This is a genomic window from Pandoraea captiosa, assembly GCF_902459775.1.
GTDB classification, from domain to species: Bacteria; Pseudomonadota; Gammaproteobacteria; order Burkholderiales; family Burkholderiaceae; genus Pandoraea; species Pandoraea captiosa.
Genome location: NZ_CABPSQ010000001.1, coordinates 692,059 through 749,729, shown reverse-complemented (window position 1 = coordinate 749,729; position 57,671 = coordinate 692,059). Strand labels below are relative to the sequence as shown.

Sequence of the window (57,671 nt, the reverse complement as noted above, 5' to 3'; positions counted from 1 at the left end):
CCTGGCACCAGCCAGCCATCACGACGGTGTCACCGTCTTCGATGAACGTACGCTTCGCGCCGCCGGCCAGCGTGATCGGGTTCTTTCCGTTCCACGTCAATTCGAGCAGGCTGCCGAACGAATCCGGCGTCGGACCGCTGATCGTGCCCGAGCCCATCAGATCGCCCACGCGCACGTTGCAACCCGACACGGTGTGGTGAGCAAACTGTTGCGCCATGCTCCAGTACATGTGACGGAAGTTGGTGCGGCAGATGGACGTCGGTTCGGCGTCGCCCTCGGCCTGCAGCAGCACTTCGAGTTCGATGTTGAACGCATGCTTGCCCTGCTGCTGCAAATACGACAGAGGTTCCGGCGTCTGTTCCGGGCCGGCCACGCGGAACGGCTCCAGCGCTTCCATGGTGACCACCCAGGGCGAGATGGAGGTACCGAACGTCTTCGCGTTGAACGGGCCGAGCGGCACGTACTCCCATTGCTGCAAATCGCGGGCGGACCAGTCGTTGAGTACCACCATGCCGAAGATCGCCGCTTCGGCCGCTTCCACGCTCAGCGATTCGCCCAATTCGGTATCGCGGCCAACGATGAAGCCGGTTTCGAGTTCGAAGTCGAGCTTGCGGCAAGCATCGAAAATCGGACGCGCCTGATCCGGCAGTTTGATCTGACCGTTCGGCCGATGCAGCGGCGTGCCGCTCACCACAACCGAGCTGGCACGCCCGTTGTAACCGATCGGGATCTCGAGCCAGTTCGGCAAAAGTGCGTTGGCCGGGTCGCGGAACATGCTGCCGACGTTGGTCGCATGCTCTTTCGACGAATAGAAATCGGTGTAGCCCGGCACATCGACCGGCAGATGCAGCGTAGCCTGCGCGAGCGGCACGAGCGCCTGTGCCTTGAGCGCGGCGTTCTCACGCAGCGATGCGTCGCCATCGGCGGCCAGCAGCGATGTCAGGCGCGCACGCGTGGCGCGCCATGCGGCGCTGCCCAGTGCAACGAAGGCATTGATCGATGCCTGCGCGAACACCGGCACGTCGCCGGCCTTGAGCACGCCCGCTGCTTCGAGCGCCGCCAGGTCGAGCACCTGATCGCCGATCGCAACGCCAACGCGCGGCGTGGGTTGCGCTTGCGTGCTGAAAACACCGTACGGCAGGTTTTGCAGCGGGAAATCCGTCACGCCGGTGTTGGCGGACGCGACCCAGCTTTGCAGGAGAGCAGACATGTGGAATTCCTTGTTCGAGGTAACGCTCAGGCCGACCGGGCGCATAACCTGCGCCCGGTCGGCCGTCTTGGTAATGAGAATGTTATGGCGCGATGCCGCTTACTTCTGGTTCGGGTTGAAGTGCTTCTTCAGACCCTGCCAGCACGTGTAGTAGTTGTCTTGCAACTGTTTGGTCTCCAGTGCAAAACGCGTCGGGCGAATGACCGCGGGCGTCTCGAACATGAAGGCCATCGTCGCGTCGACCTTGTGCGGCTTGCTCGTGTCGGCGGCGGACGCCTTCTCGAACGTGTCCGCATCGGGGCCGTGACCCGACATGCAGTTGTGCAGGCTCGCGCCACCCGGCACGAACCCTTCGGCCTTGGCGTCGTACACGCCGTGGATCAGGCCCATGAACTCGCTGGCGATGTTGCGGTGGAACCAGGGCGGACGGAACGAGTTTTCCATCGCCAGCCAACGCGGCGGGAAAATGACGAAGTCGATGTCGTCCACGCCCGGCGTGTTGCTCTGCGACTGAAGCACCAGGAAGATCGACGGGTCCGGGTGGTCGTAGCTGATCGACCCGATCGTATTGAAGTGACGCAAATCGTACTTGTAAGGCGCGTAGTTGCCATGCCAGGCCACGACGTCGAGCGGCGAGTGACCGATATCGGCGCGCCACAGGGCGCCGCCGAACTTGGCGACCAGTTCGAAGTCCCCTTCCACGTCTTCGTAAGCCGCGACCGGGGTCAGGAAATCGCGCGGATTGGCCAGCCCGTTGGAGCCGATGGGGCCCAGGTCCGGCAGGCGGAACAGCGCACCATAGTTCTCGCACACATAGCCGCGCGCGCGCCCGTCGGGCAGCGTGACCCGAAAGCGCACGCCGCGCGGCAACACGGCGATCTCGTACGGCTCGACCTCGAGGACACCGAATTCGGTGGCGATACGCAGCCGCCCTTCCTGCGGCACGACCAGCAGTTCCCCGTCGGCGTTGTAGAAGAAGCGACCGTCCATCGACTTGTTGGCGGCGTATACGTGAATGCCGCAGCCGTGACCTGCGTCCGGACTACCGTTGCCGGCCATCGTCACCATGCCGTCGACAAAATCGGTCGGCGTGTCGGGCATCGGCAGCGGGTCCCAGCGCATCTGGTTAGGCGGCGTCGGCACGTCGTCGAAACGGCTCAGCCAGCGTGCATTGTCCACCGGGGTGAACGGCTTGTGCATGGCGGCGGGACGAATGCGGTAGACCCACGAGCGGCGGTTATGGCCGCGCGGCGCGGTGAATGCCGTGCCCGAGAGCTGTTCGGCGTAGAGGCCGTAGGGCGCACGCTGCGGCGAGTTCTGCCCGACAGGCAGCGCACCGGGCAAAGCCTCGGTTGCGAACTCATTGGTGAAACCGGACAGGTAACCCAACTCCCCCTGAATTTGGTCTGCTTGACGCATGAATGACCTCGTCTCCTGATGTCGAATGCGAACATTGTCCGCCAAGCGACCACATTTTGCGATATAAATAGAGAAATCCACTCTATTCACATTGCAAATAATGCTCGGGGCATTCGCGGTGTCGGTCACACCATGATTTCGTTACGTGACGTCGATCTGAACCTGCTGGTCGTGTTTCATGCGGTGCTTACCCATCGCAGTATTTCCCAGGCCGCGCGGGAGTTGGGGCTATCCCAGCCTGCCGTGAGCAACGGGCTGGCTCGCCTGCGTCAAACATTCGAGGACGAACTGTTCACGCGAACCAGCACAGGCATGCAGCCCACGCCTTTCGCCGAGGCACTGGCCGAGCCGGTGTCCGCAGCGCTGGCGGGGATTTCCCGCGCGATCAATCACCGTGAGGCCTTCGATCCGGCGAGCAGTCAGCGAGAATTTACGTTGGCAATGACCGACGTGGGCGAGGTGTATTTCATGCCGGCACTCATCGATCTGTGCACGCATCTGGCGCCAGGCGTTCGGATCCGCACGGTTCGAACAACGCTGCCCGACCTCAAGGAAGCGATGGCGGCCGGACGAATCGATCTCGCGGTGGGCGCCTTTGACGATCTGACCGGCCCGTTCTTCCAGCGTCGGCTGTTCCGCCAGCAATACGTGAGCATGTTTCGTGTCGGACACCCGCTCGACACGCCCGACGCCGGTCTGGCGGAGTTCAAGGCGGCGCGGCATCTGTTCGTGGCAACGGGCGACAACCCGTACGCACGCGTCAACCAGTTGCTTGCGCAGGCCGGCTTTGGCAGCGACGCCAACTTCTGGGTCCCCCATTTCATTGCAGTGCCCTATGTGGTGAGCACGAACGACCTGGTGGTCACCGTGCCGCAGAAGTTCGCCGAACGTGCGGCGGCCCCGTTCGGCTTGCGCTTCGTCAAACCGCCGCTGCGTCTGCCTGCCCTGCAAACCAATGTGTTCTGGCACCGGCGCTACCATCAGGACGCCGGCAACCAGTGGTTACGTCAGCTGATTTCGGAACATTTCGTGGAGTAGACACCCCACGCGGCGACGACGCCATCACGTGCCACTCGCGATGGCGTGTCCTTGCGCCCTCAGCCAGTCGTTCCACGCCGCGTCGAGCGCATCGAATGCGGCCTCCATCTGCCCAACGGATGCCTGCGGCGCCAGATGCTCGACCTGCGCGGCGAGCGACGCCAGCGAGTTCAGCCCAAACGCCATGAATCCGCCGCGCAAGCGATGTGCGGAGTGACGAAGCATCTCGCGCGACACTTCGGCCAAGGCCGTTCGACAATTCGCGATGTCCTGATCCGCAATTTTGACGAACGCGTCGAGCATGTCCGATAGCGGCAAGCGCCAATCCTTCGGCGTCGCGCTCTGCGGCGCAGGCTTCGGCGCATTCTCGACGAGCCGTGTAGACGCGGGCAGCGGCGCGATCTCGACGCAAAGTGACGGATAGCGACCCCGTACCAGTTCAATCACGCGCAACAGCGAGCGCGCATCCACCGGTTTGTAGACAACGGCGTCGTACGGAGACTTGGCCTCCCGATCGTTGCGTAGCGTGACGTCGGCCGTCGCCACCACGACCGGCACATGAGGCGCCCGTGCTTTGATTTCCGTAGCCAGCGCATGCCCCGAGATATGCGGCATATTGGCGTCGGTGATCACGAGCATATGGGATTCGGCGTCGAAGGCGTCGAGCGCTTCACGCGGATCGTGATAACAATCGACCATCGCCCCGAGCCCTTCCAGTTGACGCGAGAGCAGCATGCCGCTGATCGGATGATCGTCGGCCACCAGCACATACCAACCCGCCAGCGGTCTCACACGCGCCTGCGCACTCGTCGCGCCTGGCACCGGAAGGTTTCCATTGGCGCTCAGGCCTGGGCGCGGCGCCGAACCCAGCGCGTCCCAAAGCTCGGCTTGCTGGAACAACGCAATATCGCGCGGCCATGTCGGCGCGCTGCCCGCCGGACGATCCACCGGCGTGGCGCGCAGCAGGTAGACTTCCGCACCCGCCATGCCACGCACGGGCCATTCGTCCGCAAACATCAGCAATCCGGAATCGCGATCGCGTCCCGACCCCGTCGACCATGACACCGCATCGTCATAACGTATCGGCTCGAAGCCGGCGCGGCGAATCAGTGCTTCGAGATACCAGTGGCGGCGCGCCATGTCGCTCACGTAGGCGAACGTTTCATGCGACGCCACAATATGCGGCGCTTCGCTCTCGGGCGCCCACGGCAGGTGCAGGGTGAAACGCATGGTCGTGCCCGCACCCTCCTCGCTGTCGACCGTGAGCACCCCGCCGAGCATGCCCACGAACTGATGCGAAATTGCCAGTCCCAAGCCGGTACCGTGTTGCATACCCGGCTCGGTCGTGCTCTTGCCAAACGGCCTGAACAGGTCTGCCAGATCGGACGCGGCAATGCCGACACCGCTATCGCTCACCGTGAAGGCAACGTCACAGCCCTGCATGTCGGCACGCGTGACCATCGCGCTGAACGCGACATGCCCATGCTCGGTGAACTTGATGGCGTTACCGACCAGATTGGTCACCACCTGTCCGAGTCGCAGCGCATCGGTATGCACGGCGCGCGACAGTTGCGGGTCGATCATCCAATCGAGTGTCAGTCCCTGCAGGCGCGCACGCCCCGTGAACGACAGTCCGACCGCCTCGAGCTCCTTGAGCAGCGAGCAATCCCGCGAATTCAGCTCGAAACGACCGACCTGAATGCGCGAATAGTCGAGCAGGTCGTTGATGAGATCGAGCAGGTTTCGCGTCGAACTCTCCATCACGTCGACGTAGTACCGATGATCGTCGCCGAGATTCTGCGCGCTGAGCAGTTCGAGCGACGCCAGCGTGCCGTAGAGCGGCGTACGCATTTCGTGGCTGACCGTCGTGAGGAAGACATCTTTGGCGCGATTGGCACTTTCGGCAGCCAGACGCGCCTTGCGCTGCTCCAACTCGAAACGGCGCTGCTCGGTGACGTCCGACAGCGTACCGATCAACACCGGCTGTTCGCGAAACACGGTATCGACGAAACTCACCGCGTAATGCCGCTCTCCGGCGTCGTCGAGCGCGCTCAACAGACGGCGCACCGGCCGTGCCACCACCCCGCTGTGTAGTTGTCGGTACATGCGTGTCAGTTCGCCATCGCCCAGATGTCGCAACAGATCGACGGTGCCCGCATACGCCGGGTTGCTCATGACCACGGCGGGCTCGAACGGGTCGATGATCGCCATGCCGACAGGCGCGGTCTCGATGAGCGTCTGCGTGAAGGCATCGCGCTCGAGCAGCGCCGTCGTGCGCTGGCGCGCGGGCCCGATGATGCGCTGACGCATGTAACGCATACCGGCGTAGACCCCTGTCGCATACAACAGCAGCAGCAACGTCGCACCGAGCAAGAGCGTTGCGTTTTCCCGCAGCAATTGCGCCGGACGTACCGCATACCGCACAAACCATGGTGTGGATGCCAGTCGCCGCTCGAACACCAGCCGTTGCCCGTCGGAGCGCAACGTCATCTGCGCACCTCCGAATAGCGGCAACGTTACCAGCGTACGTAAATGACCAAGGGACGACAGCGGGAGACCGGCGCTGGCAATCACGAGCCCATCCTCCGAGATCAGTTGAAGGGCCTCGCCCGTGCGTTCGAGGTGGCGCATGCGCGGTGGCACGATCATCTCCGGCGACATGCTGGTGCCCACATAGAGCACGAGGTGTCCGTTCAGATCGCGAATCGGCACGAAGCTCGATACGGTCTTCAGATGTGTGACGGGATGTTTGTAGTTGTAGGTCCAGAACGGACCTTCGCTGTTACCGCGAACGCGTGCGTGATAACGCTCGACCTTATTGATCTCCGCGAGCATGGCCTGCGTGTCGCGGGCGAGATCGGCCGGCGTGAAGGCTTCTCGGCCAATGGCAGGACGATATGTCGCGAACGCGCCATCGGCGTAAATGATGAAGGTTTCGTCCTGCGCGTCTAGCGGGCTCCAGAAATTGGCGTCGAGCACCATGAGCCGCAAGGTCAGGCGTGCGAGCAATGCCGCGCGCTCTTGCGGGATGTCGGCGAGTTTGACGATCTCGAATTCGCTGTCCCAGCCGATCCCGCTAATACGTCGCGCCGTACCGACCGGCATCGACACCAAAGGTTTGAAAATACGGTCGGTCAGCGCCTGCGTCACGCCACTCGGACGCGCCGAGCTCGCCTGTGTCGCCTGCGCCATCGCGCGGGCCTGTTCGTTGAAAATCTCGAGGTCGCGGATTTCCCGCCCGACTGCGGCAAAGAACGACTCGGTCTTCTGCCCGCTTTGCCACAGCGTGCCGAACAGGGCATACGACACCGCCGCCACCCAGACCGACAAACCGAACAGCAGGGCAAGCAGGCCACCAATGCGAAGCAGGCGGCCGGCAATCGCGATGTCGCGCGTCATCGTTCTGGCGGGCATAGACTCCAACGTCGGTGAGCGCGGCGGACTCAGGCGGCACTCGGCGCTTCGGCGTCGCCGTCACGCGAGAACTGGACCGGACTCGATACATGCAGTTTGAACAGTTCCATGTCGGTGCGGCAACCCAGCTTGCACATCGCCATGCGCTTCTGGTTGTTGATCGTCTTGGCCGAGCGCTTGAGCGCGCCCGCAATCTGGGACACGTTCTGGCCGTCCAGGTACATGCGCAGCACCTCCATTTCTTTCGGCGAGAGCGGACGGCGAGCCGTCGGCTTGCGGCGCATCTGCTCTTCGAGAATCTGCTCCGCACGCCCACCGCGGTAGCTCATGCCCCGACGGCAACGCTCCACGCACACCGTGATCTCGCGCAAATCGTCCGATTTCGTCATCACGCCCAGCACGCCGCAACTGTCGAGTGCGTGGATGATTGCGGGCTGCTCGATCGAGGTGAACACGATGATCTTCACATCGGGATATTTGCGGCGCACGCGATTGATCATGACGAGGCCGTCGCCAAACGCACCGCCCGGCATGCAGTAATCGGTGATCAGGACGTCGACGGAATTCGTCTCCAGCGCCTTGAACAACTCCGTCGAGTTGGAGACCGGGGGCAGCACGTGAAATCCCGGGTCCGGGGAAAGCATTTCACGCAGCGTGGAGGCCACGATCGGATGATCGTCGGCAATCAGAATCTTCACCATCATTTGCAGGATCCTTTTAAAAGAAGTCAGCCGTGGGCGCGCGCGATCCTTCGCCGTGTCTACGCGTCATGGCTTCCCAAAAGAGGAATGTGCGTCTTGGCAACGCACGCGTTGGTCACTCAGGCGTGACCGCATTGCTGCTGGGCGACGATGCGGGACCCGACAGTCCGGCGCGCACGGGCCAGGCATGGCCCCCGCCCCGCTGCCGCGCTATCCAGCGCTACCGACGACTTCGGCCGCTCTGGGGCCGTCGACGGTGGTCCACGCCGAGCACGTCTTGTGCCCTGTCAACCGTGATGTGCCCTCGCCGATGACCGGCTTGACACAATATCGAATGCGAACGCCGCGCAGCCCCGCCGACGGCATCATGTCGCGCGTGCGCCCGACAACACGAATGCGCGTGGGTCCGGCGGCGGCTTCCCACAAATGCACGCTGTCGGTTTCGGGCCAGTCGGCCATCCATCGATAGGTGCCGCTCACGACGATACCGACCTGCGGCGTTGCGCTCATCTTCACTGCCGCTGCCACCGGCCGCATTCGCGTTTCGACCTCTCGCGTCAGTTCATCCGGAGGCTCCGCCCGCGCCAGCGACGCACCGTCACTCTCCAATTCGAAACTGGGACCGGTTGCACTCGCTGTCGACGCCTTGTATTCGCTACATCCGGCGAGCAGCGCGACGACCAGCGCGCCGCTCAGCCTTTTCAGTGTCGTCACGGCACGTCGCCCCGTCGTCGGCCTGGCGGCCGGGCAGCGAGACAGACTGGGAAGGAAAGAGTCAACGTGTGTTGGGATCATCTGGTCCATTACCAATCGTTTCGCCGCGTGACAATCGAACGTTACGCGTCGTTTTTACGACCAGCGGAAATATAGGATAAATCTACAAAACCCTACCGTTTTGGAACTCTTTATAGGAAACATCCTAGTCCAAATTAGGAGGATTACTGTTCGCGATTCGCGCAGCGCACGCATCGCACAGGCACACGATGCGGGAATAACTCAAATGACGTAGCGTCAACGCGAATGCCGCGTTCTGATGGACAGATGAGCGAAGAAAAGATTCATTTGAAAAGCGACGGTCGCGTGAACCATCGGAGGTGTACTGGCGTGATGCGCATGGTCGCTCTCATTCCGTCGGCGCGCTGTTGACGCACCACTTCACTCGAAAGACGTTGCGATTTTCGAGAGATATGCACCTCACCCATCGTTGTCAATGAGTGGGTCGCTTTGAAGAAATGAACGCGTCAATCGGTGCCGAGTGAGGCCTCAGGCGCCGAGGGCTTTCACGACCATGCCGAACGCCACCGCCGCCATGAGGGCCGAGAATATCTGCTGGAGCCGCGAGGCCGCCAGACGCGGTGCAAGTGCGCGACCGAGCACCATGCCCAAGACGGCGCCCAGCACGAACGTCCAGCCCTGCAAGCCCGGATGCATGCCGTGCCACCAGGCGTTGGCGACAGTACCGGCAGAAATTAGCGCAATGACGAAGAGCGAAGTCGCAACCACGCCGTGCACCGTGATATCGGTAAAGCGTCGCAGCGCCGGAACGATGACGAAACCACCGCCGACACCCAACAATCCCGAGGCAAATCCTGAGACCGCACCAATCAGGCCGAGCGTGCTCGCGACGCGACGCGTCCAGTGCAGTCGCCCCGTCGAAGGATCCATTCGGCAAGGCGGCAATGGCGACGCACAGCGCGTCGCGCCTTCACTCGCGTCACCGGGTGGCTTGCCAGCATTGGCGCGGGACGCGCGGTACATGCGTGCGGCGACGATCAGCATGGCGAGCGCGAAGAGTCCGACGAGCCAGCGCTCGGGCAAGCGATGCGCAAGCCAGCTACCGACCGGCGCGACGCAAACGCCGATCCCCGCCATCAGCATGGCCGCGCGGTACCGCACGATGCCCGCGCGCAACCCTTGTGCGCTCCCTACGGCAGCGCTTGCGCCGACTGCGAGCAACGCAACCGGCCCCGCCTGCGGCACCCCCCATCCCAGTCCGAAGACCAGTGCCGGAACGGCAAATATCCCGCCACCGGCGCCGGTCAATCCCAGAACGAGGCCTACGGCCGCGCCGAGCAAGGCGGCCGTTGGTGAAAGACTCGATAGGTCGGGAAACATGGGCGAAATCCAGCAGAAAATGACCTGACGCAAAAGCCAAATCACTATTTGTCATATGCTTATGACAGTGGATTATATAGAAATGACAAATGCCCCGCAAAGACTTGGCCGAGTTTGCCCATGCCCCGTGGTGGGCCTTGGGGCAGGGAGTCATGGGCGACCCTGATCAGGCCGTGGCGCCAAAAGAAAAGCGGCGCCACTCGGGCGCCGCCATATCTGAACTGTCGGGAAATGAGGGAATCCTCGAAAGAAGACTACGTCGACGATATCCCCGCCCGCCTGGCCGCCGCCGCTTCACCGGCATCCAGCTCGGCGAGAATATCGCCCGTGTGCGCCCCGGGCGCAGGCGGATCGAGACGCGTGACCGGGCTCTGTCCATTGAGTCGGACGGGCGAGACGATGGTGTGGCTCGTCTCGCCGCTGGGCAGCACCATCGGACGCACCCATCCCATATGCGCCACCTGCGGGTCGGCCAGCACTCGCGAATACGTACTGATTTCGGTACACGGCACGCCCACGGCGACGAGTCGGGCCAGCCAGACCCCGCGATCTTCCGCGACGAACACCGCTTCGAGCACATCGCGCAGCGCCGCCTGATGACGGGCGCGCTCGCGTGCATTGCCAAACCGCGGATCGTCGAGCAGATCCACACGATGCACCAGCGCGCAAATCGCCTGCCAGTGGTCCGATGCGTCGAGGTCCATGCCGAAGTATCCATCCCGGGCGCGGAACGTGGGCCACGGAGCCGACGGCCCACCGAAACGCTGCCCAGAGGTCTCCCCTTCGCCGTCCAGCGGCGTGGCCAGCGGCGACGCTTTCGTCGGTTCCACCGCCTGCGCGAGCCGTTGACGCTGCCACGTCGTTGCCGGTGCATCCCGGTCGCTCTGAGGCATGAGCGCCGAAGGCTGCACCAGCCCCGCGCGCTGCGCGGCTTCGGCGCCTGCGTCACCGGCACGCAACGCCGCGATCGCGAGTGTCGCTCCAAGCATCGGCACGTCGATATGCACACCGCTGCCGTGCTGTTTGGCCGACACGAGCGCCGCCGACACGGAGAACGCGGCATAAAGTCCGGCAGCCAGATCCGCCACCGGCAGATCGCGCGGCGGTTCGGCGCCCTGCGATACGGCACCGAGCATACCTCTTAGCGCTTCGAGCGCGGGCACGCCTGCCGCCTGCGCGGCAGAGCGCGGGCCATCCTGACCGAATGCGGAAATCGACACATAGACCAGATGCGGCTGCACGCTCGCCAGCGTGTCGTAACCGAGCCCGGCGCGCGCCAGAGTGCCCGGCGGCATGCATTCGATAACGACGTCCGCGCCGCGCACGAGCGTATGCGCAAGACTGCGGCCTTCCAGCGTGAGTAAATCGAGGGCAACGGAGCGCTTGTTGCGCCGCAAGCCCAATTGCGCCGACTCGCCGAGCGGGCTTCGACTATCGTTGGCGATGTCGTCGACAGGATCGTCGACCATGATGACGTCCGCGCCCATGTCGGCCAGCAGCATGCCGCAATAGGCGCCTGCCGCGCCGCGACAGAACTCGATGACGCGAATCCCCGTAAGTGGTGCGTTCAATATCTGACCCCTATTTGCCTGACGGTTTATTGTTGTTTTCAACCCTTGGCAACCGTCTGACGCGGCGTTGACGCATTCTAGAACAGTTATTCGGCGCCGGTCACTGCGAAAAAATCGCGGGTCCGGCGCACGTTGCCGCCGGGCAACAGCGCCGTCCATACGGGCGTTCGCGTCATGCGCCTGACATGAGCGTCAGCGCGTTGGCCGGTCGACCGCGCCCGGCTCGCACAGTCCATCCCGCATTACAACCAACCGGCCTTCCGAAATTTCAGGAACAGCAGCGTATCGATGACGACCATCGCGGCCAGACACACCGGATAGCCATACGGAAACTTCAATTCGGGAATGTCGGCAAAGTTCATGCCGTAGATCCCCGCGATCATCGTCGGCACAGCGAACAGCGCGGCGAACGATCCGAGGCGCTTGGTCGTTTCGTTTTCGGACAGCGAAATCATGCCGAGATTGACCGACAGCGCCGTGGTCACCATTTCGCGCAGCAAATCGATGTTTTTCGTAATGCGCTGCAGGTGGTCGAACACGTCGCGGAAGTACTCCTGCATGCCACCGCACAGCTTCGGCGCCATGGCCCCGAAGAGCTTGCTGACTGCCTCCATGAGCGGCACGCAGGCATGTTGGAGCGTGATGAGCCGACGCTTGAGCTGGTACAGATCCTCGATGATCGCCCTGCCCTTGTTGGGCGCATTCGGCGTGAATATCTGCTCTTCGATGGCTTCGAGTTGTGCTTCGAGATCGTCGAATACCGGGAAGTAGCTGTCGACGATCGCGTCCATCAATGCGTAGAGCACGAAGATCGAACCCTGGCGTAGCAGGTGCGGCTCCTTCTCTGCGCGGGCGCGCACCGCCCCGAGGCCCTGCGTGGCGTTCGAGCGCACCGAGAGCACATAGTTGTGCCCGGCGAAAATCGCCACTTCGCCGATGGAAAAGTCCCCGACCTCGTCTTTGTTAAGCACGTGAAGCACGGCGAAGAGCGAGTCGCCGTACTGTTCGATTTTCGGACGCTGGTGACCATGCTGCGCGTCTTCGACGGCCAGGTCGTGCAGGCCGAACTCGTGTTGCATCTGCGCCAGTTCGCCCGGTCCGGGATCCTTGAGCGCCACCCAGACGAAACAGTGCGGACGCTCAAGATAATCCGAGATTTCATCGGGGTGGAGATCGGCAATCTTGCGGCCATCCTCATAGGCCACGCAATTCACTAGCATTCGTCTTCCTGTTCGAGGCGGCTGCCATGCCGCTTGCACGCAACGCAGGCACCGGCAGACACGCGGACATGGCGACGAATGTCGCGACCGTTTCGCGACGGTTACGCGACCGTTACGCGTTGTGTGTCTCCCGCACCTGCGCCGTCGGTTGCAGCGGCAGCCGGATATGAAGAATGCCCGCCTCCATTTCCTTGTCTTCGACAAATCCGAGATGACGGGCGAGTGTCAGCATACGCGTATTTGCCGAGAGCACATAGCCGATGAGTTCCCCAGTGCCCCGCTTGCGGCTGTAGTCCACGATGTGTTCCATGAGCGCGCGGCCCAGCCCGCGCCCCTGCGCCGCCGGACTCACCGTGACCGCGAACTCCGCCACGGTATTGTCAGGATCGGCGAGCGCCTGCACGACGCCCAGCAATCGCGTGTTGCCCGCTTCGTCCTTTTCCGTGGCCACAAACGTCATGGCCCGGTCGTAATCGATCTGTGTGACGCGCGCCATCTGCGAATGCGACAACTCCTTGATCAGTCCGAAGTAGCGAAACTGCACGTCCTCCGGCGTAAGCGTGTGGAAGAACGCGTTGTAGGCAGGCTCGTCCTCCGGGCGGATCGGGCGCACCCGTACCGGCTTGCCGCCTGCATCCACCGTGCTTTCCAGTTCCTGCGGATAAGGGGCGATGGACAGGCGCCCATGCCCCGGCACGGCGGGCGGGCGCGCCACGATGCGGGCGTCGAGCGCGAGAACGCCATGGGCGTCGGCAAACAGCGGGTTGATGTCGAGCTCTGCGATTTCCGGCACGTCGCAGACCAGTTGCGAGAGCTTGACCAACGTCAGATAAATGGCTTCGTGATCGGCGGCCGGCCGGTTGCGGTAGCCGGCCAGCAATTTCGACACGCGCGCCCGGGCGACCATGTCGCGCGCGAGATTCAGGTTCAGCGGCGGCAGCCCGATCGTACGGTCCGCAATGACCTCGACGGCAGTGCCGCCCTGTCCGAACAGCAGGACCGGTCCGAACACATTGTCGGTCGCCACGCCGACGATGAGCTCGAACGCCTCGGCCCCATTCGCCATGCGCTGCACCGAGTAGCCGGTCACACGGGCTTCGGGTTTCGCCGCCAGCGCCCGCTTGCGAATCTGCCGTGCCGACTCGACCGCCTGCTCCGGCGTCTCGATGTTGAGCACGACACCCCCGACATCCGACTTGTGCGTAATGTCGGGGGAAATCAGTTTGACCGCCACAGGAAAGCCGATGCCTTTGGCGAGTTCTCCGGCCAACTCCGGCGTCTCGGCCACGAGCGTCTCGACCACAGGAATGCCGTACGCCGACAACACCCCCTTGGCTTCCGGCTCCGTGAGCAACGCGCGCCCCTCTCGCATGGCGCTGTCGACGATGGCACGCACGCGCGCCACGTCGGGCGCAAAACCCGGCGGAATCGACGGAGGCGTTTCCATCAGCAGCGCCTGGTTACGCCGGTAATTGACGGCTTCGAGAAACGCCCGCGCGGCATTTTCCGGCGTGTCGTAAGTGGGCAGCCCCGCTTCGCGGCAGATGCGTCGCGCGCGCTCTGCGGTGTCCCCGCCGAGCCAGCAAGTGAAGACGTTCTTGGAAGGTCTGGGGAGCGCGGCCAGCGCGTTCGCGACATCCAGACTGGGCATGACGGCCGTGGGTGCCTGAATGAACAGCACCGCAGCCGTCTCCTGGTCTTCGCAAAGCGCGGCCAGCGTAGCCGTATAGCGTTCGAGATCGGCGTCGCCACCGATATCGACCGGATTCACACGGCCGAGCGTCTTCGGCAACACGGCGTCAAGTGCGTCGCGTGTCTTGTCGCCCAGGTGCGCGAGCTTGCCGCCGTCGAGCACGAGCGCGTCGGTCGCCATCACGCCGGCGCCGCCACCGTTGGTCATGATCGAGAGCTTGTCGCCGACGAACGGTCGCAGACGCGCCAGTGTCTCGACCGCCGCGAACAGTTCGTCGGTGGTGTCCACGCGCAGCATGCCGGCGCGCCGGATCGCGGCGTCGTACACATCGTCCGATCCGGCGAGCGCACCCGTATGCGACGCCGCCGCCTGTGCGCCTTCGGGCACACGGCCCGACTTGATGACGACCACCGGCTTGTTGCGCGCTGCTGCGCGCGCTGCGGACATGAACTTGCGCGCGTCGCGAATCGATTCCATGTACATCAGAATCGCATCGGTGCCGGGGTCGCTCGCGAGGTAATCGAGCATGTCGCCGAAGTCCACGTCGGCACTGTCGCCCATCGAAACGAAATGGGAAAAGCCGATCTCACGCGCATCGGCCCAGTCGAGCACGGCCGTGGTCAGCGCCCCCGACTGCGAAACGAAAGCGAGCTTGCCCGCCCGTGCGCCCATGTGCGCAAAACTGGCATTCAACCCAATGCCGGGACTTAGCAGCCCGATACAGTTCGGCCCGAGAATACGGAGCACGTGCGGCTTCGCGTTCCGCAGCATGCGTTCCTGCAATGTCACGCCATGCCGGTCCTTTTCACGGGCCAGGCCGGAGGTCAGCACCACCACCGCGCGCGTGCCGCGCTCGCCCAACTCCCGGACGAGCCCGGGCACGGTCGCGGGCGGCGTACAGATCACGGCGAGGTCGGGGGCCTGCGGCAGATCGCTGACGTCGCGGTAACACGTCAGGCCAGCGAGCGTCGAGTACTTAGGGTTGATGGGATAGATGTCCCCTTTGAAGCCCCCGTCGATCACATTCTGGAGCACGGTCGTCCCCACGCGCCGCTCGCGATTGGACGCACCGATCACGGCGACCGATTTCGGCTGGAACATCTGGCTCAGATTACGGGTGGTCATGGTGACTCCGGGGGATGTGGGGAGGACAGGCAGCGCAGGACACACAGGGGGAAGACGTGCAAGCGCACGCAAGCGCATGCAAGCGCGCGCCCCGCATCGTGCCGGGGCGCGCGCTCGTCAATGCAGCATGGGCTCCCGCACGGGAAGCCCGACAACCGGATTACTCGCCGCGCAAGTGCGCCTCGACTTTCCACAGGTGATCGTCGACACCGCGCGAGATTTCGGTGAAGACGTCGGACGTGGTGGCGTCGCCGATCTGCGCAGACGCATCGATCAGCCCGCGAACGATCTCGCCGTATGCGGCGAGCGCTTCGGCAAGCGCGGCTGCGTGATCGAGCCCGCGCTTGAATTCGTTCTTGTACGTCGGCAACTCCGTCTTCTGGGCGACGGTCTGCACACGCCCGTCCGCCACGCCGCCCAGTGCCACGAGACGCTCGGCGCACAGATCGGCCCACTCGATTGCCGCGTTGTAGACCTCGTCGAACAGCAAATGCAGCTCGATAAAGCCCGGGCCATGCACGTTCCAGTGCGCCTGCTTCGCCTGACGCTGCACATCGATGCCGTTGATCAGCCCGCGGTTGAGTTGATTGACTGATTCGATACGGATCTTTTCACCGAGGGTGTTACGCGTATGATTCAAAGCCATTTGACACTCCTGACGTCTGGCGACCGGCAGGTCGCCGGGGGGAAGCCGTCGGCACCGGGCGCCGGCATGACACGCTCATTGCGCCATGAGAGGGGTCCGGGCGGACGAAGGGAATCGAATGCGTTTCACGAAAACAACAACAGATGACACTATCCGGCATGCCCCGACGGCGCCTGCGACAGCCCGTGTGTCGCGCCTCGCAGCCTGAAGCCCGCCACCACCAGCAACACGCCCCATACGATGGCCCAGGATCCGATGGCCCAGATCAGCGCAAGCGCGCCCGCGCCCGGCTGCCACATGATGAAGATGGCGAACAGAATGCTGAAAACACCGGAGAGAATGACCCACAGCTCGCCCTTGACCTCGCGCCGCAACGCGATGCCGGCGGCCACCTGCAACACGCCGGTGACGAAACTCCAGGCCACGATATAGATAAGCAACGCAACGGCGGTCAACGCCGGGTTGAGATAAGTCAGGACTCCGATGACAATGCCTGCGATGCCCTGCAATAACGGCAGCCACCAGTCGGCATGCTCCTGACGCGCGCTCCATGCGCCACCGAGCGAAAAGACGCCGTCGACGAACGAAAACGCGCCGAAACACAGCACCAGCACCGCAATCGTGACGCCGGGCAACGCAAAGGCCGCGATGCCGAAGATCACGGCCAACACACCGCGCAGCACAAGCAACCACCAGTATTTCGACAGAAGTCTGAGCATGGCATCCCTCTCGTGAAATAACCGCAGGCAGCGACTACGGGCGACTGACGGCCTACCACACGTTTGATGTGAGCAGGCGCCCGATGCGCGTAAGAGGTCATTCTAGAGAGGCCTTCGACGTCAGATCAAGTGAAATATGTGCGAAAGCTTGTGCAACCTGCACCCGCTTTGACGCGCGTCATTTCTTTCCGCTTCGTTCCGCCTGCCGCCGGCTCCCTCCGCTTCCCCCCGCGCGCCCCTACTCCCGCCACCGGACCCTGCACGGCCGTCTCGGACACGCCGCCCGACATTGTCCCGCCGCTCCCCACGATTGCCCGCCATCGCACGCCATCGCACGCCATTCCCCCGCCGCTATTGCGACATACCGTCGCATCCCTCGACGTCACCGCACCATCGTTGCCTTCGCGCCGCGTTTGCGTGCGCACTGCGTGATGTTGAACCATGCGCGTTGCGCGTATACGGACGGCACGCGTGGAGCGGCAGTCGCACCATCGATTGGGACGATTCCGAAAGCTTTCTGAGCGCGCATATTTCGGGCAAATGCCTTCATAAACTACGTAAAAAGCGCCCCAAAAGCGTCCAAATCATGTCTGAAAAGTGTCCCAAAGGCGCCCGAAATACGACGCGTAAACAGGCGTAACGCCAACGCGATGATCAACGTCGATATCGTAGTCCCCGCAATACAACTTCGAATTTTCACATAGGACTCCTAAGGAGAAACATCATGAATGGACCGCAACGCTGCCTGGCCTTCGCCGCAGTGGTCGCCGTGCTGGGGCATCACGCCCTATCGCATGCAGCCGTCTACTCCAATGGTTCGGCAACCGCACAAATGCGCGTGCAGTTGACGATTCTTCCCGGCTGCACGATCGCCGCCACGCCGATGACGTTCAACGCGGTGCAAGGCTCGGCGACGGGACCGGTGGCGAGCACCTCGTCGCTTACGGTCGTCTGTACAGCGTCGACGGGATACAACATCGGCCTGAACGCCGGCACGGTGCCGAACTCGACGGAGACGAACCGGTTGCTCGCGGGGACCCTCACCGGGAATACCACCACCATTCCGTTCGGGCTGTTTCAGGACGCCAGCTACGCCACTCCCTGGGGCAACACGCAAGGCTCGAACACGCTGGGCGACTCCGGCACCGGCGTAGTCAAGACGTACACGGTCTACGGGCAAGCCACGCTGTCGGCCACCATGCCCGCGCCCGACGTCTACTCGTCGACGGTCACGGCCACCGTCTACTTTTGACATGCCGGGGTCACCATGACGGTCACGAGTCCCAAGAGACGATGCGTTGTCCGGCGGCCCACGGCCTACGCCTGCGGGGGTGCGTTCGTCGCCATGCTGATGCTGTGCGTGACCGACAGCAACGGCGCCACGCTACAGGTCTCGCCGGTCATCGTCAATATTCTGCCGACGCAACCGGCCACCACGTTGACGCTGGGCAATTCGGGCGACCTGCCGATCCACGGTCAGTTGCGGTTGTACGCCTGGACGCAGCGCAACGGCGACAACGTGCTCACGCCCACGCAAGCCCTGATCGCCAGCCCGCCGATCGTGCGCATCGAACCCGGCGAGCGGCAGATCGTGCGGCTCGTACACGTGGCGCGCAAGCCCGATGGCAACGAGCAGAGCTATCGGCTACTGGTCGACGAACTGCCCTCGGTCGACGCGCCCGCCTCGGACGGCGTATCCATTCGCCTGCGTTACTCGCTGCCTGTGTTCGTCCAGACGAACCGTTCGCGTTCGCCATCGCTGCGCTTCGACATGCGCATGGCGCGCGGTGAACTGGAGGTCCGCAACGACGGGGAACGGCACGCGCAACTGGGCGCCACGCGCGTGCTCGACGCTTCGGGGCGAAGTGTCGAACTCGCGCGCGGCCTGCTCGGTTACGTGCTTGCGGGCCAAACGCGCCGCTTCGCGGTGCGCTGGCCCGCCGGTGCACCGCCCGTCGCCCCGTTCACGGTGGAGTCGCGCGTCGACGCCGTCCCGATGCGCTTTGACGCCGATGTCTCGCCGGATGGCGAACGCTAACCGTGTGCGCGTGCGCCGCAAGCGAGCGGATCGTCAGGCACGCCATTACCCGGTGCACGCCCAGTGCGCCACGACAGGCGTCGCGGCAACGACGTCGATGACTGTCGCGCTTGCCGTCTGGACGACGTTTGCATGGGCGACGTTCGCGTGCGCGCCGGCCTGTGGCAAACCGGCCCGGGAGCCTGCCCCCGACATGGCGTCTGCGGCGAAGGTCGCCGACACATCGCCACGCCCGGCATCACCGGCATCACTGGTAACGCCGCGCGGCACGACGTTGTTCGACGACGCGACGCTGACGGCGGCAAGCCCTTCGGCCCCCGTGCGCAACGGCGGCATTTCCCGGCTCGACGGCCCCTACATGCTCGAAGTGCTCATCAACGGCGAATCGACCGGGCGCCTGGCCCCCTTCACCCGACGGCAGGGGCGCTGGTACGCCAAGGCGGGCGACTTGCGCGCGCTGGGTCTGGCCGCTCGCGGGCTTCCCGACGCACGCGCTGCCGAGGTTGCCCTCGACTCGCTCGACGGCATTCGCACCGCCTACGACGCCTCGCAACAAACGCTCGCGCTCACAGTGAGCGACACCTGGCTCACGCCCTATCGATTGGGCAGCCCGCCACCGCCCGTCATCCACGCGTCGGCAGACCCGGGGCTGATCGTCAACTACGACGGCTACGTGCAGCGCGACCGGTTCACGCGGACCTCGCTCTGGAGTGAAGTGCGCGGGTTCTGGTCCGACGGCACCGTGCAGCAAACCGGCCTCGCGGAATACTCCCGCTGGCGGCGTGGCTATCGACGATACGACACGTGGTGGCAGCACGACGACCCCACGCGCCTGAGCACATGGATTGCGGGCGACCTCATTACCGGCTCGCTGTCCTGGACCCGTTCGCTACGCATCGCAGGCCTGCAATGGCGGCGCAACTTCGCGCTTCGCCCCGATCTCGTCACGTTTCCGATTCCTGCCTTGCATGGCAGCGCCGTCGTCCCCTCCTCCGTCGACCTATACCTGGACGGCGTGCGGCGCATGAGCGAACGCGTCCCGCCCGGCCCATTCGTCATTCAGGAGACGCCGGGACTCACGGGAGACCTGCAAGCAAGCGTGGTCACGCGAGACGCGCTCGGGCGCGAGCAGATCACGACCATTCCGCTCTACATCGACCCTCGTCTGCTTGCCCCCGGTCTGTCGAGCTTTTCCGTAGAAGCCGGTTTGCCGCGAGACGATTACGGCGTACGGTCGTGGTCATATCGCCACGCGCCGGTCGCCTCAGTCGCCGCACGTTACGGTGCGACGGACACCGTGACGGTCGAAGCGCAGGCCCAGGCAGGGCGACGCCTCGCGATGAGCGGCGCCGGCATGCTCGTGGCGCTGGGTCAGGCCGGTGTTCTGAGCGCGTCTGTCGCCGTCTCGGCTGGGCACGGGGCGGGCAGCCAATGGAGTACGGGCTATCAATATCTGTCGCGACGCCTGAGCGTCGACGCGCAAATGATCCGCACGGCGGGACGCTACCGCGACATCGCCACCCTCGACGGCCTGCCCGTGCCGCGTGCCAGCGATCGCGTGAGTGTGTCCGTGCCCATTGCGCGCGGCAGCACGGCGTCGTTGGCATGGTTCGCGCAGCGCACCCCGCGCCAACGTCCCACCCGTGTGCTTTCTGCAAGTCTGACGCTGCCCGCGGGCACGCGAGGCATGCTGTCGGTCGGCGGCTTTCGCGACTTTGCACGCCGCAGCGCGCACGGCATTTTCGCGATGCTCAGCGTGCTGCTTGGGGGTGGCGTGCAAGGCGCAGGCGACGGGAATGCCGCGCTAGGCACCGCGTCGTTCAGCCAGCAGGACGGACAAACGCAGGCATGGGCAGGCGCCAGCCACCCCCCCGACTACCGCGGCGGCTGGGGGTGGCAGGTGCTGGGCGGGCGGGCATTCTCGCAGCGAACGATGCAAGGCGAAGTCCGGTACCTCGGGCGCCACGGGGAGGTGTCCGCGCTCGCGCAACAGGTGGGGCGACGCTCAAGTGCGGCCTTCGGCATGACGGGCGCGCTCGTCGTCATGGACAACAGCGTGCATGCCACGCGACGCACGTACGACGCCTTCGCACTGGTGAGCACCGACGCGCAAGCCCACGTACCGGTGCTGCGCGAATCGATCCCTGTCGGGCATACCGATTCGCGCGGTTATTTCCTCGTGCCGGACCTGAACGGCTTCGAAGCGTCGCGCATCGGCATCGATCCCATGCATCTGCCTGCCGATCTGGAAGTCGTGACGACCGAGCGACGTGTGGCGCCACAGGCACGCAGCGGCGTGCTCGTGCACTTTCCCGTGCGACGCTACCGGGCCGCGCTCGTCACGCTCCTCGACGCTGCGGGACAGCCGCTGCGCCCGGGCACGGCGGTGCGCCACCTGCAAAGCGGCGTAGTGACGGTCGTGGGTTACGACGGGGACGTGTTCATCGACGCGCTCGTGGCACGCAACACGCTGGAGTCGCGCGACGCGGGGCAACGCTGTCGCGTGTCGTTCGACTGGACGTCACCTCGGCACGGCCGTATCGCGCGCGTGGGCCCCCTGACGTGCGTGGCCTTCGGCGCGCTGGCGACGGACAAGGCGCCGCCTTGGGCTGGCGCGGCGACGACGGAATCGAACGCGACACCCGGGCCCGTGCCATCCGCACAGGAGAATCGCTCATGACGCGCGCTCATGGCAGGCATATCGCATCACTCACCCTTACTTTCGCCGTGCTCGTCATCGGAAACCTCGCCCTGAAACCCGGCGCGTACGCGCAGACCTGCTCGATCGGCACGCCCAGCCTCGCCTTCGCCGCCTTCAGCCCCATCTCCGGCTTTGCGGTGACGGCAACCGGCACGTTTCCCGTGTCGTGCACCTGGCCCGCGCTCGGCGGTAATCCCAACGTCAAGCTATGTCTCGCGCTCGGCGCCACGCAACCACTCGGACTCACCAGCCCGGGTAACGCCGGGACGATCATCAACTTCGGACTATTCACCGACGCCTCGTTCTCCAACGCCTGGGGCAGCAGCGCGAGCAATGTGATCTCGCTCACGATGGTTCGCCCCCTTCTGGGCGGAACCGTTACCCAGAACGTTAACTTCTATGGCAGCATCCCGGCCGGGCAAACGACCGTGCCCACGTCAGGCAGCGGCAACACCCTCTACTCCCGCACATTTGTGTCGGCCGAGACGTCGCTGCAATATGCGTCCTATGCCGCGCTCGCTCCGGCGCCCGCATGCGGCAGCGCCATGACGGCCGTGCCGGGTGCGCCCTTCACCGTCAGCGTGACGGTCATCAACAACTGCACGATTGCCGCGACCAACATCACGTTCGCCACCCAATCGACGCTGGCCAGTCCCGTACCCGCCACCGGACAACTGACGGTGCAGTGCACGAATAACGACGCGTTTCGCGTCGGTCTGTCGGGGGGATTGCAAGGCACTGTCGCGTCGCGCGCCATGACGGGGCCGACATCGAGCGTGAGCTATCAGCTATATCTGGACAGCGGCTACGCCACCGTTTGGGGGGACGGCACATCCGGCACATCGCAACTCACCGGTGTGGGCACCGGTCTGGTTCAGGCGGTGCCGATCTATGCGCGAGTACCGGCACAATCGACGCCGCCTCCCGGGGTCTACACCGACACGGTGACGGCCACGATCGAGTTCTGAGGACCAGCAGGGCCGACGGGGCCAATGCGGGCGACGGATCGCGGGCGACCTGCTCGCCGACGACATCCAGCACGCGGCAGCGGCAAAGCGACCTGCACAGCCTAGACGGCCTCGGCACGCGGCGGCTTGAGCGGCAGCACTTGTATGCGATCGCCGTGTTTGACCCCCAACGCCTGGGCGGCGTGCGCCGTCATCGAAAACGCGCGGCGCTCGGGGCGGCCTGTCAGGAGCGTGGCACGGAAGCCTTCGAGACTCAGACAGGCAACGAGATACGGTTCGGCATGGGCCACGGCCGGGGCCGGGGCCGTATTGCCGCTCTCGGATGTCACGATATTGACCGACAGATATCGACTGTCGCGCGCCGCGCGCAAATCGGCCACCCGGGCTTCGAGCACCGGCCCGCTGTCGAAAATGTCGACATGCGCACCGGAGCGCATTCCCTCCTGTTCCAGCAAACGACGCGCCGGGAGCGTGTCCCGATGTGTGACGCCGATGGCCGCCTGCGCCTGCGGCGACAGGAAATCGACGTAGATCGGGTACTTCGGCATCAGTTCGGCAACGAACGATTTCTTGCCGATGGAGGTCAGGTAGTCGGCCTGATCGAAGTCGATCTTGAAGAAGTGCTGGCCGAGCGACTGCCAGAACGGGCTTTGCCCTTCGTCGTCGAAGAATCCACGCAATTCGGCGCATACCTGCGGGCCGAAGCGTTCCGGAAACTGCGCCATGAACAGAAAGCGCGCTTTGGATAACAACGCCCCGTTTCCATGGCCCCGCCACTTCGGATTGAGCAGCAAGGAACACAGTTCGCTGTAGCCGGTTAGATCGTTGGAAAGCGAGAGCGTCAGCATGCGCGACCAGACATTGAGCTCGCGGCTCGCATGCACGATGGTGTCTTTGCGGTACGTGTAGAACGGCTGGTCGAGCCCGACGGCAGCCTCCAGCCCGCACACGCCGGCAATTTCGCCGGTGTCCACGTCTTCCATCACGAACAGATAGCCCTGCTCGGCTGTGGGCGCCGTGCCGCCGAGCGTCGCCGCCACTCGCGCCAGACGCGCTTCGAGCGCGGCCCGGTCCGGCTTGAACGATGTCATGCCGGGGCCAGCCAGCGTCGCCAGTTCCAGCAGCGCGGGCAAATCGGCGGGATGCGCGAGCCGCACCACACGCAATGAATTCGCCGCGCCCTCACCCGTGAGGCTCGCGTCCGTGCCGGCATCGGCCACGGGGGCCTGTGTGTGGCCTGTCGCTTTCACAGGGTGCGTGGTGTGCGTGGCGTGCGTCATGTGCAGCATCCCGTCAAATGGATGAAACACGGGCCGGAGCGACGTCTCCCGTCGGTCCGGCCCGTCGTCGTGGGCATGGGCTCAGGTCCTGACGCTCAACAACGCGATCAGGCGGCCTTTGCCGTTGCAGCCACCGTAGCGACCGCCTTGTCCAGCGATGCGAGACCCGCGTCGATGTCGGCGAACGGAATGTTCAGCGACGGCGCGAAACGCACCACATCGCCGCCCGCCACCAGCAGCATCAGACCGTGCTTTTCCGCCTCGACCACGATGTCCTTCGCGCGTCCGGCGAATGCGGGCTTGAGCACCGCGCCGATGAGCAGGCCCATGCCACGCACCTGCTCGAACACGCCGTGACGCGCATTGATCGCTTCGATGCCCTTGATGAAGTGATCGTGACGCGCCTGCACGCCCTTGAGCGTTTCAGGCGTATTGATCAGCTCCAGCACGCGACCGGCAATGGCCGTGGCGAGCGGATTGCCGCCATACGTGCAACCGTGCGTGCCCGGCGAGAAGCTCGCCGCGATCTTGCTCGTGGTCAGAATGCCGCCGATCGGATAGCCGTTGCCCAGCGCCTTGGCCGTGGTCAGGATGTCCGGCGTTACGCCATATTGCTCGTACGCGTAGAGCGTGCCGGTACGACCGACGCCCGTCTGCACTTCGTCGAAAATCAGCAACGCACCGTGTTGATTGCACAGCTCGCGCAGCCCCTTCAGGAATTCGGGATCGGCGGGCAGCACGCCGCCCTCGCCCTGAACCGGTTCGACGATGACCGCCGCGGTCGCGTCCGAAATCGTCGCCTTGACGGTCTCGAGATCGTTGTACGGCAGATGCATGATGCCGGCCGGAATCGGACCGAAGCCTTCGGTGTACTTCGCCTGACCGCCCACGCTCACCGTGAACAGCGAGCGCCCGTGGAACGAGTTGTAGAACGAAATGATCTCGCTCTTTTCCTTGCCACCGCGCTCGGCGGCATGGTCGTAGGCGTAACGACGCGCGAGTTTGAGCGCGGCTTCGTTGGCTTCGAGACCCGAATTGCAGAAGAACGCCTTGTCGGCGAACGTCGCTTCGGTCAGGGCCTTGGCCAGACGCAGCACCGGCTCGTTGGTGTAACCGTTACCGATGTGCCAGACCTTGCGGGCCTGCTCCTCGATGACCTTCACCAGTTCCGGATTGGCATGGCCGAGCGCGTTGACCGCGATGCCGCCGGTGAAGTCGACATACTCGCGACCTTCCTGATCCCACATGCGCGAGCCTTCGCCGCGCACGGGCACCATCTGGGCAGGAGCGTAATTGGGCACCATCACGTCGTCGAACGTCTGGCGGGTCACAGCGATTTGCTGGCTCATGACTACCTCGTGAAATCGGAGTGCAATCTGCGATTGCGGGGCAGGCCCGGAAAATGGTCGCTGCCCTGTGAAAAAAACCTGGCGGTGGCTCAGGGTGCCTGCGACGCGCCGGCACATGAAGTCACTTGGCGCGCGTACCCTCGCATTGTAATCAGATGCGGCGCGCCGATGTACCTCCATCGCGCGCCGACATCGTGAGAATTACAGGACTTTGCGCAAGAATTCGCGCGTGCGCTCGTGCTTGGGCGCCGTGAAGATCTGCTCGGGCTTGCCTTCTTCCATGATCACGCCCTGATCGATAAAGAAGACACGATCGGCGACTTCGCGGGCAAACCCCATTTCGTGGGTCACCACGACCATGGTCATGCCCTCTTCCGCGAGCGACTTCATGACTTCCAGCACTTCACCGACGAGCTCCGGATCGAGCGCCGACGTCGGCTCGTCGAACAGCATGACCGTGGGGTGCATGGCCAGCGCACGAGCGATGGCCACGCGCTGCTGCTGACCGCCGGAGAGCTGGTTGGGGAACGCATCGATCTTGTCGATCAGGCCCACCTTGCGCAGCAGTTGCTCGGCAATCGTCACCGCCTCCTGACGCTTGATACCGTTGACCTGCATCGGCGCGAGAATCAGGTTCTCGAGCACCGACATGTGCGGGAACAGGTTGAAGCGCTGGAACACCATGCCCACGCTCGCGCGCATGGCGTTCATGTCGGTCTTCGGGTCTTCCACGTGAAAACCGTTGACGAGCACTTCACCGCCGCTCACGTCTTCCAGACCGTTCAGGCAACGCAGGAAGGTGCTCTTGCCCGAGCCCGAAGGCCCGATCACGCAGACCACTTCCTTCTCTTCGATGCGGCACGAAATGCCGCGCAGCACGTGCGACTCGCCGTACTGCTTTTGCAGGTTATTGACGACGATCACCTTTGCCGTACCTCGTTTCCAGATGTTGAACAAATGCCGACAGCACCAGCGTGATCACCCAGTAGATGAGCGAAATCGTCAGATACGGCTCCCAGTAACGCGCATAGGCGCCCGATACGGTGCGCGCGGCGTAAGCGAGTTCCGCCAGACCGATGGCCGACGCAAGCGACGAGTCCTTCACGATGGCGATGGCGTTGTTGCCCAGCGGCGGCAGCATGCGACGAAACGCCTGCGGCAGCACCACTTTGCGCAGCGTCTGCATGTAGGTCATGCCGAGCGAGCGCGCGGCTTCCGCCTGCCCACGATCGATCGACTGGATACCCGCGCGGAAGATTTCCGACACGTACGCGCCCGCGTTCAGCGAGATGGCCAGCACGGCCGACATGAACGCGCCGTACTGCGAGCGGATTTCACGGGCAAAGTCGCCACTGACGATCAGACCACCCGACGGGTTGATCAGCACCGGCATCAGCGCGAAGTGGATCAGCAGGATCTGCACGAACAGCGGCGTGCCACGGAAAAAGCTGACGTAGAAGCGCACCGGATATTGCACCGCATAGCGCAGGAAATACTTGTAGAAGCCATGACGCGCCTCGGCCAGTCGGCCGACGCCCAGCACAAGCCCAAGCAACGTGCCGGCGATCACACAGATCACCGTGCACTTGAGCGTCATCAGCGTGCCCTCGACGAACAGGGGCATGTATTCGCTGATGATGTTCCACTGGAACCCACCCATGAAGCACCTTTCTCACAAAATGAAACGAACCGGCTGCCCGGCAGAAAAACGCTCGCGGCCCGGGGGTTGATGTCGGCAGTCGACGATCAGCTCACGGGCCGCGAGTGGCCAGAGTCTCTGGCGCGCGTGGCGCGAATCTTACACGCGTTGAATGGTGCTCGCCTGTTTACTGCTGCGGCAGGGTCGGCACGTCGGCATCGAACCACTGCTTGTAGATCTTGGCGTACGTACCGTCGGCCACGATCTTCTTCAGGCCGGTGTTGATCTTGTCCAGGGCGACCTTGTTGCCCTTCTTCACGGCAATACCGAAGTACTGACGCTTGAACTTGTTGTCATAGACCAGCTTGAACGGCTTTTCCGGATGGCTCTTGATGTAGAACTTGATCACGCCGACATCGCCCACGGCAGCGTCCACACCACCGCGATACAGTTCTTCGAGCATCAGCGGCGTGTTGTCGAAGCGACGGATGGCCGTGCTGGCACGGCCCAGCTCTTCCGACACGGCGATATCGCCCGTGCTCGAATTCACCACACCGACCTGGAGCTTCTTGAGATCGGCCAGCCCTGCGACCTTGGCGCCCGGGGCGGTGATGATGACCTGATCGGCCGGGAAGTACGGTGCCGAGAAGTCGACCATTTCGCGGCGCTTGTCGGTAATCGTGATGCCGGAAATGATGATGTCGCGATCGCCCTGATCGAGCGTGGCGAAGATGCCTTCCCACGGGGTGCTGACCAGCTTGACGTTGAAGCCGCCGGCCTTGCCGACCGCCTTGATGATGTCGATATCGAAGCCGACCAGTTCCTTTTGCGGCGTTTCGAATTCGAACGGACGGTACGTGCCGCCGGCGCCCACGGTGTAGGTGGGATCGGCTGCCTGCGCGGCCGGCAGCGCGGCGAAGGTCGTCAGAATACAAGCGGCGGCCAGCACCAGGCGCTTCGTCAACATATTGATTTCCTTGGCGAGAATTCTTGAAAGAGCGCAATGATACTCCTCGCTGCCCCCGAAACGTAAAAAACCCGCCGAAGCGGGTTTTCACGTTGCGCTCTCGCGACGCGAAGCGAAATTCTCACCAGACGATAATGCCGACAAAGCGGGCCGGGGATGCGCAACACCTCGCTTGCAGCGTCGTGCCACCCCATGCCGTCTGCTGCCGTCTGCTGCCGTCTCCTGCCGTCCCCTGCCGAGCGCATCAGATTCAGAATGCGCCCGCCGCAATCGGTCCGGCGGCCTCGCCGGGACCGAAAACCACGTCGCGATACGTCTTGCCCGCGGGAATCATCGGATAGACATCGTCTTCGCGCGCGACGAGCACATCGAGCAAATACGGCTCGCTCGGGTCCGCCAGCATGCGAGCCAGCGCGGCGGGCAGTTGTTCTGCACGGGTCACGCGCGCGCCCGCCACACCGTATCCTGCCGCGATCGTCACGAAGTCCGGGTAAGGATGGCCCTCGTCGGCCCCCAGCGCCGCGTTGGGATCGACCAGCGACGACGCCACACGGTTACGCGCATAGATCATGTCCTGCCACTGCCGCACCATGCCCAGCCACTGGTTGTTGATGACCAGCACCTTCACACCCAGGCCGTAGCGGCGGCACGTCGACAGTTCGTTGACGGACATGTTCAGGCTGCCGTCTCCGTCGATATCGATGACCGGCACGTCGGGAAGCGCCACTTTCGCGCCGATCGCGGCCGGCAGGCCGAATCCCATCGTTCCAAACCCGGCACTGGAGAGAAACGTGCGCGGCTCGCGAAGACGCAAATGCTGCATGGCCCACATCTGGTGCTGCCCCACGCCCGTCGTGACGACCGCTTCCGGCGGCAGCAACGCGGCGAGCGCGGCAATGACGTCCACCCCGGTCAGCACACCCGCATCGTCAGGGCTGGCGGCTTGCGGCGCGCGCAGCGGGTGCGCTTCGCGGCGCTCGCGCAAATAGGCATGCCATGCCGGCACGTCGCGGCGCTTCGCATGCGCCAGCAGACCCGTGAATGCATCGCGCAGGTCGGCGTGCACTCCAAGCGTGACCGGTTTGTTCTTGCCGATTTCTGCGGCGTCCACGTCGATGTGGACGATTTTGGCGTGACGGGCAAAGGACGCCGGATCGCCGATCACCCGATCGTCGAACCGCACCCCGAGTGCCAGCACGAGATCTGCCTCGTTGACGGCGACATTGGCGACATACGCCCCATGCATGCCGAGCGGGCCGAGCAGGAGCGGATGGGTGTCCGGCACCGCCCCCAGCCCCATCATGGTGAGCGCGACCGGACAATCGAGCGCCTCGGCCAACGCCACGAGTTGCGCCCCGGTGCCCGAGGCGATCACCCCGCCCCCGGCATAAATCACCGGCCGTTCGCTTTGCGCAAGCAATGCGGCAATGCGTTGCGCCGTTTCGTCGCTCATCCCCGCAGGCACGGCGGAGGTGAAGCGCTTGTCCGTGGGCTGGTCGGGACGCGCCTGCTGGATGTCCTTCGGGAAGTCGAGCAACACCGGGCCGGGGCGTCCCGCCAGCGCGCAGGCCGCCGCTTCGCGCAGCGCCGCCGGGATGTCGCGCGCTTCGCGCACCTGACGGGCCAGCTTCGTGACCGGCTTGGTAATGGCGACGATGTCCACTTCCTGGAATGCATTCTTGCCCAGCCAGTGGGTCGCCACGTTCCCGGTTATGGCAAGGATCGGCACGGAATCGCTGGCCGCGTCGGCAATCCCCGTGACGAGATTGGTGGCGCCCGGCCCCGACGTGGCGAGACATACGCCCAGCTTGCCGGTCGCACGGGCGTAGCCCTGCGCGCCGAAGACAGACCCCTGCTCGTGCTCGGTCCGCACCAGCGTGATGGACACGCGCGAGAGGGCGTCGAGCATTTCGAGATTGGCCCCGCCCGGATAGCAGAACACCGTATCGATGCCAATATCGACCAGCGTACGTGCAATGAGATCTGCGCCTTTGGCAGACAACGGAGCAACGGGCTGGGCGACGGCACCGGTCGCGGCTTCGGCAGCGGGCAAAGTCAAATCGAGTTTCATGGGTATGGGGTTTCCTGCGGGTTCAAACGAGCTTGAGGGAAGGCTTGCGGCAAATAGCGCACATAGGATGAAAGTTTACGGGGATCGCTCGGTAAATGCTTCGCGTATCGTTGACAAAAGCACGTCGATTTCACATGATTCATTCAATTTTTACCCGACATGGGAATAAATCATGCAACTCGATGAATTTGACGAGAAAATTCTCGCGCTCCTGCAGGAAGACGCGTCGCTCTCGGCGGCACAGATCGGCGACCGGATCGGATTGTCGCAATCGCAGTGCTGGCGCCGGATCGACAGGCTGGATGCCGAAGGCGTGATCGAGCGACGCGTCGCACTCGTCGATCGGAAGAAGGTCGGGTTGAACGTGATGCTATTCGCTCACGTAAAACTGGCGGGCCATAATCGCAGCGCGCTACCCGAATTCTCGAAGGCGATACAGGAATTCCCCGAAGTGCTCGAATGTCACGTGCTCATGGGCAACGTCGACTTCCTGCTTCGCATCGTGACACGCGACGTCGAGGCCTATGAGCGCTTCTTCTTCGAGCGCCTCTCCCAATTGCCGATGGTGCAGGAAGTCAACTCCATGATTGCGCTTTCCCAAATCAAGTCGACAACGGTTCTGCCGATCGGCAACGCAAGGGACAGTGCACCGGGCGGCAAAGGTGGCGTTTGAGGCGCCGCGCTACGTTGGACAGCACCCACGCAAGTCTCTATCCTTAAGCATCCACTACGGGAGCCTCGCATGAAACGTTGGTTCGGAATGACTGCCGCTGCCGCCATCGTCGGCGTAACGGCCTGGTGCATGATCCCCGCCCACGCGGCGTTGCAAAACGGCGCATCGGCGCCCGACTTCAAGGCCCAGGCGTCGCTCGGCGGCAAAGTCTTCACCTTTTCGCTTGCCGACGCGCTCAAGCAAGGCCCCGTCGTCCTGTACTTCTATCCGGCCGCATTCACGGCGGGCTGCACGATCGAAGCGCACGATTTCGCCGAGGCAACCGACGCATTCAAGGCTATGGGCGCCACCGTCATCGGCGTTTCACACGACAACATCGACACACTCAACAAATTCTCCGTGTCCGAGTGCCGCAGCAAATTTGCCGTCGCTGCCGACACCGACCAGAAGATCATGAAGTCGTACGACGCGGTGCTCGCGCTCAAGCCGGATATCGCCAATCGCATTTCGTACGTGATCGCCCCCGACGGCAAGGTGATCTACAGCTACGTCAGCATGGATCCGGACAAGCACGTGCAGAATACGATGGCGGCGGTTCGAAAGTGGCACGAGACGCATCGCTGATGCCGCACGTCGTGTGATTTCGTCGTGTGATTCGCGCGTTGTCTGCATGACCGGTTTCACTCGCATTGTTTGTCTGCCCGCTTTACCTGCGTCACGGCTTCACCCCGCTTTTCAGCGCTTTACCGATGAGGACGGCATGAGCACGGCACCACCTACCGCGAGGGCGATCGCCCGCGCACAGACCCGCAGCGAGGAACTCGCCAACAGCCTCAGTCACGGTCTCGCCTGTCTGGCGGCTCTCGCGGCGATTCCGTTTCTCTTCACGGCCGTACGCCCCGCGTTGCCCAGCCCGAGCACGGTGCAACAGATCGGCATCGGGGTGTTCGCCGTCACGATGGTGGTGGTCTATCTGGCGTCCGCCCTCTATCACGGGTTGCCCGACGGACGCGCAAAACGCCTGTTCATGCGGGTCGACCACTGCGCGATCTTCCTCTTCATCGCCGGCACTTACACGCCCTTCACCGTCAAGATTCTCAACGACCCGTGGGGCTGGCCGCTGCTCACCGGCGTATGGACGATGGCCATCGCCGGTCTGATTGCCAAATCGCTCGGCCTGCTCGACCGCCCGCTCGTCTCCACACTGCTCTACATCGCGCTTGGCTGGGTGGCCGTGCTGGTCGCCGGACCGGTGCTCGCGGCCATTCCTGGCCCAGGTGCCGGATGGCTGTACGCCGGGGGCGTGGCTTATACCGTCGGGGCGATCTTTTATTCCCTCGACGGCCACATCAAGTTCGGGCATCTGGTCTGGCATCTGTTCGCCATCGGCGGCACCGTTTGCCACTACCTTGCCGTGTGGCGCTACGTCTGACCCGAGTCACCGCGCTCGCCACGATCGCCGCGCTCTTCAGACCCGCCCGAACAACGGCTCGTGCGGCGGCGCGGTCCCCACCTGTCATATCGTCCCCCGCCGCTCGCCGGCCACCGCCGCCCGGCAGCATTCGAGCTTTTGCGCCAGTTGTTCGCACCGTGCGGTAAGTACCGGATCGCCAAACATCCGGCAAGCGCCGCGCATGCGGTGAAGCAGCGCCTGCGCCGCATCGATGTCCTCCTCGCGACGCCTTGCGATCAGACGACGAAAGCGCGCCAGATCCTTTGCCATTTCGTCGCGCATCATGCGCCGCGCATGAGGATCGTCCCGCAGCGGCGTACGCGGCTGCTGACGTCGTGCAGGCGCGCCCGCTGTTCCCGCTGCCCCTTGCGCGCCCGCTTCGCTCGTGAGCCCGGCCTGCGCCTCGTCCAATGCTGGCCATCGCACGGACAGCGTCTGCGCGAGGCGATGCCGAGACACCGGCTTCGTCAGAACGTCGTCGATACCGGCGTCGCGCGCCGCACGTGCCTCGACAACCGAACCGGTCACGGCGAAAACCGCCGGTTCACGTCGACCGAGCATGGGCGCCAGCGCATGCAACGTCTTCGCGAGCGCGAGACCGCTCACGCCATCGAGATGGACATCCGTGAGAACGACGTCGACGTCCAGTGCAACCCATTGCACCAGCGCATCCGAGAGATCCTGCGCGGTCGCGACATGGCAGCCCAGCGCCGTCAACTGTTCGCCGAGAATCTTCCGATTCATGGCGTGGTCATCGACGACCAGCGCCTGCAAGCCCGCGCGTACGGCAATCGGCGCTACGGGCACTCTCACCGGTACGTCTCGGCGCACACATGACGACAGGCGCACGCCCGCGCCCGCGTCTTCCGATGACTGTTTCCAGTCCGCGTTCCCGCCGATGCCGGTTGAGCGTTCGGACGGCGCATAGGGCGTGAACGGTGAGAAGGGTGCAAAAGGCACCGAAAGGCGGAGCCGCGCTCCGGTCGACGACGGCTCGGCGCACAGCACGCCCCCGAGACGCCGCGCCCATTGACGGGCGATCCACAGTCCCAGCCCGGAGCCCTTCGTGGCCGCATCGGCTCGCGCAAACGCTGCAAACACGGCGTTTTCCATCCCTGCCGGAATGCCAGGCCCCGTGTCGGTCACGTGAATTGTCAATTGCGACTCGGCCTCGCGCTCCATAGCCTGCCCCCACGAAACGCGAACTGCCACGCCACCGCACATCGTGTATTTGAGGGCGTTATCCACTAGCGTGCGCACGATCTGCCGGAGCCGACCGGCATCGCCCCACAAAAACACCGGTACGTCGTTCGCAATGTCGCAAGTCAGGTCCAGCGCTTTGGCCCTGGCCGCGTCGCGAAAAGCATCCACCTCGGTATCGAGACACGCCCGCACCTCGAATACCGCTTCTCGCAGCGGCAGTTGCGCAATCTCGCCGTGGCCGAGTTGCAAGACGTCATCGACGGCCCCGGCCAGCACGTCGAGCATGTTCCGCATGTTGCCGAGGCGCCCGCGCGGGGCGAATGCGTCGGCAGCGTCGGCGTGCCCGGCGGTTCGGTCATCGAAAGCCGCGGTGTGTCCACCGCCTGCGATCATGGCGTCGAGATGCCCCTGCAATACCTGCAACGGCGCACGCAACTCATGCACCAGCGCCAGCCGAAACGTCGCGACATCGTCGGCGTCATTCCTTACACAACCTTCCGCCGAGCTGTCCTGATCCGTTCCATACCGTCCCGCATCCGGGTTTGCGGATTGGAACTTGAATTTATCGAGATTCATCGCGCCATTGACGCCGCATCACGATTTACGCGTTTCGGCGTACTGAAGAAAGTGGAAGAGCCGTCAAGTCTGGCCTGTTGCACGACGCTTGCGACTGCGCAAATTCCGAACTTTTCTCGCGCAGGCCGCCCTTTCGGATTCCACCGAGCCCGAATGGCTCAAGTTCTGCTTCTCATATGCCGATAATCCCTATGCCCCGTCTTGCACTCACCGATGGACGGGGAGGTCGCGCACCCTCCTGGCACGGCCTGGGCATTCATTCCATCGATCAATATGTATAAGAACATTACGATTCGGGCCAGCCTGACGCTGGTCTTAGGTTTGCTTGGTGCACTACTGGTCCTCGTCAGCGTGCTGGGTCTCCAGGCGCTTAGCTCCAGCAATGAATCGCTGAGCAAGATGGCCACGGAAGACACACCCGCCCTGGCCGAACTGAAGGGAACCGGCGAGCAAATTCTTCGTACGCGCCTGTCCATGGCGACGTATGCGTCGTACGTGAGCCTCGGTGCCGACCCCGAGGAATCCGAAAAAGTCCTGAAACGAGGCACGCAATACATCGCGGCGTCAGACGCGCTCTGGAACGATTATCTGAAACGTCCCAAAGAAGATGCGCACGAAGCGGAGGTGGCCAAAGCCGCCGACGAAAAGCGCCGCGCCTTTTTCGACAAGGTGATCACGCCCGCGCTCAACGCGCTCAAGCAAGGCGACGTCGCCGGTTTCCATCAGATCCAGGCGCGCATTGCGCCGGCCGCCTACAACAGCGTGGATACACTCATGCGCGAGCTGCAGGATCTTCAGGTCGCGCGCCAAAAGGCGCGTTACGAAGCCGCGCAGGAGCGCTATACGTTCATGCGCATCGCGATGGGCGCCACGCTCGTGATCGCGTTGCTGCTCGCCCTCTGGGGCCGCGCCATGCTCGCGCGCGCCGTGCTGCGGCCGATCCGGGAAGTCATTGCCTATTTCGAGCGGATGGCCGCAGGCGATCTGAGCCAGCGCATCGAACAGCGCACGCGCAATGAAATGGGTCAGCTTTTCGGAGCGCTCGGCCGTATGCGTGACGGTCTGGCGAGCACGGTCGGCACCGTGCGCGAGAGCACCGAAGCGATTCACGGCAGCGCCCGCGAGATTGCGGACGGCAACGCCGACCTGTCGCGCCGCACCGAATCGCAGGCATCGTCCCTGGAGGAAACGGCCGCGAGCATGGAGGAACTGACGGCCGTCGTCAAACAGAACGCCGAGAACGCCCGCGCCGCGAGTCAGCTCGCCGTCACCGCCTCGGAAACCGCCGCGCGCGGCGGCGACGTCGTGCAGGAGGTCGTGACGACGATGCGCGATATCGCCGAAGCCTCACAAAAGGTCAGCGACATCCTGACGGTCATCGACGGCATCGCCTTTCAGACGAACATCCTGGCTTTGAATGCCGCGGTGGAAGCGGCGCGCGCCGGTGAACAGGGTCGCGGCTTCGCCGTGGTGGCGGGTGAAGTCCGCACGCTGGCGCAGCGCAGCGCGTCGGCCGCCAAGGAAATCAAGGGATTGATCGAAGCGTCGGGCACCCGGGTCGAAGCCGGTACCCGTCTGGTCGAGCGCGCGGGCGCGACGATGTCGGAAGTGGTGCAGTCCGTCAAACGCGTGACCGACATCATGGGTGAGATCTCGGCTGCGAGCGTCGAACAGTCCAGCGGCATCGAGCAGGTCAATATGGCCGTCACGCAGATGGATGAGATGACGCAGCAGAACGCCGCGCTCGTCGAAGAAGCCTCGGCCGCCGCTGCCGCGCTCGAAACACAGGCAGCGCGTCTGCGCGAGTCGGTGGCGCTGTTCCGGCTCTCGGCACACGAAGCGGCCCATGCATCGGCGATCGGCGCGGGCGACACCCCGGCCGCCGCTGCCCCCGGCGCGCTGGCACTGGCCGCCTGACGCGCCCGACGGTTCGGCACCGAAGTCAGCGCCCAGCACTCTGGCCGACGCTCGCCTGTCCCCCGTAGCTCGTCGCCCATCACCCACATGGCTGACCGGGCGTCGGCGAGCATGCCGGGAAGCGATCTCAAACGCTGGCGCGCTGCTCGAATCCGTTGAGCGGCGCGTCTGCCTCCCACGCCTTGTCCACGTCGCAAGACGACACTTGCGCGCCTCGCGGCCCCTGCCGCATCCATTCGCACAACGCCAACAACTGCGCAACCTCACCCTGAGCGACGGCCTCCACCGTGCCGTCGCGGCGATTGCGCACCCATCCCGCCAGCCCGAGCCTACGCGCCTCGACCACACACGCCGCACGGTAGCCCACGCCCTGCACCCTTCCGTGCACCACGATTTGCCACGTTGCCGTCATTGCCGCTCCTGTTTCGACAGATGGAAACACCAATGCGCGCCGGTGCATGTCGGCACGAATCGATGCACTCATGGAAAAAGGGCTCGATGAATATCGAGCCCCTTCATTACGTTAGCACACCATCGGTCGACGTCTAATAGATGTCTCGCCGATAGCGCCCCTGCGCGGAAAGATCGAGCAAGGTCTGCGCTCCCACCGCGTCGGCCAGGGCTGCATCCACCGCAGGCGCCATGCCCGCCAGACTGCCGCACACATAGATCGAGGCACCGTCGGCAACCCATTGCGCGATTTCCTGCGCCGACTCGCGAATCCGGTCCTGAACGTAAATCCGTTCGGGCTGATCGCGTGAATAGACGCGATCCAATCGCGCAATACCGCCCTGCGCCTGCCAATCGCGCAAGGTGACGTCGTGAAACGCGTCGTGGCGCGCCTGACGCTCACCGAAGATCAACCAGTTGCGCACATGTCCGCGTGCAATACGGGCCGAAAGATGGGCGCGCAGGCCTGCCAGTCCGGTGCCGTTGCCGATCAGAATCATGCCGCTCGCGTCGGCGGGGCCGTGGAACCCGGGATTCGGGCGCACGCGCATGGTCACACTGTCGCCGGACGCCACCCCGTGCGTGAGCCAGCCGGAACCGAGGCCGAGCGTGCCATCCGGGTGACGTGTCTGTCGCACGAGGAGCATCAGCTTTCCTTCCTCCGGCGTCGACGCAATGGAATATTCCCGTGCGGGCAGCGGGGCCAGACGATCGAGCCAGTCCTGCAAATCGATGCCGGCCGGTGGCGCGGCCTCGGGCAGCATGCGCTCACGCAGTGCATCGCCCAGCGTCGTCGGGCGTCCCGCGACATTCACGCGCACGTCAGGCGTCCACACGCTTGCGGCCAGGAAGGCCTCGACATGGGCCGCCGTATGACGCGGCAGCACCTCGACCAGATCGCCCGCCACCCACGTTGCCCCCGCAGGCGGCGTGAAGGCGAGATGGTAGGCAGGCAGGCCCGCGCTGCCGGGATTGAGCACGGCGCGCTCGGCCAGCGTCCACGACGCGAAACACGGACTCTCGTGACTCGTCGTTGCCACGAGCGGACGCCCCAGCCACTCTCCCAGACGCGCCTGCCAGTTCGCCCAGGCCCCCGGGTCGCCCCGGTCGACCTCGATCGGTTCGAAAGCCGCCACGCCACCCTGCGCGCGCAGCCAACCGTCGAGTTTTCGGCCGAAACCGCAGAACGTGTCGTAATGACTGTCGCCCAACGACAGCATGGCGAAGCGCAACCCGGGCAACGCCATCGCCTGGTTCATCAACTGCTGAGAGAAACGGCGTGCGCTGTCCGGCGGCTCGCCATCGCCGAAGGTGCTGACGATGAACAACGCCCGCTTTGCCGCGCCGAGCTGCGCCTCGCCGATGCGTGCGAGGGGATGGATTTGCGCGGGTACGCCCGCGCCCTGGAGCATGCCGGCGGTCTGCCACGCCAGCCCCTCGGCAACACCGCTTTGGCTGGCGTAGCCGATCAACACGCCATCGTCGGCAAGCGAACCGTCCGGCCGGGACATCGTGCCGGTCGCCACCTGCGCCGGACGCGACGCGGCCAGCGCACGCTTTTTCCTGCGGCGATCGAGATACAGCATCCAGCCGGTGACGAAGAACACCGGCATCATCAGGCTCGAGAGCATCATGACGACGATGCCCGGCGTGCCGAAGAAACTGCCGCGATGCAGCGCGTAGATGCTCGTGATCAACTGGCCGCCGGTCGTCTTCTCCAGGTAACGCTCTTCACTGCGGATCGCGCCCGATGCCGGGTCGATGTCCATACGGCTGAAGGCGCGCTCATGAGGCACGGTCGGGTCGAGCCAGGTCATTTGCAACGGACCGCCCGGCTTTTGCGACGGGCGCACGTACGCCTTGGTGTAATCGGGCACGCTTGCCGTGAAGCGGTTCCAGACCGTACTTATCTCGTCAGGTGGCATCGAGGCGAGGTCGGGCAATACCTTCCTGCCCGCGGCCTTCGCGGCGGGTGGGTTGCCTGCATTGCCCTGCTTCGCCATCTTCGACATCTTCGGCGTCTCGGGCGCTTTGTTGCGCACTGGCTGCGGCACCCCGGCCACCGAAAACAGCATGCCGCGCCACCAGTCGTACGACCAGTAAAGCCCGGTGGTGGCCGACAGCAGGTACGGCACGAGCACGATCGTGCCGATCACGGCGTGCAGGTTCCAAAGGAACGGACGGCCCTGCTTCTTGAAATCGATGTGGAACCAGGCACGCCAATGACCAATGCGACGCGGCCAGCGCAGGTACAAACCACTCAGCGCAAGCAGAAACAGCAGCAAGGTCGCCGCCCCGGTTATCTGCTTGCCAACGCCGTCCACCGTCAGGAATCGGTGAATGTCCATGATGAAACGGAAGACGACGTCCGCCTGAGAGCGACCCAGCATCTGCCCTGTGTACGGGTCGACGAAGTAGGTTTCGCCGCGCGTGCCCTCATCGATGGACAGGCGCACACCGACGGCGTCCTCCGGTGCGCGCGTGACCGTCATGAGCAGAATGCGCCGATCCGGCACGGCCTCGTGCACGCGAGCAATCAGCTCGGGAACCGGCAGGCGCGCCGCCGAGGCCCCCTCGGGCACAGCCACCGTCATCACCCCCGGGCTGAAGGCGCGCGTGAGTTCTTCGTAATACGAGAGCAATGCGCCGGTCAGGCCCACCACTGCCAGCACCAGGCCGGCGGTAATGCCGAAGCACCAGTGCAGTTGAAACCACAGTCTTTTCATCATTGTTGTCGTCCGACGCACGTCCGTGCGCCGGCGATGGCGCGTGCGTGGCAGGTATGCAGTGTGCCGTGCCGCCATGCTCCGACGGAGCACTATGCGGCAACTAGCGAATGTTATTGCAAACGATTCTCATATTCAATACCTACTTGTCACTTGTCTTGTGCGCCTTGTAGGTGTCGTCTCACAGGAATTTCATACATAAGACGACGTCTTGTCGGTTTTTGAGCGGTTAGGATGAATTACTGCGCGCGGATGTCCGCGCTCCTTCTCATCCATTTGCCGCTCGACACGTCTCGTCTGCCCACTCCCTAGCCCATCGCTGGCCCTGGAACGACCTGTCGATCTGCGGCACGACAGCGACGGAGTGCCATGCGACCTTTAGCGTCTTCCCCGCCCACCGTGTCAACGTCGGTCCCCTTCGTCGACGTGACCCAGGTGGCATTCTTTTTCGACCTCGACGGCACCTTGGCGCCGCTGGCCGCACGCCCGGACGCCGTGAAACTTCCGCCGGATACTGCGCGCGTGCTCCAGAGCCTGTTCGAACGCACGCGGGGAGCGCTCGCCGTGGTCTCCGGGCGCGCCATCGACCAGATCGATGGCCTACTGGCCCCGTTGCGTCTGCCCGCCGCCGGCTTGCACGGCGCCGAGATTCGTCACGCCAGCGGCGAGTTGCTACGCGCCGACGGGCATACGGCCGACATCGAACGCATCTCCGCAATGGCCGCGCCGTTGCAGGCACTGGTGGCTCAGCATCCCGGGCTCCTGCTGGAAAACAAGGGCAGCGCGCTCGCTTTGCACTATCGCGGTGCGCCGGAGCTGGCGGGCGTGGCCCGCGACACGATGCGAGCCCTGGCCGACCTGCACGCAGAGCACTTTTCGCTGCAACCCGGCAAGCTCGTGTTCGAGTTGCGGCCGCGCCATGTCAGCAAAGGTCGCGCCATTACTGCACTGCTCAACGACGCCCCGTTTGCCGGTCGCACGCCACTCTTTGCTGGCGACGACCTGACAGACGAGGCGGGATTCGCCGACGTGAATGCGCTGGGTGGCATCACGATCAAGATCGGGGACGGGGAGACTTGCGCTCACCATCGTCTGCCTTCGCCGGAAGCATTGACTGCCTGGCTGCTGACGCTGCACCGCACGTCTGCCCCGTCCCCGTCCCAACCCTCTCAGGAGACAGACGTATGAGTCGCTTAGTCATCGTGTCGAACCGGGTCGCCCCCATTACCGAGGGCAAACCGACGGCCGGCGGACTGGCCATCGGCGTATTCGACGCACTCAGGGACACCGGAGGCATGTGGTTTGGCTGGAACGGTGAGATCGATGCCGAACCGGCCACCGCGCCGGACATTGCGCATCGCAACAACGTCACCTTTGCGACCGTGCCGCTTACGCGCCGTGATTACAACACGTACTATCGCGGCTTTTCGAACGCGACGCTTTGGCCGACGTTTCACTATCGCGACGATCTCACGCGGTTCCAGCGTGACGACTACAACGGGTATCGCCACGTCAACGCCCGGTTCGCGTCGCTGCTCGCGCCGTTGCTCGAACCGGACGACCTCGTCTGGGTGCACGACTACCATCTTCTGCCGTTCGCGCAGGCCTGCCGCCAGATCGGCGTGCGACACAGGCTCGGCTTCTTTCTTCACATTCCGTTCCCGTCACCGCAGGTGCTGATGACCGTCCCCCCCCACGAGGCGCTTGTGCGGGCCATGTGCGAGTACGACCTCGTCGGCTTCCAGACCGAGACGGACCGCACCGCGTTCACCGATTACCTGCTGCGTTTCGCGGGCGCCACGATGAACGACGACGGCACGATTACGGCCTACGGGCGAACGTTGCGCACCGGCGTCTACCCGATCGGCGTGTACCCGGACGAGATTCAGAAGCAGGCAACGGCACGCGCGACCGTCAAGCACATCCTCGATCTGAAGCAGGGGTTGCAGGAGCGCAAGCTCATCATGAGCGTGGATCGCCTCGATTACTCGAAGGGGATGCTGGAGCGTTTTCGCGCGTTCGAGCGCCTGCTGGAGCTGTGGCCGAATCAACAGGGGACGGTAAGCTTCGTGCAGGTCGCGCCGCCCAGCCGCTCCGACGTGGCAGGCTACGGCGAAATTCGCCGGCAGCTCGAAACGGAGGCCGGCCACATCAACGGCCGCTTCTCGGACCTCGCCTGGACCCCGCTGCGCTATATCAACAAGCGCTACGATCATGAAGTGCTGATGTCGTTCTTCCGGGCGTCGCAGGTCGGTTACGTCACGCCGTTGCGCGACGGTATGAACCTCGTGGCAAAAGAGTACGTGGCCGCTCAGGACCCCGCAGACCCGGGTGTACTGGTGCTGTCCTGCTTTGCCGGCGCAGCGCAGGAACTCGACGGGGCCCTGATCGTGAACCCGTACGATATCGATGGAATGGCCGAAGCGCTTCGATCTGCGTTGAATATGTCGCTCTCCGAGCGTCAGTCGCGTCACGAAAGCATGATGAGCGCGTTGCGCGAGCATAATCTGTCGACGTGGCGCGATCGTTTCATTGCCGATCTGCGCGCGCCCGCAGCCGCGACACCGGCCTTGTTGCGCTGCGCCCAACCCGCCGCCGCCTGACTGCCACCCTGCGTGACTGTCTGACACCGTTCGCGGACATGGCAGAAGGCGACGGACGAACCTCTCGGGAGATTCGCCATGAGCCAACGTGCCGCCCCCAAGGTCGCCCCGTATGTCGACATCGAGACCGAGGGGCCTGTGACCATCCTCACGTTGGCGCGCGCAGCGCGCCGAAACGCCGTCGACCGGCCGATGGCGGCGGCATTGCGTGACGCCCTGCTGGCCTTCGAGCAGGACGAGCGCGCCAGTGTCGCCGTACTTTGCGGCAAAGGCGCCTCGTTCTGCGCCGGGGCGGACCTCTCCGCTTTCGACGACCCCGAGCGACGCAACGTCGTCACGCCGGACGGCAGTGGCGACGGGCCGATGGGCCTCACGCGACGTCATCTGGACAAACCGGTCATCGCCGCCGTGAGCGGGCACGCGGTGGCCGGCGGCCTGGAACTGGCGCTCTGGTGTGATTTGCGTGTTGCGGACGACTCCGCAACGTTCGGCGTGTTCTGCCGACGTTTCGGCGTCCCTCTCATCGACGGTGGGACCGTCCGTCTGCCACGCCTGATCGGCATGAGCCGGGCGCTCGACATGATCCTGACCGGCCGTGCCGTGGGCGCGCAGGAAGCGTTCGAGATCGGACTCGTCAATCGGCTGGTGCCGGAGGGCATGGCGCGACAGGGCGCGATTGCGCTGGCGCAGCAGCTCGCCGAATTGCCGCAGGGGGCGTTACGCGCCGATCGCCGGGCCGCTTACGCGCAATGGGATTTGCCGCTTGACGAAGCGCTGCGCCGGGAAGGCGCAGCGGGTCATGACGTGGTGTTCTCCGAAGGCATTGCAGGCGCTCGCGCATTCCTCAGTGGAGCGGGCCGCCACGGGGCGCCGCGTGACTCAGTCTGAGAATCTGAGAACCGTCGCGCTGCCTCTCCACTCCATGCAACGACAATGGGCTGACAGCACGGCGCGAATGCCTCGAATCCGTCGCGAGCGACTTATCGCGCGGGTGCGGGCAACGCCGGCATCTCTGCCAGACGCTTGGCCAGCCCGTCGGCAATTTCCTTCTGATTCGCCTGTCGCGCAAAATCGACCGCCGTCATCTTGAGCTGATTCTTGAGCCGCACGTCCGCGCCGCCGTCGAGCAGCACCTTGCACGTGGTGATATGACCGCCGCGCGCAGCCATCATCAGCGGCGTAGTGCCGTTGGGCGACTCGGCATCCACATAGGCGGATGCGTCGAGCAACATCTTTACGATGTCGTCGTGACCGTTCGTCGCCGCATAGTGCAGCGGTGCCCAGCCCTTCTTGTTGACTTCGGCGTCCTTGTCGATGAGCAGCTTGACCATCGGCGTGAGACCTTGCAGCGACGCAATCATCATTGCATTCTCGCCCGCACGATTGGTCGCTTCGAGATCCGTGCGTTTGTCCTCGATCAGCAGCTTGGCGACACCCGCGGATTTCTCGCGCATGGCAATCACCAACAGCGGGTCGCCCTTCTCGTCTGTGGTATTCGGGTCGACACCGGCCTTGAGCGCCTGCTGAACAGCCTTGGTGTCATCGAAGACAACGGCCTTGACGAGCGCCGTATTGGACGTGGCGGCAGTGGCACATGCGGTAAGCCACAGCACGCTCATCAGCGTAAAGGCACGGATCATCGAAAATTTGCGCATCGGGGGCTCCTGTCGGTCGTCCGGAAAAGTCGGCTAAGGCGTGCTGAAATACGTCGATTCGAATGCTGTCGATACTGCGAGGCACACTCGCGCGCTCAATGCGCTGCCGTCGAAAACAGACGGAAGAAATTCTCCGTCGTCGCGTCGGCAATCTTCTGCAACGGTTCGCCGCGCAAGTCGGCGATGAATTCGGCCACATGACGCACATATCCCGGCTGGTTGAGCTTGCCGCGATACGGCACCGGCGCGAGATAGGGCGAGTCCGTCTCGATCAGCATGCGATCTAGCGGCACACGACGCGCCACGTCCTGCAAATCGCGCGCGCTCTTGAACGTGACGATGCCCGAAAACGAAATATAGAAATTCTGATCCAGCGCGCCTTCGGCGACTTCCCAACTTTCGGTAAAGCAATGCATCACGCCGGCTGGCTCCCCCGCACCCTCTTCGCGCATGAGTCGCAGCGTGTCGTCTGCGGCGGCGCGCGTGTGGATGATCAGCGGTTTGCCCGTGGCACGTGCCGCGCGAATGTGGGTGCGAAAACGCTCGCGTTGCCACTCCATGTCCTCGATGCTGCGGCCTTCGAGCCGGTAATAATCGAGGCCGGTCTCGCCAATGGCGACAACCTTCGGCGTGGCCGCCAGGCGGATCAGATCGTCGACGCTCGGCTCGGGTGTGTCCTCATAATCCGGATGCACGCCAACGGACGCGTAGACGTTCTCATGCCGGGCCGCGATCTCCAGCACCTGCGGCAGCGTCGGCAAATCGACCGAGACGCACAGCGCGTGGCTGACCTTGTTCTCCTGCATGCGCGCGAGCAGGTCGGGCATCTGCTCGGCCAGCTCCGGGAAATTGATATGACAATGCGAATCGATGAACATGATGAGCGATCGGCGATCAGTTCTAGACGGCCTGCATCAAAGCGATGCCGGTCCGCCGAACAACTGTTTGTATTGCAGGAAGAGCGCTTCGAGCAGCACCCGGGTATTGAGCGGGTGATTCTGCACCTGACGCTGTTGCGCGAGTTCGCGCAGGAAGCCCAGCAGCCGGACGTCGTCAGTGGCGTCGCCGCAGCGCCGCAACGCCTGCGACTGACCGGGGAAGAAACGAACGGTGCCCGCCATGCGCTCGGCAAGCACGTCGAAACACCAGCGTTGCAACGTCTCGAGAATGCCCGGCAGACTGCCTTTGTGCAGTTGTTCCGCGCAGGCAAACGCATCTATCGCGCCGCCTTGCGCCAACTGGCCTAGCAGCCAGTCGCGCCAACCGCGCTCCTCCGGCTCGGCAAGCGTGCGTGCGGCGAGCGGCGCGCCGCCTGCTTCGGCGAGCACGGCGGCAGCGGTAGGCGCGTCGAGTCCGGCCTCGCCCATCAGCCATTGGGTTGCCTGCGCTTCGTTCGGACGCGTGAGCACGAGGCGACGGCAGCGCGACAGAATCGTCGGGAGCAAACGGTCGGGGTGTGTCGTCACCAGCAGGAAAACCACGCCCTCGGGCGGTTCTTCGAGCGTCTTGAGCAAGGCGTTCGCCGCGTGTACGTTGAGCGACTCGGCCGGGTACAGCAAGACGACGCGGCGCCCCTGACGATGCGAGCCGAGGCTCGCGAAGTCGATCACCTCGCGCACCTGCTCGATCTTGATTTCCTTGCTCGGGGTCTTGGTCTTCTTGTCGCCGTCGGCGTCCGCGCGCGCTTCCGCACCGGGCAGCGTCTCGGCCAGCGCCTCAGGGCAGATCACGCGAAAGTCCGGGTGATTGCCGCTCACGAACCACTGGCATGCCCCACAGGTCCCGCAAGGGAAATGCCCCTCGCGCGGCGATTCGCACAACAGTGCCTGGGCGAAGGTGCGGGCGAGCGCGACTTCGCCGATACCCGGCACGGCCTGCAACAGCAGCGCGTGAGGCATCTGAGCGCGAAGATCGTTAAGACGTGTCCAGTCCTGTGACTGCCACGGATACAGCATGTGGGCTCCTTGGCCGGATAAGGCGGCAGTGGCAATGGTAGCGTCAGTGCGCTACCCCCGGCTGCCGATGGCATAACCGGATTATGCGCGCGTCGGGAGAGATCGGGCGGTCCGCGCACAGCGTCAGATGCCGACCCAATCCACCTCCCATCGATTCGATTCTCAATGCCCGGGCAATCCCAATCGAGCAAAAACGCTGGCGAGTTGCGCTGCGATGGTGTCGATGCTTTGCGCGGCGTCGATCAGCACGATGCGACCGCCAGACGTCTCGGCGCGACGCAGGTATTCCTCACGAACGCGGGTAAAAAAAGCCGCCGATTCGCGCTCGAACTTGTCTGGCGCGCGGGCACCGGCAAGTCGTGCGGCGGCGATGGCAGGATCGAGATCGAACAGGATCGTCAGATCGGGCTGGCGCTCACCCTGCACCCAGCGCTCGAGAATCGACAGCTTCTCGAGCGACAGGCCGCGCCCGCCCCCTTGGTAAGCGAAGGTCGCGTCGGTGAAGCGGTCGGAGACGACCCAGTCACCCCGTGCCAGCGCGGGCTCGATGACCTTGACCAGATGCTCCCGGCGACCGGCAAACATCAGCAGCGCTTCCGTCTCGATGTCCATCGGCTCGTCGAGGACGAGCTTGCGCAGCGCTTCGCCCAGCGGCGTGCCCCCCGGCTCTCGTGTGGCAACGACGTCGCGTCCCACGCTTGCCAGCCCCTGACGCAACGCATCGACAAAGGCATTGACGTGCGTGCTCTTGCCCGCCCCGTCAATGCCTTCGAACGTTACGAACTTGCCCGGCGTCACCGTCGGCGCCACTGGGGAATGCGTCATTGCTCACCTCGCTGATATTTATCCACGGCGCGATTGTGCTCCTGAAGATTCGTCGAGAAATGGCTGGTGCCATCGCCGCGTGCGACGAAGTACAGCGCGTCGGTCGGTGCCGGATTGAGCGCCGCAGCCAACGACGCCACACCCGGCAGCGCGATGGGCGTGGGCGGCAATCCGGCCCGCGTGTAAGTGTTGTACGGCGTGTCGGTCTGCAAATCGCGCTTGCGCAGGCGTCCGGTGTAGAGATCGCCCATCCCGTAGATCACCGTCGGGTCGGTCTGCAACAGCATGCGCTTGCGCAGCCGGTTGACGAACACGGCAGCCACTTGCCCGCGCTCCACCGCCTGGCCCGTCTCCTTCTCCACCAGCGAGGCCATGATAAGCGCCTCGTACGGCGTGGCGTACGGCAAGCCCGGTGCGCGTGAAGCCCAGGCTTCGTCCAGACGCTTCTGCATCAGCCGGTAAGCACGCTTGTAAATATCTATGTCGCTCGAACCTTTCGGAAAAAGGTAGGTATCGGGGAAGAACATGCCCTCGGCTTCCGCGCGATCTGCGCCCACCAACTGCATCAGATCGGCGTCCGGCAGCCCTGCGGTGTCGTGACGCAGCGCCGGGTTGGCGTCGATCTCCGAGCGCATCTTCTTGAAGGTCCAGCCTTCGATGATCGTCACGACGTACTGGTTGACATCGCCGCGCGCGAGCTTGTCCATGACTTCCATCGGCGTGATGCCGGTCGCGAACTCGTAATTGCCCGATTTGAGCCGGGTGCCTACGTCCATCACGCGCGCGAGCAGATTGAACAGCAGCGGATGCACCGGCACGCCGCCCGCGCGCAATTGCGTGGCGACACTGCGCACCGAGCTGTAGGGTTTGATCGTGACGTCGAGCGTCGGCTTACCCAATTGCAGCGGGGACTGAGCCCAGTAATAGAAAGCGCCGCCCGCCGCCAGTGCGGCGACAATCAACAGGACGAACAGGCGTTTGATGAAAGACATGAATTGCAGGATAAGTCGCCTGACGGCGGCAGCGGGTTCGGGGGACTCGTCCGCGGGACTTGCGTGAACAAGCTGGTGTCGAGCGGCACATTTTGCACGTCGAACCGGCCTCGCACGTCCTGACGGAAGACCCAATATAATACTTTGACTTGCCGAACCCTCACAGATTGACAGCCACTTTCGTTTATGACCTCCCAATGGCGTGATCTTCTGCCGCAAGCGGCAGCCGCTTCTCTGTCCGACGCTCTGTCCGATATTTCGTCCGACGCACGTGCAGTACAGTTCGATGCGCTGCGCTCGGGCAGTTTCGTGTCGCTCGCGAGCGACACCGGGCTCATCGCCGTGAACGGCGCCGACGCCGCCTCGTTCCTGCACGGCCAGTTGACCAATGACGTCGAGCGTCTGTCGCCGGTACAGGCGCGTTTGGCCGGCTATTGCTCGGCCAAGGGCCGTCTGCTCGCGACCTTCCTCATGTGGCGCGACACGTCGCCCGAGGCGACCATCTATCTCGCGAGCGACGCCTCCGTGCAGACCGCCGTCCAGAAGCGCCTGTCGATGTTCGTGCTGCGCGCCAAGGCCAAGCTCTCCGACGGCACGGCCACGCACGTCCTGCTGCAAGTCGGCGGTCCGGCGGCCGAAGCCGTGCTAACCCGCACGTTCACCTCGCTGCCGACGGCGCCGCTCGTGGCCGTGCACGCCACGATGGGCGACGCACCGGTCAATGCCACCAGCCTGATTCGCCTGCCCGACGCTGGCGTCGCACGCTCGCTGTCGCGATTCCTGTGGAGTGTGCCGGTCGCGCAGGCGCCGCATGTCTGGCATGCGCTCGTGCAAACGGAGGGCGTCGTTGCCGTCGATCCCGCGATTGCCGCCTGGCTCGACGTGCAAAGTGGTGTCGCGCGCGTGACGGCCGCCACGCAGGAGCAGTTCGTACCGCAGATGATCAACTGGGAAGTCGTCGGTGGCGTGAACTTCCGCAAGGGTTGCTACCCCGGCCAGGAGGTGGTGGCCCGCAGCCAGTATCGCGGCACCATCAAGCGCCGGTTGCATCTGGCGCATGTCGAGGGCGAAGCGCCGTTGCCGGGGCAGGCATTGATCGAGACGAGCGACGCGGATCAGCCGTGCGGCATGGTCGTTCAGGCCGCGCCCGCGCCGGATGGCGGCTTCGACGTGCTCGTCGAAGTGAAACTCGCCGCACGTGAGACCGACGACGTGCGGATCGGCTCGGTGGACGGACCCGCGCTGGCCTTTGCCGAGCTGCCGTATGCAATCATCGATCCGACCGAAACGAACGGAACGCCAGCGGCATCAACGGCGTCCGACGGTTCGGCCGCGTCATCTGCCTCCTGATTCGCCGCGCGCAACGGATGGATTGTTACGTCTACTATCGCGTCGCGACCACGCACGTCGAGGCTGCTTGTATAGCTGTCACACAGTTGTTCGCGCTGGCCGCGGCGCGCTTTGGCGTCGTCGGTCGCATTCAGGTGCGTGCGGATGCCTCCGCCAATGGGCTTGGCAACGTGGGAGCCAATCTCGTTGCCAGGGACGCGGCAGGCACGCAAACGTGGATGGAGCGCTACGACGACGTCGATCCCGTCTTCATCGCCGCATTGCCGCAACTTGTCAACGAATCCGGGCTTGCCGCGCTGGTGGACGGTGAGCGCCACGTCGAGTGCTTCGTCGATATCCCGACACCCCCGCCCCCATGTGCCTGATCGTTTTCTCCTGGCAACCTGAATCCGCCACACCGCTCGTTGTGCTCGCCAATCGCGACGAATTCTTCGAGCGTCCCGCCGAGCCGATGCATTGGTGGTCCGATCGGCCCGATGTGCTCGCCGGGCGCGACCTGCGAGGCGGAGGCACATGGATGGGTGTGAACCGCGCCGGGCGTTTCGCCGCACTGACGAACTTCCGTGACGGTCGCGCGCCGATGGCCCCTGCGGACACACCGTCGCGAGGCCTGCTCGTGTCCGCCATGCTCGACGCCACCTCGTTCGACGATGATCTGATGCGCATCGAAAAACACGCCCACGAATACGCGGGGTTCAACCTGTTGGCGGGAGATTTGCCGGCGGGCAAGCTCTACTGGCTGGGTAATCGTGAGATGCGTGAGATGCGCGAGACGCACGAGACAGGCGAGAGCGATGAAAGGCTTACGGTGGGCGAGGCTGCCGGCTCAACGGCGCTGCCCGTCGCACATCCGATCACACCGGGGATTCACGGACTGTCCAACGCCCTGCTCGATACGCCCTGGCCGAAGCTGGTGAGTCGGCGCAATGCATTGCGTCAGGCGCTGGAAACAAGCGCAGACGACATGGCGCTGCTCGAGGTCATGCGCGATGCCACCGAAGCGCCCGATGGTGCGCTGCCGGAGACAGGCGTGACGCGCGAGTGGGAGAAAAAACTCTCAGCCGCCTTCATCGCATCCCCCGCTTACGGAACACGCTGCACGACATTGCTACGCTATTTCCGGGACGGCACGCTCGAGCTTACCGAGTCCACCGTCTCCCCCGGCCAATGCGCAAGCGAGTTACGTGATCTGAAACGATTCCGGTTCGAGGTCGGCCATCATTGACCTGCGATAGGCGGGATGAAGCGAGCGCCGTCGTCGCCTGACGCTCGACGCCCATCCTCCCAGGCCCTCGCCTCACACCAACCGCACGACCTGCTTGCCGAAGTTCTCGCCCTTGAGCAATCCGAGGAACGCGGCCGGTGCGCTTTCGATCCCTTGTGTCATCGACTCGCGATACCGTAGCTCCCCTGCTGCGATGGCGTCCGTCAGTTCCTTTAACGCTTGCGGCCAGACATCCAGATGCTCGGTCACGATGAAACCTTCGAGCTTGACCCGCTGCGTCAGCAACAAAGAAGGGTACTTCAGCGGAATCGGTGCACCGTTGTAGCCCGCGATCATGCCGCACAGCGCAATGCGTGAATGCGCGTTCATATTGCGCAATACGGCGTCGAAGATCTCGCCTCCCACGTTTTCGAAATATCCGTCGATGCCGTCCGGCGCAGCATCACGTAACGCCTCGAAGACGTTGCCCGCCTTGTAGTCGATGCAGGCGTCGAATCCGAGCGTCTCACGCACATATGTGCATTTCTGTTCACCGCCGGCAATGCCGACGACACGGCAGCCCGCACGCTTGGCGAGTTGCCCGACGACACTCCCCACCGCGCCCGATGCCGCGCTGACCGCCACCGTCTCACCCGCTTTGGGCGCAATGATGCGATTCAGACCGTACCAACCCGTAACACCGGGCATACCGGCCGCGCCTAGGTACACGCTCATCGGCACACGCGTGTCATGAAGCTTACGCAGATTGCTCCCGTCGGAAATGCCATATTCCTGCCAGCCGAACATGGCCGTCACCGCGTCACCCGGCTGCCAGTCCGGATGACGCGACTCGATCACCTCGCCTACCGTCGCACCAATCATGACCGTATCGAGCGGCTGTGGTGGCGCGTACGACTTCGTATCGCTCATCCGGCCGCGCATGTACGGATCGAGAGAAAGGTAGAAGTTGCGCACCAGCACCTGTCCGTCACCAAGCTCCGGCAGTTCCGGAGCGGCCAGGTGAAAGTTGTCGAGCGTAGGTTCCCCGTTGGGGCGGGAGACCAGGAGTATCTGGCGATTGATCGTCATGAGACTTTCCTCCGCATGGGTTGCATGGGTTGCAAGGGTTGCATCCGCGACATAAGTCAGGGGCCGAGACCTCAGTCCCCGCTCGGATCGCCATGATGGCGTTGTTCGTGGACTTCGCGCCCGACTGCCAGTCGGCGCAGATACTTGAAGGTACCCATTGCCTTGGCGACGAGCTTGCCTTTCGCGTCGCGCACCTCGCCCTCGCAATAGGCCATGGTCGTGGAACGGTGCAACAGACGCCCGAACGCACGCATCTCTCCCGAGCCGGGCTGCATGAAGCTCGTCTTCATTTCAATGGTCACCACGCCAGTGCCCTCAGGCGCCACGCTGCGACTTGCCGTACTCAGCGCCACGTCGAGCAGCGCCATGGTGACACCGCCGTGCATCACTTCCCAGCTATTGAGATGCTGCGGCGACAAGGCGAGCCGCAGTTCCGACTCGCCGTTTTCTGCGCGCAGCAACTCGATGCCCATGTGATCGATAAACCCCGACCGGATGGAAAGCGCGCTCATCGCAGGCCCCGGCCGGTTTGGCCAATAAGGTAAGACTTGTCCATCATCATTTCTTCAACTGACTGTCATTCATGAATCATGCCCCGCCGCCTGCGCCACGCCGACGCAACTTCGGCTGAGTGGCTTTGTGGCGAATCGAACACGCTCCCGCATCGCTTACGGTATAGGTCACAGCATCCCTTGCGCTGTCCATTACGCTGTCCATTACGCCGTCCATTACGCCGTCCATTAGGCCGCCCATTTGGCCGCCCATTACGCCATCCCTTGCGCCATCCCCTATGCCCGCGAGACACCTGCCGCTTCGAGCGACGTCCACGCCCTCGCGAGCGACCCGTCGAGGTCGATGGCCCGGCAGGCATGCTCGATCACGCACACGTCGAATCCGGCGGCTTTGGCATCGAGAGCGCTCCAGGCGACGCAGAAATCCGTCGCCAGCCCGACACAGTGCACACGTTTCACGCCCTTGTCGCGAAGATACCCCGCGAGCCCTGTCGGCGTCTTCCGGTCAGCCTCAAGAAACGCCGAGTAACTGTCCACGCCCATCTGGTAGCCCTTGCGGATCACCGCCTGCGCATGCGCAATGTGCAGTTCCTTGTGCAGTTCGGCACCGTGCGTGTCCTGCACGCAATGCGCCGGCCACAAGACCTGCTCGCCGTACGGCAGGGTGATGGTCTCGAAGGGCCGGCGTCCGGAATGATTCTCCGCAAACGACACATGCCCGGCCGGATGCCAGTCCTGTGTGACGACCACATGAGCGAACCCGCTCGCCAGCGCGTTGATCGCGGGCACCACTTCGTCGCCATGGGGCACAGCGAGCGCACCGCCCGGCATGAAGTCGTTTTGTACGTCGATCACGAGCAACACTTCGCTCATCGGTTTCATGTCATTGCCTCCTTATTGACGCCCCCCCGGACGCAAGACGATCGGAGCCGGTCTGGCCTTGCATGACAACGCCCATCCTTCCCCCTGCTTTCCCGGCGTTGCTTAGCCGTTGAAACGCTTGCCGGCCTCGGCCAGTTCCACGAGGCGCGCCGCCGGCGACCAATCCTCGCCGTGTTCGCCGCCTTCAAATTCCCGCACACGCGCGAGCACCTTGTCGAGTCCCACGGTGTCGGCGTAAAGCATCGGGCCGCCACGCCACAGCGGAAAGCCGTAACCGTTCAGATACACCATGTCGATATCCGACGCACGGGCGGCCGTGCCATCCGCCAGCACCTTTGCCCCTTCGTTGACCAGCGCGTAGACGAGGCGATCGACGATCTCTTCCTCCGAGAAGGTGCGTGGCGTAACGCCATGGGTCTTGCGGTAGTCGTCGAGCATCTGCGCCACCTTGGCGGATTCGCGCGGCGTACGGTCGCCTTCGGCGTAGTCATACCAGCCTGCGTGCGTCTTCTGCCCATAGCGGCCGGCCTCGCAAAGCACGTCGGCAATCTTCGGGTACGCGATGCCCGGATGTTCGGCGTGACGGCGCTTGCGAATGGCCCAGCTGACATCGTTGCCCGACAGATCGCTTGTGCGAAACGGCCCCATGGCAAACCCGAAACGCTCGATGGCCGCATCGACTTGCGCGGGCGTTGCGCCCTGCTCGATCATCCATTGAGATTGCTTGAAATACGGTTCGAGCATGCGATTGCCGATGAATCCGTCGCACACGCGTGCGACCACGGCAAGCTTGCCAATGCGTTTGGCCAGCTTCATTACCGTTGCCAGCACGTCCTTGCCCGTGTGAGCTCCGCGCACGACTTCCAGCAGCCGCATGACGTTTGCCGGGCTGAAGAAATGCATACCAATGACGTCTGCAGCGCGCGATGTGGTTTCGGCGAGCGTATCGAGATTGAGCGTCGACGTATTCGACGCCAGAATCGCGCCCGCCTTGGCGACCTTGTCGAGTTCCTTGAACACGACCTGTTTGACGGCCATGTCCTCGAACACCGCTTCGACGATGAGATCCGCGTCGGCCACCGCCTGAAAATCGGTACTGCCATGAATCCGGGCCAGTCGCTTGTCCGCCTCCTCGGCCGACAGCTTGCCTCGCGTGACCGCGCGGCCATAGTTGCTGCGCACGGCCTCGATGCCACGCGCCAGCGCCGCCTCTGTCGTGTCGACGATCGTGACGGGAATGCCCGCGCTCGCGAACGTCATCGCGATGCCGCCCCCCATGGTCCCCGCCCCAATGACAGCCACGCGCTCGATATTGCGCAACGGAATATCGTCCGGCACGTCCGCGATCTTTGCTGCCGCGCGCTCGCCGAGAAACGCGTGGCGCAGCGCCTTCGACTCGGGCGAACTGACCAACGCCACGAAGCATTCGCGCTCGAACTTCACTCCCTCGTCGAACGGGCGTTGCAGCGCAGCCTCAATCGCCGCCACACACTTGTGCGGCGCGGGGAAGTGCGGCTGTTCGCGTTGCACCTTTTCCCGTGCTTGCGCAATCGCGGTGCTCGCGGAGCCGTCCGCATCGTCGATGGCAACATCGCGCAGGCGCGGCAACGCCCCGCCCCGATTCGCCACATCAGTCGCAAAGCCGATGGCACCAGCCAGCAGGTCGGCCGGACTGCCCTCGAACAGCGTCGAGAAAAGTGTGCCGACGAGCGCCTCGGATTTTACGGTGCGCCCCGTCACGACCATATCGAGCGCGCGTGCAATGCCGATGGCCCGCGGCAGACGTTGAGTCCCGCCTGCGCCCGGCAGCAAGCCCAGCTTGACCTCCGGCAACGCAATTTGCGCGCCGGGCAGCGCAACGCGATAGTGACAAGCGAGCGCGAGTTCCAGTCCGCCCCCCATGGCAACGGCGTGGACCGCGGCAATCACAGGTTTGGTGCAAGCGTCCAACGCATTGATGACATCGACCAGCAATGGGCTTTGCGTAGCCTTCGGCGTATTGAACTCGCGGATGTCGGCACCGCCGGAGAAAGCTTTGCCCGCCCCGATCAACACGATGGCGCGCACCTGAGCGTCCGCCTGGGCTTGCGTGAGTCCTTGCGCGATACCGGCGCGCGTCGCATGTCCCAGACCGTTGACCGGGGGATTTTCCAGCGTGATGACGGCCACGCCGTCACGAACCTCATAAGCCGTGCTCATTCTTGTCTCTTTCCTTATATTGTTGGCGTCGTTGGGGGGCGCCGCGAGCACGCAAGCTGCGGCAAGACGATCGTTCGATTCTAGCGCAGCGCTACACCTCGAGCCATTCGCGACGGATCTCCGGCGCGGCTGCCAGCGATTGCGGCGTGCCCTCGAACACCAGCGTGCCCCGCCCCATGACCGCCACACGCTGGGCGCAACTCAGCGCCAGCGACAGCTTCTGCTCGATGAGCAGGATCGCCACGCCCGTGGCACGCAAATCCGTGAGAATCCGACCGATACGCGCCACCACGCGCGGCGCGAGACCTTCGGTCGGCTCGTCGACGATCAGCAGATCCGGGCCTGCCATCATCGCGCGGCACAGGGAAAGCAATTGCTGCTCGCCTCCCGATAGCGACGCGGCCGGCGCGTCGCGACGTGGCGCCAGTTCTTCGAAGCGCTCGAAGGCTTGTGCCAGCGTCATCGGCCGGCCAGCCGCCCCCGAGCGTGACATCGTCTTGCCCGTGCGCTGACCAAGTTGAAGATTCTGAAGCACGGTCAGCGGTCCGAAAACGTCCCGCGTCTCCGGCACATAACCAATGCCAAGCCGCGCAATCTGATGGGACGTCAGCGAAACCAGCGATCGATCGCGCCATCGAATCTCGCCTTCACGCGGCAGCTGCCCCATGATCGCGCGCGCGAGCGTCGAGCGGCCTGCGCCGTTTCGGCCCAGCACTGCAACAATTTCGCCGGGAGCGACCCGCATCGTCACCCCGTGCAACACGCGGCTGCCGCCGTAACCTGCCCTGACATCGACGAGCTCAAGCATGATGCTCATCCCCAAGGTTTTGACGATCGGCATACTCGCCCAGATAGGCCATGCGCACGTCGGGGTGCATGCGAATACGCGCCGGCGTATCACACGCAATCACCGCGCCGCGCGCCAGCACGGCGATTCGGTCGGCCAGCGAGAAAACCACGTGCATGTCGTGCTCGATCATCAACAACGAGCGTCCCCGGCTGAGTTCGGCAATCAATGCCACCATGCGGGCCGATTCGGATTGGCTCATACCGGCCGTGGGTTCATCGAGCAGCATGACACTGCCCGCAGACGCTGCGCACAAACCGATTTCGAGCACCCGTTGCTCCGCATAACTCAGCGCCCCCGCCGGCACGTCACGTCGACCCTCCAGCCCGAGGCGTTCCAGCCAGGCCTCGCTCTGGCGTGTCACGCTGTCGATGCCTCGCATGCGGCGCCAGAACGTATAGCGGTGCCCCCCAGACCATAACCCCGCGCAACGCAGGTGATCGATCACGCTCATCTGGCCGAACAATTGAGAGGTCTGAAAACTTCGGGACAGGCCCAACCGACTGATCACGTGCGGCGCGCGTGCGGTAACGTCGCGCCCGCGCAGCAACACGCGCCCGCTGTCGGGCCGCGTTCGCCCTGTGATGACGTCGAACAACGTGCTCTTGCCCGCGCCATTCGGACCGATGATGGCGAGCCGCTCTCCTTGCGCCAACGTGAGGTCGACGCCGCTCAGCACGCGCGTCGGCCCGAAGGACTTGAACACGCTGCGCACGCTCAGGGCAAACGCCGAGGGATCGGCATGCGTCGATGCGCCGCTCATGGCTGCTCCTGCACCGGGTCGTTCGCCCTGGCGAGCGCGCGGCGCAAACGGCTTGCCGCGAGCCTGACGATGACGACGCCCACGCCCACTGCGACAGCCGAGATCGCCCAACCGCCCACGCCGCCCCCCAAGAGGGCGATGTACCCGATCTGACCCGACTGGGCAATCTGGCCAGGGCCCCAACCGTTCGGCATCGACGCACCGTCGACGGCAAGACGCACGCCATAGGTGGTTTCGACGATGACGATCAATCCGCCGACGGCCAGTGCAAGCCCCAAACATAGGCCCGCGTACGGCCGCCAGACCACGCGTAGGGTGCCGTCGCGCCACGCGCGCGCATGCATTGCCAGCAACCCGGCGATACCGCCCGGCATGAACACGACGACACCGAGAAATCCAAGGCCGAGATAGAGTTGCCAGGCCCGTGTCATGGTCGCGAGCACGACCGTTGCGAATACACCGACCACGGCACCCAACACCGGCCCCGCGAAATATGTCGTACCGCCGAGCACGGTGAAAACGAGGACCACGCCCGATCGTTCGAGACTGAAAGTATCCGCACTGACCAGTTCAAAGTTCAACGCACTCAGTGCGCCCGCCACACCGGCAAACGCCGCCGCAACGATTTGCATGCGATAGCGCACCGCCGCCGGCGACTGCCCCAGAAAGGCGACCCGTACCGCGTTATCGCGCACGGCGCGGGCGAGATAGCCCAGCGGCGTGCGTGTGAGACCAAACATCATCGCCGCGCAGACAAACAGCCACAGCGCCACCAGCCCGTAGACCTGACGCTGCGTGGCAAACGTCACACCCAGCCAGGGCGCACCCAATGTGCGGTCCGTCGGAATCCCGCGCTCGCCGCCGAACCATTCGGGCAGCATCGCGGCCATGACCCAGACCAGTTCGGCAACGCCAAGCGTGATCATCGCGAATGTCATACCCGAGCGGCGCGTGGTCACGTAGCCCAGTGTTGCCCCTGCCGCGCCGCCCGCAAGCGCACCGGCAATCGGCACGAGCCCCATCGACACCGGAAGAGTGTGGGCGCCAATCCGGTTCATGCACCATACGCCCGCGAATGCGCCGATACCCGCATACGTCGCATGGCAAAAACTCAGTAGACCTGTCGAGCCGAGCAGCAAATTGAAAGAGAGCGCGAGAATGGCCGCCGTGCCCATCTGCGTCATGAGCGTGAGTGCAGCGTCGGAAGGAAAGCACCAGGGCAATACGATCAGCGCAGCAGCGAACGCCGACCACACCGCAACACGGCGGCGCCAGGACGGCGCCTCGGACAAGGGAACACCGGGGACCACGTGGTCCATCACCCCTCCCTCACGCCGAAGAGTCCGCGCGGCCGCCACAGCAACACGGCGACCATCAACAGATACGGCACCGCCGGCGCGAGTTGCGCAACGCTCAAGTGCAGCACCGGCGCGATCACCTGCGTGATCGCGGCTGTGAACCCAGTGACCTCCCCGACCGCTGGCGACCACCATTGCGCCAACGTGGCATCGCTCGTCACCGCCCAGGTTTGCAGCAAGCCGATGAGCAACGAGGCGGCAAACGCACCGCCAAGCGAGCCGAGGCCGCCGACGACCACGACGACGAACACCACGCTGCCAACCGTCGCTGCCATGCCGGGCTCAGTCACCAGCACGTTGCCACCCGCAGCGCCTGCGAGCGCCGCCAGCGCCGCACCGCAGGCAAACACGCCCGTGTAGAGCAACGGAACGTCGTAACCGAGCGCCTGTGTCATCGCGGGCTGCGACAGTGCCGCCTGCAAAATCAGTCCGGCACGCGTGGCCCGAAAGGCAATCCACACGAGCAGCGCGATGGCGCACGCCAGCCCCATCAGGAACAAGCGGTACGCCGGCACCGCGATTCCCGCGACCGGTACGAGAACTCCTTCGAGGGCG

48 protein-coding genes (2 of these 48 only partly in view) are annotated in these 57,671 nt (G+C 64.2%); 15 read left to right on the top strand and 33 right to left on the bottom strand.

The features are described 5' to 3' along the window. On the bottom strand, positions 1–1,210 hold the 5' portion of the coding sequence (gene fahA / locus PCA31118_RS03195) for a fumarylacetoacetase (RefSeq protein ID WP_150622876.1). It extends 65 nt beyond the left edge of the window; only the first 1,210 of its 1,275 coding nucleotides appear in the window; the start codon lies at positions 1,208–1,210; its stop codon lies off the left edge, out of view. A 99-nt stretch (positions 1,211–1,309) separates the two neighbouring features. Further along, positions 1,310–2,629, bottom strand: a complete 1,320-nt coding sequence (gene hmgA, locus PCA31118_RS03190; RefSeq protein ID WP_150622874.1) for a homogentisate 1,2-dioxygenase — start codon at positions 2,627–2,629, stop codon at positions 1,310–1,312. A 132-nt stretch (positions 2,630–2,761) separates the two neighbouring features. Between hmgA and PCA31118_RS03185 the strand changes: the two genes are divergently transcribed. Further along, a complete protein-coding gene (locus tag PCA31118_RS03185) occupies positions 2,762–3,667 on the top strand; it encodes a LysR family transcriptional regulator (RefSeq protein ID WP_150622872.1) in 906 nt (301 codons plus the stop codon). Between the two features lie 24 nt (positions 3,668–3,691). Here the strand turns inward: PCA31118_RS03185 and PCA31118_RS03180 are convergent, their stop codons facing one another. From PCA31118_RS03180 to PCA31118_RS03140, 9 genes are all read right to left on the bottom strand, one after another. Then, entirely contained in the window at positions 3,692–7,081 is a 3,390-nt protein-coding gene (locus tag PCA31118_RS03180) for a hybrid sensor histidine kinase/response regulator (protein ID WP_150622870.1), read from the bottom strand. A 29-nt stretch (positions 7,082–7,110) separates the two neighbouring features. Then, complete coding sequence (locus PCA31118_RS03175; protein ID WP_044455942.1) at positions 7,111–7,785, bottom strand: response regulator; 675 nt, start codon at positions 7,783–7,785, stop codon at positions 7,111–7,113. Between the two features lie 207 nt (positions 7,786–7,992). Next, the gene (locus tag PCA31118_RS03170) at positions 7,993–8,496 is read right to left on the bottom strand and encodes a hypothetical protein (protein WP_150622868.1); all 504 of its coding nucleotides are present in this window, start codon (positions 8,494–8,496) and stop codon (positions 7,993–7,995) included. Between the two features lie 549 nt (positions 8,497–9,045). Further along, the gene (locus tag PCA31118_RS03165) at positions 9,046–9,897 is read right to left on the bottom strand and encodes a sulfite exporter TauE/SafE family protein (protein WP_150622866.1); all 852 of its coding nucleotides are present in this window, start codon (positions 9,895–9,897) and stop codon (positions 9,046–9,048) included. Between the two features lie 254 nt (positions 9,898–10,151). Continuing rightward, complete coding sequence (locus PCA31118_RS03160; protein WP_174990310.1) at positions 10,152–11,468, bottom strand: CaiB/BaiF CoA transferase family protein; 1,317 nt, start codon at positions 11,466–11,468, stop codon at positions 10,152–10,154. 242 nt (positions 11,469–11,710) lie between these two features. Next, complete coding sequence (corA, locus tag PCA31118_RS03155; RefSeq protein WP_150622862.1) at positions 11,711–12,688, bottom strand: magnesium/cobalt transporter CorA; 978 nt, start codon at positions 12,686–12,688, stop codon at positions 11,711–11,713. Positions 12,689–12,800: 112 nt separating this feature from the next. Further along, a complete protein-coding gene (locus PCA31118_RS03150) occupies positions 12,801–15,506 on the bottom strand; it encodes a bifunctional acetate--CoA ligase family protein/GNAT family N-acetyltransferase (protein ID WP_150622860.1) in 2,706 nt (901 codons plus the stop codon). Positions 15,507–15,666: 160 nt separating this feature from the next. Further along, positions 15,667–16,152 (bottom strand): DNA starvation/stationary phase protection protein Dps, encoded by a 486-nt coding sequence (gene dps, locus PCA31118_RS03145; RefSeq protein ID WP_150622858.1) that lies wholly within the window; start codon positions 16,150–16,152, stop codon positions 15,667–15,669. A 149-nt stretch (positions 16,153–16,301) separates the two neighbouring features. Beyond that, positions 16,302–16,871 carry an HdeD family acid-resistance protein gene (locus PCA31118_RS03140; protein ID WP_150622856.1) on the bottom strand — a complete coding sequence of 190 codons (570 nt, stop codon included), beginning with the start codon at positions 16,869–16,871 and terminating at the stop codon, positions 16,302–16,304. A 724-nt stretch (positions 16,872–17,595) separates the two neighbouring features. Between PCA31118_RS03140 and PCA31118_RS03135 the strand changes: the two genes are divergently transcribed. From PCA31118_RS03135 to PCA31118_RS03120, 4 genes are read left to right on the top strand one after another with little or no spacing between them, the layout of a single operon-like run. Further along, positions 17,596–18,123 (top strand): Csu type fimbrial protein, encoded by a 528-nt coding sequence (locus PCA31118_RS03135; protein WP_150622854.1) that lies wholly within the window; start codon positions 17,596–17,598, stop codon positions 18,121–18,123. A gap of 15 nt (positions 18,124–18,138) precedes the next feature. Beyond that, positions 18,139–18,909: a fimbrial biogenesis chaperone gene (locus tag PCA31118_RS03130; RefSeq protein WP_150622852.1), complete on the top strand. Its 771-nt coding sequence runs from the start codon at positions 18,139–18,141 to the stop codon at positions 18,907–18,909. After that, positions 18,896–21,589 (top strand): fimbria/pilus outer membrane usher protein, encoded by a 2,694-nt coding sequence (locus PCA31118_RS03125; protein WP_174990309.1) that lies wholly within the window; start codon positions 18,896–18,898, stop codon positions 21,587–21,589. The genes PCA31118_RS03130 and PCA31118_RS03125 overlap by 14 nt, the downstream gene beginning before the upstream one ends. Then, the gene (locus PCA31118_RS03120) at positions 21,586–22,578 is read left to right on the top strand and encodes a Csu type fimbrial protein (RefSeq protein WP_150622847.1); all 993 of its coding nucleotides are present in this window, start codon (positions 21,586–21,588) and stop codon (positions 22,576–22,578) included. The genes PCA31118_RS03125 and PCA31118_RS03120 overlap by 4 nt, the downstream gene beginning before the upstream one ends. Positions 22,579–22,679: 101 nt before the next feature. Here the strand turns inward: PCA31118_RS03120 and astA are convergent, their stop codons facing one another. The 6 genes from astA to ilvB all read right to left on the bottom strand — a co-directional run bounded on the left by astA (position 22,680) and on the right by ilvB (position 29,884). After that, on the bottom strand, positions 22,680–23,744 hold the full coding sequence (astA, locus tag PCA31118_RS03115) for an arginine N-succinyltransferase (protein WP_174990345.1): 1,065 nt from the start codon (positions 23,742–23,744) through the stop codon (positions 22,680–22,682). Positions 23,745–23,965: 221 nt separating this feature from the next. Continuing rightward, positions 23,966–25,207, bottom strand: a complete 1,242-nt coding sequence (locus PCA31118_RS03110; protein WP_150622843.1) for an aspartate aminotransferase family protein — start codon at positions 25,205–25,207, stop codon at positions 23,966–23,968. 201 nt (positions 25,208–25,408) lie between these two features. Further along, entirely contained in the window at positions 25,409–26,131 is a 723-nt protein-coding gene (locus PCA31118_RS03105; RefSeq protein WP_150622841.1) for an amino acid ABC transporter ATP-binding protein, read from the bottom strand. Continuing rightward, entirely contained in the window at positions 26,115–26,867 is a 753-nt protein-coding gene (locus tag PCA31118_RS03100) for an amino acid ABC transporter permease (RefSeq protein ID WP_044455952.1), read from the bottom strand. Before PCA31118_RS03100 ends, PCA31118_RS03105 begins: the two co-directional genes overlap by 17 nt. A 166-nt stretch (positions 26,868–27,033) precedes the next feature. Continuing rightward, positions 27,034–27,813: a basic amino acid ABC transporter substrate-binding protein gene (locus PCA31118_RS03095; protein ID WP_084070636.1), complete on the bottom strand. Its 780-nt coding sequence runs from the start codon at positions 27,811–27,813 to the stop codon at positions 27,034–27,036. Positions 27,814–28,063: 250 nt separating this feature from the next. Then, positions 28,064–29,884 carry a biosynthetic-type acetolactate synthase large subunit gene (ilvB, locus tag PCA31118_RS03090; protein WP_150622839.1) on the bottom strand — a complete coding sequence of 607 codons (1,821 nt, stop codon included), beginning with the start codon at positions 29,882–29,884 and terminating at the stop codon, positions 28,064–28,066. Between the two features lie 172 nt (positions 29,885–30,056). Here ilvB and PCA31118_RS03085 point away from each other — a divergent pair, with 172 nt between their 5' ends. From PCA31118_RS03085 to trhA, 3 genes are all read left to right on the top strand, one after another. After that, positions 30,057–30,557 carry an Lrp/AsnC family transcriptional regulator gene (locus tag PCA31118_RS03085; RefSeq protein WP_150622837.1) on the top strand — a complete coding sequence of 167 codons (501 nt, stop codon included), beginning with the start codon at positions 30,057–30,059 and terminating at the stop codon, positions 30,555–30,557. Between the two features lie 69 nt (positions 30,558–30,626). After that, positions 30,627–31,181, top strand: a complete 555-nt coding sequence (locus PCA31118_RS03080) for a peroxiredoxin (protein WP_150622835.1) — start codon at positions 30,627–30,629, stop codon at positions 31,179–31,181. Positions 31,182–31,317: 136 nt separating this feature from the next. Continuing rightward, the gene (gene trhA / locus PCA31118_RS03075; protein ID WP_150622832.1) at positions 31,318–31,989 is read left to right on the top strand and encodes a PAQR family membrane homeostasis protein TrhA; all 672 of its coding nucleotides are present in this window, start codon (positions 31,318–31,320) and stop codon (positions 31,987–31,989) included. 84 nt (positions 31,990–32,073) lie between these two features. Here the strand turns inward: trhA and PCA31118_RS03070 are convergent, their stop codons facing one another. Then, positions 32,074–33,789 (bottom strand): sensor histidine kinase, encoded by a 1,716-nt coding sequence (locus tag PCA31118_RS03070; RefSeq protein WP_150622830.1) that lies wholly within the window; start codon positions 33,787–33,789, stop codon positions 32,074–32,076. A 273-nt stretch (positions 33,790–34,062) separates the two neighbouring features. On the opposite strand from PCA31118_RS03070, the gene PCA31118_RS03065 reads away from it, so the two are divergent. Further along, on the top strand, positions 34,063–35,706 hold the full coding sequence (locus PCA31118_RS03065; protein WP_150622828.1) for a methyl-accepting chemotaxis protein: 1,644 nt from the start codon (positions 34,063–34,065) through the stop codon (positions 35,704–35,706). 127 nt (positions 35,707–35,833) lie between these two features. On the opposite strand, the gene PCA31118_RS03060 is transcribed toward PCA31118_RS03065, so the two are convergent. After that, positions 35,834–36,118, bottom strand: coding sequence for an acylphosphatase (locus PCA31118_RS03060; protein ID WP_150623687.1), 285 nt, complete (start codon positions 36,116–36,118; stop codon positions 35,834–35,836). 133 nt (positions 36,119–36,251) lie between these two features. Then, complete coding sequence (locus tag PCA31118_RS03055) at positions 36,252–38,885, bottom strand: PepSY domain-containing protein (protein WP_217431232.1); 2,634 nt, start codon at positions 38,883–38,885, stop codon at positions 36,252–36,254. Between the two features lie 366 nt (positions 38,886–39,251). On the opposite strand from PCA31118_RS03055, the gene otsB reads away from it, so the two are divergent. The 3 genes from otsB to PCA31118_RS03040 all read left to right on the top strand — a co-directional run bounded on the left by otsB (position 39,252) and on the right by PCA31118_RS03040 (position 42,373). Beyond that, positions 39,252–40,070 (top strand): trehalose-phosphatase, encoded by an 819-nt coding sequence (gene otsB / locus PCA31118_RS03050; RefSeq protein ID WP_150622826.1) that lies wholly within the window; start codon positions 39,252–39,254, stop codon positions 40,068–40,070. After that, complete coding sequence (gene otsA / locus PCA31118_RS03045) at positions 40,067–41,485, top strand: alpha,alpha-trehalose-phosphate synthase (UDP-forming) (RefSeq protein ID WP_150622824.1); 1,419 nt, start codon at positions 40,067–40,069, stop codon at positions 41,483–41,485. The genes otsB and otsA overlap by 4 nt, the downstream gene beginning before the upstream one ends. 78 nt (positions 41,486–41,563) lie before the next feature. Further along, positions 41,564–42,373, top strand: coding sequence for a crotonase/enoyl-CoA hydratase family protein (locus tag PCA31118_RS03040; RefSeq protein WP_150622822.1), 810 nt, complete (start codon positions 41,564–41,566; stop codon positions 42,371–42,373). Between the two features lie 92 nt (positions 42,374–42,465). Here the strand turns inward: PCA31118_RS03040 and PCA31118_RS03035 are convergent, their stop codons facing one another. The 5 genes from PCA31118_RS03035 to mltG form a co-directional block, all read right to left on the bottom strand. Then, on the bottom strand, positions 42,466–43,140 hold the full coding sequence (locus PCA31118_RS03035; RefSeq protein ID WP_150622820.1) for an ankyrin repeat domain-containing protein: 675 nt from the start codon (positions 43,138–43,140) through the stop codon (positions 42,466–42,468). A gap of 95 nt (positions 43,141–43,235) precedes the next feature. Beyond that, on the bottom strand, positions 43,236–44,018 hold the full coding sequence (locus tag PCA31118_RS03030) for a TatD family hydrolase (protein ID WP_150622818.1): 783 nt from the start codon (positions 44,016–44,018) through the stop codon (positions 43,236–43,238). A 36-nt stretch (positions 44,019–44,054) separates the two neighbouring features. Further along, positions 44,055–45,095 (bottom strand): DNA polymerase III subunit delta', encoded by a 1,041-nt coding sequence (gene holB, locus PCA31118_RS03025; protein ID WP_150622816.1) that lies wholly within the window; start codon positions 45,093–45,095, stop codon positions 44,055–44,057. 162 nt (positions 45,096–45,257) lie between these two features. Further along, positions 45,258–45,893 (bottom strand): dTMP kinase, encoded by a 636-nt coding sequence (tmk, locus tag PCA31118_RS03020; protein WP_150623683.1) that lies wholly within the window; start codon positions 45,891–45,893, stop codon positions 45,258–45,260. A gap of 23 nt (positions 45,894–45,916) precedes the next feature. Then, on the bottom strand, positions 45,917–46,912 hold the full coding sequence (gene mltG, locus PCA31118_RS03015) for an endolytic transglycosylase MltG (RefSeq protein WP_150622814.1): 996 nt from the start codon (positions 46,910–46,912) through the stop codon (positions 45,917–45,919). 186 nt (positions 46,913–47,098) lie between these two features. Here mltG and ygfZ point away from each other — a divergent pair, with 186 nt between their 5' ends. The 3 genes from ygfZ to PCA31118_RS03000 are packed head-to-tail and all read left to right on the top strand — an operon-like array spanning position 47,099 to position 49,487. Then, positions 47,099–48,262: a CAF17-like 4Fe-4S cluster assembly/insertion protein YgfZ gene (ygfZ, locus tag PCA31118_RS03010; RefSeq protein WP_150622812.1), complete on the top strand. Its 1,164-nt coding sequence runs from the start codon at positions 47,099–47,101 to the stop codon at positions 48,260–48,262. 17 nt (positions 48,263–48,279) lie between these two features. Beyond that, the gene (locus tag PCA31118_RS03005; RefSeq protein WP_150622810.1) at positions 48,280–48,627 is read left to right on the top strand and encodes a DUF4936 family protein; all 348 of its coding nucleotides are present in this window, start codon (positions 48,280–48,282) and stop codon (positions 48,625–48,627) included. After that, entirely contained in the window at positions 48,618–49,487 is an 870-nt protein-coding gene (locus tag PCA31118_RS03000; RefSeq protein WP_150622808.1) for an NRDE family protein, read from the top strand. Before PCA31118_RS03005 ends, PCA31118_RS03000 begins: the two co-directional genes overlap by 10 nt. 72 nt (positions 49,488–49,559) lie before the next feature. On the opposite strand, the gene PCA31118_RS02995 is transcribed toward PCA31118_RS03000, so the two are convergent. The 8 genes from PCA31118_RS02995 to PCA31118_RS02960 all read right to left on the bottom strand — a co-directional run. Then, positions 49,560–50,555 (bottom strand): NADP-dependent oxidoreductase, encoded by a 996-nt coding sequence (locus PCA31118_RS02995; protein WP_150622806.1) that lies wholly within the window; start codon positions 50,553–50,555, stop codon positions 49,560–49,562. A 71-nt stretch (positions 50,556–50,626) separates the two neighbouring features. Beyond that, positions 50,627–51,067, bottom strand: a complete 441-nt coding sequence (locus PCA31118_RS02990; protein ID WP_150622804.1) for a PaaI family thioesterase — start codon at positions 51,065–51,067, stop codon at positions 50,627–50,629. A 276-nt stretch (positions 51,068–51,343) separates the two neighbouring features. Then, on the bottom strand, positions 51,344–51,949 hold the full coding sequence (gene pncA / locus PCA31118_RS02985; protein ID WP_150622801.1) for a bifunctional nicotinamidase/pyrazinamidase: 606 nt from the start codon (positions 51,947–51,949) through the stop codon (positions 51,344–51,346). A 102-nt stretch (positions 51,950–52,051) separates the two neighbouring features. Next, positions 52,052–54,148 carry a 3-hydroxyacyl-CoA dehydrogenase NAD-binding domain-containing protein gene (locus tag PCA31118_RS02980; protein ID WP_150622799.1) on the bottom strand — a complete coding sequence of 699 codons (2,097 nt, stop codon included), beginning with the start codon at positions 54,146–54,148 and terminating at the stop codon, positions 52,052–52,054. Between the two features lie 91 nt (positions 54,149–54,239). Beyond that, on the bottom strand, positions 54,240–54,956 hold the full coding sequence (locus tag PCA31118_RS02975) for an ABC transporter ATP-binding protein (protein ID WP_150622797.1): 717 nt from the start codon (positions 54,954–54,956) through the stop codon (positions 54,240–54,242). Further along, positions 54,949–55,758, bottom strand: a complete 810-nt coding sequence (locus PCA31118_RS02970; RefSeq protein ID WP_150622795.1) for an ABC transporter ATP-binding protein — start codon at positions 55,756–55,758, stop codon at positions 54,949–54,951. The genes PCA31118_RS02975 and PCA31118_RS02970 overlap by 8 nt, the downstream gene beginning before the upstream one ends. Next, positions 55,755–57,077: a branched-chain amino acid ABC transporter permease gene (locus PCA31118_RS02965; protein ID WP_246190023.1), complete on the bottom strand. Its 1,323-nt coding sequence runs from the start codon at positions 57,075–57,077 to the stop codon at positions 55,755–55,757. The genes PCA31118_RS02970 and PCA31118_RS02965 overlap by 4 nt, the downstream gene beginning before the upstream one ends. Then, on the bottom strand, positions 57,077–57,671 hold the 3' portion of the coding sequence (locus tag PCA31118_RS02960) for a branched-chain amino acid ABC transporter permease (protein WP_150622793.1). Its footprint extends 380 nt past the window's final position; the window shows 595 of its 975 coding nt (coding positions 381–975); its start codon lies beyond the right edge, outside the window; it ends in the stop codon at positions 57,077–57,079. The genes PCA31118_RS02965 and PCA31118_RS02960 overlap by 1 nt, the downstream gene beginning before the upstream one ends.

Bases quoted from the DNA above. Each gene is read 5' to 3' on its own strand.
- hmgA (WP_150622874.1), bottom strand. From the start codon at position 2,629: ATGCGTCAAGCAGACCAAATTCAGGGGGAGTTGGGTTACCTGTCCGGT.
- PCA31118_RS03185 (WP_150622872.1), top strand. From the start codon at position 2,762: ATGATTTCGTTACGTGACGTCGATCTGAACCTGCTGGTCGTGTTTCAT.
- PCA31118_RS03180 (WP_150622870.1), bottom strand. From the start codon at position 7,081: ATGCCCGCCAGAACGATGACGCGCGACATCGCGATTGCCGGCCGCCTG.
- PCA31118_RS03175 (WP_044455942.1), bottom strand. From the start codon at position 7,785: ATGATGGTGAAGATTCTGATTGCCGACGATCATCCGATCGTGGCCTCC.
- PCA31118_RS03165 (WP_150622866.1), bottom strand. From the start codon at position 9,897: ATGTTTCCCGACCTATCGAGTCTTTCACCAACGGCCGCCTTGCTCGGC.
- corA (WP_150622862.1), bottom strand. From the start codon at position 12,688: ATGCTAGTGAATTGCGTGGCCTATGAGGATGGCCGCAAGATTGCCGAT.
- PCA31118_RS03150 (WP_150622860.1), bottom strand. From the start codon at position 15,506: ATGACCACCCGTAATCTGAGCCAGATGTTCCAGCCGAAATCGGTCGCC.
- dps (WP_150622858.1), bottom strand. From the start codon at position 16,152: ATGGCTTTGAATCATACGCGTAACACCCTCGGTGAAAAGATCCGTATC.
- PCA31118_RS03140 (WP_150622856.1), bottom strand. From the start codon at position 16,871: ATGCTCAGACTTCTGTCGAAATACTGGTGGTTGCTTGTGCTGCGCGGT.
- PCA31118_RS03135 (WP_150622854.1), top strand. From the start codon at position 17,596: ATGAATGGACCGCAACGCTGCCTGGCCTTCGCCGCAGTGGTCGCCGTG.
- PCA31118_RS03130 (WP_150622852.1), top strand. From the start codon at position 18,139: ATGACGGTCACGAGTCCCAAGAGACGATGCGTTGTCCGGCGGCCCACG.
- PCA31118_RS03125 (WP_174990309.1), top strand. From the start codon at position 18,896: ATGGCGAACGCTAACCGTGTGCGCGTGCGCCGCAAGCGAGCGGATCGT.
- PCA31118_RS03120 (WP_150622847.1), top strand. From the start codon at position 21,586: ATGACGCGCGCTCATGGCAGGCATATCGCATCACTCACCCTTACTTTC.
- PCA31118_RS03110 (WP_150622843.1), bottom strand. From the start codon at position 25,207: ATGAGCCAGCAAATCGCTGTGACCCGCCAGACGTTCGACGACGTGATG.
- PCA31118_RS03100 (WP_044455952.1), bottom strand. From the start codon at position 26,867: ATGGGTGGGTTCCAGTGGAACATCATCAGCGAATACATGCCCCTGTTC.
- PCA31118_RS03095 (WP_084070636.1), bottom strand. From the start codon at position 27,813: ATGTTGACGAAGCGCCTGGTGCTGGCCGCCGCTTGTATTCTGACGACC.
- ilvB (WP_150622839.1), bottom strand. From the start codon at position 29,884: ATGAAACTCGATTTGACTTTGCCCGCTGCCGAAGCCGCGACCGGTGCC.
- PCA31118_RS03085 (WP_150622837.1), top strand. From the start codon at position 30,057: ATGCAACTCGATGAATTTGACGAGAAAATTCTCGCGCTCCTGCAGGAA.
- PCA31118_RS03080 (WP_150622835.1), top strand. From the start codon at position 30,627: ATGAAACGTTGGTTCGGAATGACTGCCGCTGCCGCCATCGTCGGCGTA.
- trhA (WP_150622832.1), top strand. From the start codon at position 31,318: ATGAGCACGGCACCACCTACCGCGAGGGCGATCGCCCGCGCACAGACC.
- PCA31118_RS03070 (WP_150622830.1), bottom strand. From the start codon at position 33,789: ATGAATCTCGATAAATTCAAGTTCCAATCCGCAAACCCGGATGCGGGA.
- PCA31118_RS03065 (WP_150622828.1), top strand. From the start codon at position 34,063: ATGTATAAGAACATTACGATTCGGGCCAGCCTGACGCTGGTCTTAGGT.
- PCA31118_RS03060 (WP_150623687.1), bottom strand. From the start codon at position 36,118: ATGACGGCAACGTGGCAAATCGTGGTGCACGGAAGGGTGCAGGGCGTG.
- PCA31118_RS03055 (WP_217431232.1), bottom strand. From the start codon at position 38,885: ATGATGAAAAGACTGTGGTTTCAACTGCACTGGTGCTTCGGCATTACC.
- otsB (WP_150622826.1), top strand. From the start codon at position 39,252: ATGCGACCTTTAGCGTCTTCCCCGCCCACCGTGTCAACGTCGGTCCCC.
- otsA (WP_150622824.1), top strand. From the start codon at position 40,067: ATGAGTCGCTTAGTCATCGTGTCGAACCGGGTCGCCCCCATTACCGAG.
- PCA31118_RS03040 (WP_150622822.1), top strand. From the start codon at position 41,564: ATGAGCCAACGTGCCGCCCCCAAGGTCGCCCCGTATGTCGACATCGAG.
- PCA31118_RS03035 (WP_150622820.1), bottom strand. From the start codon at position 43,140: ATGCGCAAATTTTCGATGATCCGTGCCTTTACGCTGATGAGCGTGCTG.
- PCA31118_RS03030 (WP_150622818.1), bottom strand. From the start codon at position 44,018: ATGTTCATCGATTCGCATTGTCATATCAATTTCCCGGAGCTGGCCGAG.
- holB (WP_150622816.1), bottom strand. From the start codon at position 45,095: ATGCTGTATCCGTGGCAGTCACAGGACTGGACACGTCTTAACGATCTT.
- mltG (WP_150622814.1), bottom strand. From the start codon at position 46,912: ATGTCTTTCATCAAACGCCTGTTCGTCCTGTTGATTGTCGCCGCACTG.
- ygfZ (WP_150622812.1), top strand. From the start codon at position 47,099: ATGACCTCCCAATGGCGTGATCTTCTGCCGCAAGCGGCAGCCGCTTCT.
- PCA31118_RS03005 (WP_150622810.1), top strand. From the start codon at position 48,280: ATGGATTGTTACGTCTACTATCGCGTCGCGACCACGCACGTCGAGGCT.
- PCA31118_RS03000 (WP_150622808.1), top strand. From the start codon at position 48,618: ATGTGCCTGATCGTTTTCTCCTGGCAACCTGAATCCGCCACACCGCTC.
- PCA31118_RS02995 (WP_150622806.1), bottom strand. From the start codon at position 50,555: ATGACGATCAATCGCCAGATACTCCTGGTCTCCCGCCCCAACGGGGAA.
- PCA31118_RS02990 (WP_150622804.1), bottom strand. From the start codon at position 51,067: ATGAGCGCGCTTTCCATCCGGTCGGGGTTTATCGATCACATGGGCATC.
- pncA (WP_150622801.1), bottom strand. From the start codon at position 51,949: ATGAAACCGATGAGCGAAGTGTTGCTCGTGATCGACGTACAAAACGAC.
- PCA31118_RS02980 (WP_150622799.1), bottom strand. From the start codon at position 54,148: ATGAGCACGGCTTATGAGGTTCGTGACGGCGTGGCCGTCATCACGCTG.
- PCA31118_RS02975 (WP_150622797.1), bottom strand. From the start codon at position 54,956: ATGCTTGAGCTCGTCGATGTCAGGGCAGGTTACGGCGGCAGCCGCGTG.
- PCA31118_RS02970 (WP_150622795.1), bottom strand. From the start codon at position 55,758: ATGAGCGGCGCATCGACGCATGCCGATCCCTCGGCGTTTGCCCTGAGC.
- PCA31118_RS02965 (WP_246190023.1), bottom strand. From the start codon at position 57,077: ATGGACCACGTGGTCCCCGGTGTTCCCTTGTCCGAGGCGCCGTCCTGG.